Genomic DNA, 57,671 nt, shown 5'->3' with positions numbered 1-57,671 from the left:
TCTGGAATTCGGATTGCGATTCCAGCGCGGTCTCGAAATCGGCATGCAGTTCGTTCAGCCGCGCCAGCAGGTGTTGCAGCGTTTCACGCGAGATATTGCCCACCGCCTGCCCGGCCGCGACCTGGGCGGTCAGGTAGCCGAGTTCGGCATCCTGGTCGGCGAACTGGGTCAGGGTGGCGACGGCGGCCAGCGCGACGCGGCCCGGCTCGGACAGCGAGTACAGCGCGGCATCGCTGTCCCACACCAGCAGGCCGTTCTGCCGCAGGCGCAGCAGCACGGTTTCCAGCTTGACCGGGTTGAGGTAGACGAAATGCGCCTGGAGATCCTGCGGACTCCAGCGCGGCGCGTCGGCACGGGCGCCGATCTCGCGCAGCACCAGTAGCCGCATCAGCACTTCGTCCTCGCCACCGCGGAACAAGGTGATCAGCGCATCGAGGTAGGGCTTGGCACGCAGCAGCGCGTCCAGCGGACCCAGATCGCGCGCGTCGAACCCGGCCTGGAAGAAATCGGTCAGTGGGTGCTCGGTCTGCATGGGGGAGGACGATAACCCGGTGCGCTCAGGTGGCAAAGCAAAAAACCTTGGGGCTCAGTTCTCGTCGCCGTCGAACTGGTCGAGCGCGTCCGCTTCCTCCTCCTCGAGTTGCGGCGCCGGCGCTTCCTGGGCGGCCGCTTCCCGCGCTTCGGCACGCGCCGCTTCGAGGTAATCCATGATGGCGTAGGTCAGCTCGCGGCAGCCTTCACCGGTCAGGCCGGACATGGTGAACACGCGCTGGAAGGCCGAGTCGAACGGCGCCAGCGGATCGGGCTGACGCTGCGTGATGCCGAAGGCGGCGAGGAAATCGTCGATACGCTGTTCGCGCTCCTCGGCCGGGATCATGTCCAGCTTGTTGAGCACCAGCCAGCGCGGCTTGCGATGCAGCGCGTCGTCGTACTTGCGCAGTTCCTCGACGATGGCGCGGGCCTCGGCCACCGGATCGACCTCGGCATCGAACGGAGCCAGGTCGACGATATGCAGCAGCAAGCCGGTGCGTTGCAGGTGCTTGAGAAAGCGATGCCCCAGGCCAGCGCCCTCGGCGGCGCCCTCGATCAGACCGGGGATATCGGCGACCACGAAGCTGCGGTTCTCGTCGATGCGCACCACGCCCAGGTTGGGATGCAGCGTGGTGAAAGGATAATCCGCCACTTTGGGCCGCGCCGCCGACACCGCGGCGATGAAGGTGGATTTGCCGGCGTTGGGCATGCCGAGCAGGCCGACGTCGGCCAGCACCTTCAGCTCCAGGCGCAGGTCGCGGCGCTCGCCTTCCTCGCCCGGGGTGGTCTGGCGCGGCGCGCGGTTGACCGACGACTTGAAGTGGATATTGCCCCAGCCGCCCTTGCCGCCCTTGGCCAGCGTCGTGCGCTGGCCGTCCGTGGTCAGGTCGGCCACGATTTCGCCGGTTTCGGCATCGGTGATCAGGGTGCCCACCGGAAAACGCAGTTCGATGTCGTCGCCGGCGGCGCCGTAGCAATCGGCGCCGCGGCCGGATTCGCCATCGCGCGCCTTGTATTTCTTGACGAAGCGGTAATCGACCAGGGTATTGATGTTCTGATCGGCCACGGCCCAGACCGTGCCGCCCTTGCCACCGTCGCCGCCATCGGGGCCGCCGCGCGGCACGAACTTCTCGCGGCGCATGCTGGCCGAGCCTTTGCCGCCCTTGCCGGCGATCACTTCGATTCTTGCTTCGTCAATGAATTTCATCTGGCGCTCGTACTGAATGAATGCGGGAGGCAGTCGTTCGCTGCCTCTCCAAAGAAAAAAGCCCTATCGGAGGATAGGGCTTCTTTCAGATGCAGAAGAAACCGATCAGGCTTCTTCGCCGGTGTACGGCTGCACGATCACGGTGCGGCGACGCGCGGCGCCCTTGATCGCGTACTTCACATAGCCGTCGACCAGGGCGAACAGGGTGTGGTCCTTGCCCATGCCGACGTTTTCGCCCGGGTGGAATTCGGTACCGCGCTGACGCACGATGATCGAACCGGCCGGAATCAGCTCGCCGCCGTAAACCTTGATGCCAAGTCGCTTGGCCTGGGAGTCGCGGCCGTTACGGGAACTACCGCCAGCTTTTTTGTGTGCCATGGTTGTAAGCTCCTAGCTGATTACGCGTCGATCGCGTCGATGCGGATTTCGGTGTAGTTCTGACGATGGCCCTGACGCTTCTGATAGTGCTTGCGACGACGCATCTTGAAGATGCGGACCTTGTCGTGACGGCCCTGCGAAACCACCGTGGCCTTCACCGCCGCGCCAGCCACCAGCGGGCTGCCAATCGTCACTGCATCACCGTTCGCCACCATCAATACTTCATTCAGTACGATCTGGCTGTCGATGTCTGCAGCAATCTGTTCTACTTTGAGTTTTTCGCCGACGGCAACTTTGTACTGCTTGCCACCGGTTTTTACGACTGCATACATAACGAGCTCCAATAAGTCGGATGCGCGCCCCATGCGCGCGGCCCCTCGGTAAAAAGGGGAACGCGCGAATATACGCGCAACTCGCTTGTGCGTCAAACACTTAGCCGGAACTGCCGCGACCGCGCGCCCCGGCCCCCTCCCCCGGACGCCCGTCTTCCCGCAGGCGAACACCCATGCTTCTCACCTGCTCGCGGCCACGCGGGCGGGGCGCTTCTCGTGCTAACATCGCCGGCTTGATCGGAAGGCCCAACAGCAGGAGCAATGCGTGGCGACGGAATTCGTCAAGTCGGTGGTCGGCTCGGAAATGGCGGCAGTCGATGCACTGATCCGGGACCGCCTCTATTCGGACGTGATCCTGGTGCGCCAGGTGGCCGAATACATCGTCACCTCGGGCGGCAAGCGCCTGCGCCCCATGATCGTGCTGCTGGCCGCGCAGGCCCTGGGCTATCAGGGCGACCATCACCGCCGCCTGGCCGCGGTGATCGAATTCATCCATACCTCCACCCTGCTGCACGACGACGTGGTCGACGAATCCGGCCTGCGCCGTGGCCGCGCCACCGCCAACGCCCTGTTCGGCAACGCCGCCAGCGTGCTGGTCGGCGATTTCCTCTACACCCGCGCCTTCCAGCTGATGGTCAGCTGCGGATCGCTGCGGGTGATGGAAGTACTGGCCGACGCCACCAACATCATCGCCGAGGGCGAGGTGTTGCAGTTGATGAACATCGGCAACGTCGACATCGACGAGGCCGGCTACCTGCAAGTCATCCAGTACAAGACCGCCAAGCTGTTCGAAGCCGCCTCCCGCCTGGGCGCCATCCTGGTCGAGGCCGCGCCCGAGGTCGAATCGCGCATGGCGTGCTACGGCATGCACCTGGGCACCGCGTTCCAGATCGTCGACGACGTGCTGGACTACACCGGCAACCCGGACGAGATCGGCAAGAACCTGGGCGACGACCTGGCCGAAGGCAAACCGACGCTGCCGCTGATCTACACCATGCGGCATGGCAGCCCGGAACAGGCCGACGCGGTACGCAACGCACTGACCCATGCACGGCGCGAGCACTTCCCCGCCGTACTGGCCGCGGTGCGCGATTGCGGCGCGCTGAACTACGCGCTGGAGGTGGCCCGCAACGAAGCGGAGCAGGCTCGTGCCATGCTGGCCGACCTGGCCCCCAACCCGGCCGTGACCGCGTTGCTGGAACTGGCCGACCTGGCCGTCAATCGCAGTAGTTGACAGCTTCAGAGGGGCGCTGTAATAATTGCGCCTCTTCGCAGTCGGGGTGTAGCTTAGCCTGGTAGAGCGCTACGTTCGGGACGTAGAGGCCGGAGGTTCGAATCCTCTCACCCCGACCAGGAATTCAAGGCCGGATCAACCTAAATGGTGATCCGGCCTTTTCCATTTCGGTCGCCGCCCGGTACACCGATGGCCCGATCCCCCGCCAGGTTCAGCTGCATACATCCGGGTATCGCCATCCACTTTTTCCAGCCCGGCACGTCTATCCTGTAGCGGTCTTTCACACCGCTCAGGATCCCCATGACGCCCTACCCCATCCCGCCCCTTTCCGCCGAGGCCCGTGCCATCTGTACCGCGCGCATGGCCGAGATGCAGGACAAGACCGCCTTTCTGCAAGGCATCGATCCGGTGCTGCTCGATCTGTCGCTGCGCGAGCCGGCGGTGGGCATTCCGATGGGGCACACGGTGGAGAACAAGTACCAGTTGCTGCAACTGGCGCGGGAGATGGGCTTCAACGACATCCTGCTCGGCACCTTCGACGTGTCGTTGCCGGAAGTACCGCAGGTGGACGATGTGTTTGCCCAGCAGCTCAAAGCGTCGGGCGCGGATCTGACCGGCTGCTTCGCCTTTGCCACCATCGGCACCTTCAAGCCGGACGGCGAGTTCCAGCCCGATCTCAGCATGACCAAGCTGGTGGCCTACGGCATTCCGAACACCATTCTCGATGTCGATGTCTCGCGCGCCTTCGTGGCGCCCACGCCCGAGGCGCGGCAATCGTTCATCGACCGCCTGGTCGCCAGCATCCAGTGGCTGCACGCCAACCTGCGCGGCGACCGGGGCGGGCCGCCGCGTATCTATATCAACTACCAGGACATGCCCGACGCCTTCTACGAGGACTGGGAATGGGTGGCGACCATCGCCGCGGTGCTGGCGCAGCAGCCGGTGGCCGCCGCCACCTTCGAGGACGGACGCGGCACCAGTTTCCCGTTCCAGATCGGCGCGATGACGGCGGTGGTGCGCGCCCAACTGCGGCCGGACCAGCACCTGCTGGTGCACATGCACGTGGGTTGCGGCATGGAGAACGCCAACCTGATCGAAGCGCTGTTCAATGGCGCCGACGGGGTATGGGCCGGCTTCGCGCGCGAGGCCGCCACCATTGGCCACGCGCCCAGCTCAGAATTGCTGGCCAACCTGGCGCGCATCGGCAACCGGGCCGTCGAACGCTATCGGCTGGAGCGGCTGTATCCCATCGCCCAGGCCATGACCCGCATCAACACGCTGGCGGCCGAGCCGGACGACTTCCCGGTGATCGGCGCCAACGCCTATCGCACCATGCTCACCTTCTTCGAGCAGGCCGGCGCCGCCTGGATGGATCTGCCGCCGCAGCGCATCGGCGCCCCCGCCGGCTGGCGCGTGGCGCCGGTGGCCAGCGACACGCCGGTCATCGCCGGCCGGCTGGCCGAATGCGGCGTGACCGAGCCGGTCAGCCAGACCGTGCTGGACCGGATGCGCGCGCTGATGCGGCAGGACATGATCGCCGGCCAGCGCATCGCCTACGACGATCCGCCCAATCTGATCGCCCTGTATCGCCGCGCGCTCGGCGCGTAGTGACGCCATACTCCCCACTTTCACCCGGAGCCACCCCATGATCGTCCAGAGCCATCACGTCGACCTCGCCACGCCCACCGGCACCATGCGCACCTATGTGCACCGTCCGCTGGGCGACGCGCCCCGCCCCGCCGTGCTGTTCTATTCCGAGATCTTCCAGCAGACCGGCCCGATCGAACGCGCGGCCCGCCTGCTGGCCGGGCAGGGCTATGCGGTCTTGGTGCCGGAGGTGTTCCACGAGCTGAACCCGATCGGCACCGTGCTGGCCTACGACAATGCCGGGCGCGACAAGGGCAACGCCGACAAGGCCGCCAAGACGGTCGAGCACTACGACAGCGACAACCGCACCATGATCGACTGGCTGGGGCAGCAGCCGTGGTACAGCGGCGCGCTGGGCGCGATGGGCTTCTGCATTGGTGGGCACCTGGCGTTCCGCGCCGCGCTCCAGCCCGAAGTACGCGGCACCGCCTGCTTCTATGCCACCGATCTGCACAGCCAGGTGATTCCCAACGGGCCGGGCCAGCACAGCATGGAACGCCTGGCGGACATCCAGGGCGAGCTGCTGATGATCTGGGGCAAGCAGGATCCGCATATCCCGGCCGCCGGGCGCGCCAAGGTCTACCAGGCGCTGGCGGCGGCGGAACTGAACTTCACCTGGCACGAGTTCAACGGCCAGCACGCCTTCATGCGCGACGAGGGCGAACGCTACGACCCCCAACTGGCGCTGTTGGGGTATCAGCTGGCCTTCGACCTGTTCAGCCGCACCCTGCGCTGAGCGCCGCCGCCTCGTCCAGCCGACGCGCCGCGTACAGGTAGCCGGCGGTTTCCGCCCGCCGGGCGCCGTCGCGGCAGCGCTCGGCGATCTCCGGCATGGCGGCCCCCGCCAACATCAGATAAGGCTCGGCCCACGGCAGGCCCTGGGCACGCGGCACCGCCGCCAGGGCGCCGGCCCAGCGCGCGGCGCCTGCCCAGTCGCGCTCGTCCAGCGCCAGCCTCACCAGTCCGGCGTGCAGTTGCAGTGTGTTGTGATGCATCGCCTGCGGCAGGTCGGCCAAGGCCCGCGCCAGCAGGCCCTCGCGGCGATCCGGCGTGGCGCAGGCCGCCAGCGTGGTCAGCACCCACGGCCCGGCGTAGGCGTGCAACGCACATTGCTCGGTCAGCTGCCAGGCCGCTTCGGCCAGGACGAGCGCCTGGGCCGGACGCTTTGCCGCCAGCGCGGCACGGGCGAGCCCCTCGCCGCAGAGCACCTGGAAGCGCAGCAATCCGGCGGCCTCCGCCACGCGCGCACCCTGCTCCAGGTATTCGGCGGCGGAATCGGCTTCGTCCATCTCCAGCAACACCCAGCCGGCCACCAGACAGGAAAACGCCTCGGCACGCGCGTGGCCGATGCGACGGGCGATGTCGAGCGAATACAGCGTTTCCTCCAGGCTGGCGGTGACTTCGCCCAGGTAGTAAAGCACCGAACCCAGCGCGGCGCGGTTGCCGGCCTGGACCGCGAGCAGGCCGTGGTCACCGCACAAGGCGAGACAGGCGCGGAAATGATCGCGCGCTTCGGCGAAGGCGCCCAGCGCGTAGGCCGCATCGCCCAGGCCGGAATGCGCGCGGGCCTGTAATGCGGGATCGCCACAGGCCCGCGCCTGCTCCAGCGCGATATGTTGCGCGGCGGCGCCGTCCGCCACGCGGTTGAGTGGGAAGCAGGCCCGGCCACGCAGGTAGTGCAGCCGCGCGCGCAGCGCCGGCGTGCTGGCTTTGCCGTCATCCGCCAGGGTTTGCAGCGCGTCGAGCGCTTCGCCGATCCGGTCGAGTTGCAGCAGCGCCTCGATGCCCGACAGCCGCGCATCGACCGCGCCGTCGCCACCGGCCTCGATCGAACGCCGGAACTGGATCGCCGCCTGCGCGGGCTTGCCGCGCTTGAGGTGCAGCTCGCCGAGGGCCTGATGCAACTGGCTGGTGTGGTGCGCGGTCTGCGGCAGGGACTGCGCCATGTCCAGTAACGCCAGCGCGCTGGCGTCGCGGCATTGGGCGATTTCCTGGCCGGCGATGGCCAGCAATTCGTCGATGGCCTGGGGCGAACCACTCAACGCGAGGTGGCGCGCATAGGCGGCGGCGTCGCGCTCGCGATACCACTCGGCCTGACGCTGGTGCAGCGCGCGGCGGATCGACGGCTGCAACTGCTGGTAGACCACCTCGCGCACCAGCGTGCTGGTGAAGCGCCACTCCTCACCCAGCCGCACCATCAGCAACGACAGCCCGACGCGCTCGGGAAGCAGCGCGATGCCCGACACCTCTTCCAGCAAGGCCGCGCCACAACCGTCGCCCGCGACGGCGGCCACGCCCAGCGCGTAGCGTTCGGCCGGCGCCAGCCGCGCCACCTCGGCATGCACCGCGGCGCGTAGCGAATCGGGCAATGCCGCCGGGTCGTCGCTGCCCGCCAGCAAACAGGCCAGGAACATGGGATTGCCGGCGGCGCGCCGCAGGCAGGCATCCAGGTGGGCGCCATCGGCATGGCCGACCGCCAGCGCCAGTTGGCGTGCATCGGTGGCGGACAACGGCGACAGGTCGAGCGTCAGGCACGGCACGCAGGCGGCGGCGATGCGCGGCGCCAGTTCGCGCGCCAGCAGGCTGCCGGTGCGCAGCGTCGCCAGGACCAGGATGGGATAGGCCGGCAGTTGCGCCAGCGCGTCGATCAAGCCGCGCCAGAAGGTTTCGTCGGCTTCGTGGGCGTCGTCGATCACCAGCAACTGCGGCATGCGCGCCGCACGGCGACGCAGCAATTCGCGCAACAGTTCGGCCTGCAGGCGCTCGGCGCGCGCCGGATCGGTGGCGGCCAGGATGCCCTGCAACATCGGGCTCAGCGACTGGCCCAGCAAACGCCGCAGCACTGCCGAGTGCTCCAGCCCCAGGCCGGGCAGCGACGCATGCGCCGGAATCCGCCCATCCCCCGCCAGCAACGCCACCAATCGTCCCAACGACGAGGCGCCCTGCTCCGCCAGGTGCTGCCGCGCGTGCAATACGTGATGCTCGAAACCTTCGGCAGCGGCGCGCCGCACACATTCGCCGGCCAGGCGCGATTTACCGATGCCGATGCCGCCCCGCAGCAGGGCCATCGACGCCACGCCGCCGCGCCGACATTCCTCCAATCCGCCGAGCAGGCGCTGCAATTCGAGTTGCCGACCGGCCAGCGCCGGGGCGTCCGGCAACTGCGCCGGGGCGCGTGCCTTCACGCACCATACGCCGTCGTTCTCGGGCTCGACCACGAAGGCGCCGCCCAAAGCCTGCCTGACCGACGCCGACACCCGCACCCGGCCCGGCTCCGGCGGATGACGCGGCACAAGACTGCGCTCCGACGCGTCGCCATCCAGATCCAAGGTGACTTCGCCGAAGTCGATCCACGCTCCAGGCCGGCGACCCGGCCAATCGAAATCGCCGATGCGCAGCGCGGCGTGCGCGGCGTAGAACGGTGCGTCGCCGGCTTCGTCGTCCAGGCCGAAGGCATAGCACAGCAGGGTGTCGGCGTTTTCGGCGACACGCCTGCCCCGCAATCCACCGATCAGGCTCTCCAGTGTTTCGATCCATTCCTGCGCCGGCGCGGCAACCCACAGCAGCGGAACGGTGCGCGTTTCCGACCAGCCGGGCGGCGGCGAGGCGACCGGCACCGCCGGTGCCAGCAGCTCGGGCAGGCTCATCTCGAAGAAGCGCGCCAGGTCGCTGGCGGTGCGCAGGCTGACGCTGCGCCCGCCTTCGGCGCGCTTGAGCGTGGCGATCGATACGTACAGGCGCTGCTGCACGCAGGCTTCCACCAGTTGCGCCTGGGTCAGCAACCGTCCGCGCCGCAATGCGGCGATGCGGCCGCCCGGCAGCGTCACCGAGCGGTTGGAACCGGATTGGGGTTCGGTTGAATTCATGAAAGCCGATATCGTTCGCGAGGGGATCAGGGGGCCGCAGTCGGATCAACTGATCCCCAAATGATACGCAGTCTTGAAAGACTGCTTCCTTAACATGACCACATTCTGTTCAATCTCTGCGACGCCCGGAGCATGACGCCCATGGGGCTGCCCACCTTCCAGATCCTCGGCGTATCCGGCCGCAAGCTGCGCGGACTGCAACAGCGTCTGGATCAATCCGGCTTCGACGTGGCGCCGACCGCCACCGGCTTTCATATCTCCAGCAGCGAAATGTCGGCGCATCTGTTCTACAACCCGGCGACCTACACGCTATCCATCGACCTGCGCGAAGTGCCGGAATCGACCTCGCCCGGCTTCCTGGTCGGCCTGCTCTACGACGAAATCCACCGTCTGCCGGACCTGTAGGCCGTATCGGCCTCCACGCGCGGGCACGAGGCGTTCGGCCCGGCGCCGGCTTCGCACGGCACGCTGTCCGTTCCTTGACATATAATCCTGTGTTTTGCGAACGGTTTCCGGGTTCTTCCATGCACGATCAATACCAACCGCGCGACATCGAAGTCGCTGCTCAGACCAAGTGGGAACGGACCCAGGCATTCCGGGCCGTCGAGGACGCCGGCAAGCCGAAGTACTACTGCCTGTCGATGTTCCCCTACCCCAGCGGCAAGCTGCACATGGGGCATGTGCGCAACTACACCATCGGCGACGTGCTGTCGCGCTTCATGCGCATGAACGGCTACAACGTGCTGCAACCGATGGGCTGGGACGCCTTCGGCATGCCCGCCGAGAACGCCGCGCTCAAGAGCGGCCGCGCGCCCGCCGAGTGGACCTACGCCAACATCGACTACATGAAGACCCAGCTGAAGAGCCTGGGCCTGGCCATCGACTGGCAACGCGAAGTCACCACCTGCAAGCCCGACTACTACCGCTGGGAACAATGGCTGTTCACCCGGCTGTTCGAAAAGGGCGTGATCTACAAGAAATCCGGCATCGTGAACTGGGATCCGGTGGACCAGACCGTGCTGGCCAACGAACAGGTGATCGACGGGCGCGGCTGGCGCTCCGGCGCGCTGGTGGAAAAGCGCGAGATCCCGATGTACTACTTCGGCATCACCCAGTACGCCGACGAACTGCTGGCCGACCTGGACCAGCTCGACGGCTGGCCCGACCAGGTGCGCACCATGCAGCGCAACTGGATCGGCAAGAGCTTCGGTGCCGAGATCGTGTTCGACTACGACGTCGCCTCGACCGGCGAAGCTGGCCAGCTCAAGGTGTATACCACTCGCCCCGACACGCTGATGGGCGCCACCTACGTGGCCGTGGCCGCCGAGCACCCGCTGGCCACCCGCGCCGCCGCCGACAATCCGGCACTGGCCGCCTTCATCGCCGAATGCAAGGCCGGCTCGGTGGCCGAGGCCGACGTGGCCACCATGGAAAAGAAAGGCATGGCGACCGGCGAGTTCGTCATCCACCCGCTCACCGGCGACAAACTGCCGGTCTGGGTCGCCAACTACGTGTTGTGGGGCTACGGCGAAGGCGCCGTGATGGCGGTGCCGGCGCACGACGAGCGCGATTTCGAATTCGCCAACAAGTACGGCCTGCCGATCACGCAGGTCTACCGCAGCAGCGCCGACGAGTCGTTCGACGCCACCACTTGGCAGGACTGGTACGGTGCCAAGGATGGCCTGACCACCGTGAACTCCGGCAAGTACGACGGCCTGGGCTTCGAGGCCGCGTTCGATGCCATCGTCGCCGACCTCGACGCCAAGGCCCACGGCACCAAGCGCACCCAATACCGCCTGCGCGACTGGGGCATCTCGCGCCAGCGCTACTGGGGCTGCCCGGTGCCCATCGTGCATTGCGCCAGCTGTGGCGACGTGCCGGTGCCGGCCGACCAGCTGCCGGTGAAACTGCCGGAAAACGTGGTGCCCGACGGCCGCGGCAACCCGCTGGCCCGGATGCCCGAGTTCTACGAAACCAGTTGCCCCAAGTGCGGCGCGCCGGCCAAGCGCGAAACCGACACCATGGATACCTTCGTCGAATCGAGCTGGTACTACGCCCGCTACGCCTCGCCGCAGTTCGACGGTGGCATGGTGGACAAACAGGCCGCCGACTACTGGCTGGGCCACGGCGGCGTCGACCAGTACATCGGCGGCATCGAGCACGCCATCCTGCACCTGCTGTACGCCCGCTTCTTCCACAAGCTGATGCGCGACGAGGGCCTGCTGTCCGGCGACGAGCCGTTCAAGAACCTGCTGACGCAGGGCATGGTAGTGGCCGAGACCTTCTACCGCGACCTGCCCGCCGGCAAGAAGGACTGGATCAACCCGGCCGACGTCGAAGTCCAGCGCGACGACAAGGGCCGCACCGTCGGCGCCGTGCTCAAGGCCGACGGGCAGCCGGTGGTGGTCGGCGGCACCGAGAAGATGTCCAAGTCGAAGAACAACGGCGTCGATCCGCAATCGCTGATCGAACAATACGGCGCCGACACCGCGCGCCTGTTCATGATGTTCGCCGCACCGCCCGAGCAGGGGCTGGAATGGTCGGATGCCGGCGTGCAAGGCGCTTTCCGCTTCCTGAACAAGCTGTGGCGCACCGTGCACGAGCACGTGGCGGCCGGCGTGGTCGCCCCGTATGCCGGCGGCGAGCTGTCCGCCGCGCTGAAGGCGCTGCGCTTCGCGCTGCACAGCGCCATCGCCAAGATCAGCGACGACTACGGCCGCCGCAAGCAGTTCAACACCGCCATCGCCGCGGTGATGGAGCTGCTGAACACCTACGGCAAGACCGACACCGCCTCCGAGGCCGGCCGCGTCGTGGCGCAGGAAGTGCTGGAAGCCGCCGTGCTGCTGTTGTCGCCCATCGTGCCGCACGCCGCCGAGGCGCTGTGGTCCGCCCTGCGCCCGGGCACCGAATTGCTCGACCAGCCCTGGCCCAAGGCCGACGCCGCGGCGCTGGTCCAGGACGAGATCGAACTGGTGGTGCAGGTGAACGGCAAGCTGCGCGCGCAGATCAAGGTGGCCAAGGATGCCAGCCGCGAAGCCATCGAAGCCGCCGCCCTGGCCGACGAGAACGTGCGGAAGTTCGTCGAGGGCGCGCCGAAGAAGGTGATCGTGGTGCCCGGCCGGCTGGTCAACATCGTCGCTTAACGAGGCTGCCATGAGCTTGCGCTTCTTCACCACGCTGGCGTTGTGCCTGTTGCTGGCCGCCTGCGGCTTCCACCTGCGCGGCATGGGCCCCGGGGTCGGGTTGTTCCCCTACCCGTCGGTGTTCGTCGCCGGCGACGGGCCGGTCGCGGCGCAGCTGCGCAACGAGCTGCAACAGATCTCCACGGTGCATCTGCTGCCGGCCGCCAGCAGCGACGCCGCGTTGATCGCGGTCGACTCGGAAAGCAGCGAGCGCAAGATCCTCAGCCTGAACGGCAACGGCAAGGTCAGCGAATACCGCATCTACTACACCGTCAGCTACCGCGTGAACAAACCCGGCAACGCGGCACTGATCCCCAGCAGCTCGATGCGGCTGTTCCGCGACTACACCTACGACGAGAACAACGAACTGGGCAAGGAAGCGGAAGCGCAGATGCTGATCAACGACCTGCGCCAGGATGCCGCGCGGCAGATCCTGCGGCGGGTCAGCGCCCAGGCGAAGAAGAACACGGCCGTGACCGAAGACGCGCCGGCCAAGGCACCGGCATCGATGGGACCGCGCCTGGATGCGTACTGAGGATCTGCCGCGCCAGCTCGCGCGTGGCCTCGGTCCGCTGTACACCATCCATGGCGACGAGCCCTTCCTCGCCCTGGAAGCGGCGCAGGTGGTCCGCGACACCGCGCGCGCGGCCGGCTACACCGAACGCGAAGTGCTCACGGTCGAAGCCGGCTTTTCCTGGTCGCAGCTGGGCATGATCGGCAACTCGTTCTCGCTGTTCGCCAGCCAGAAGCTGGTGGAATTACGCATCCCCACCGGCAAGCCCGGCGTGGAAGGCGCCAAGGCCATCGAGGCCTACTGCACCAACCTGCCGCCGGATACGCTGACCCTGGTGCAACTGCCCAAGCTGGATCGCACCGCGCAGAACGGCAAGTGGTTCCAGGCGCTGAGCCAGGCCGGCGAAGTGATCGAAGCCCGCCCGGTGGATCGCGCCGCCTTGCCGGCCTGGATCAGCGGGCGCCTCGCCGCCCAGGGCCAGCAGATGACCGCCGACGCGCTGGCCTTCCTGGCCGACCGGGTGGAAGGCAACCTGTTCGCCGCCCACCAGGAGGTGCTGAAGCTGGGCCTGCTGCACCCGCCCGGCGAACTGGGCCTGGAGCAGGTCACCGCCGCCGTCGCCAACGTGGCGCGCTTCGATGTGTTCCAGCTCGGCGCCACACTGCTGGCCGGCGACACCACCCGCTTCGCCCGCATGCTCGAAGGGCTGCGCGCCGAAGGCGAGGCGCCGCACCTGGTGTTGTGGGCACTCGCCGAGGAAATCCGCGCGCTGCTGCGCATCGGCCAGGGCCGCGCCCGTGGTGTGCCGCTGGCGCAGCTGCTGAAGGAAAACCGGGTCTGGGGCGAAAAGCAGCGCCTCATCGAACCGGCGCTGATGCGCGTCAACGGCGCCATCCTGCGCGCCGCGCAGAAGCAGGCCGCACGCATCGACCAACTGAACAAAGGGATCGGCCAGGGCGAAGTGTGGGACGAACTGCTGCGCCTGGGCCTGTCGCTGATGGGCCGGCCACTGGCCGCCACCGCCTGACCTCCACCCGCGCTCCCGCACCCGACCACCCCACCGGCAGCACCACACGATGAAAGAACAGATCCTGGTCAACATCACCCCGCAGGAAACCCGGGTTGCCACCATCGAAGAGGGCGTCGTCCAGGACATCCATATCGAACGCGCCAGCCAGCGTGGCCTGGTCGGTAACATCTACCTCGGCGTGGTCAAGCGCGTCCTGCCCGGCATGCAGAGCGCCTTCATCGAGATCGGGCTGGAGCGCGCCGCCTTCCTGCACATCGCCGACGTGATCGAGCAGCGCCAGCATCCGAACGACCCGCAGCGTATCGAGCGCCTGGTGCACGAAGGTCAGCCGGTGGTGGTGCAGGTGATCAAGGACCCGATCGGCACCAAGGGCGCGCGGCTGTCCACCCAGATCAGCATCGCCGGTCGCTTCCTGGTGTTCCTGCCGCAGGAACACCACATCGGCATCTCCCAGCGCATCGAGAACGGCGAGGACCGCGAGCACCTGCGCAACCGCCTGGAAAAGCTGCTGCCCAGCGACCATCACGGCTACATCATCCGCACCTCCGCCGATCACGCCACCGACGACGAACTGCGGGCCGACATCGACTACCTGGACCGGATCTGGGCCGACATCCTGCAAAAGTCGCAGACGCAGCCCGCCAAATCGCTGCTGTTCCAGGATCTGTCGCTGCAACTGCGCGTGCTGCGCGACATGGTGAACGCCGATACCGACGAAGTGCTGGTCGACTCGCGCGAGAACTTCCAGAAGATGGGCGAATTCGCCGCCTCGTTCGTCTCCGACGTGCTGCCCCGCATCCAGCACTACGGCGGCGACCGGCCGCTGTTCGAACTGTACGGCGTCGAAGCCGAGATCGAACGCGCCCTGGCGCGGCGCGTGAACCTGAAGTTTGGCGGCTACCTGATCATCGACCAGACCGAGGCGATGACCACCATCGACGTCAACACTGGCGGCTTCGTCGGCACCCGCAACTTCGACGACACCATCTTCAAGACCAACCTCGAAGCCACCCAGGTGATCGCCCGCCAACTGCGCCTGCGCAACCTGGGCGGAATCATCATCGTCGACTTCATCGACATGGATAACGAGGAACACAAGACCGCGGTGCTGGACGAACTGAAGAAGGCACTGTCGCGCGACCGCACCAAAGTCACCGTCAGCCACTTCACCAGCCTGGGCCTGATCGAGATCACCCGCAAACGCACCCGCGAAAGCCTGGCCCACGTGCTATGCCAGACCTGCCCCACCTGCCAGGGGCGCGGCGAGATCAAGACCGCGGAAACGATCTGCTACGACATCCTGCGCGAGATCGTGCGCGAGGCTCGCCAGTTCAACGCCCGCGAATATCGCATCCTGGCCGCGCAAAGCGTGATCGACATGTTCCTGGACGAAGAATCCGCCAGCCTGGCGATGCTGGCGGATTTCATCGGCAAACCGATCTATTTGCAGGTGGAAACGGCGTATACGCAGGAGCAGTTTGATGTGGTGCTGGTTTAGAAAAGCACAGTCGGAAAACCCAAGCCCCCGGCAGCGGAAATTGCCCATGGTCAAGGCGGGCCAAACGCCCCTGATGCATCTTCCGCGCGCGGTCTCTTCATGATGGGAGCGCAGACATGAATCGACGCGTCACCGTCGGCGTAGTGGTTTACAAGACTCCTATCTGCGAGTTGAGTGCACTGTTCGATCAACTGCAACACACACCTGAAGTAGTGCAGGTATTGGTGTTCGACAATGGTGTCAGTGCTGCACTGCGAGCCGAAGTGGTACGCCGCGGCTGGGTATATCGCACAGAAGGGCGCAACCTTGGCTTCGGAAGCGGGCACAATCGCTTGATCGCCCTGCTGGGCGACTATCCAGAAGCAGACTTGCATTTGCTGTGCAATCCGGACATCGGCTGGGAAGAAAACCCATTGCCGAAATTGATCGACTATCTGGACACCAACGACCGGGTCTGCGCAGTGATGCCGGACGTGTTCAGCCCTGATGGCAGCAGGCAGTATCTCGCCAAGAACACGCCCACCCCATTGATCCTGTTTGGTCGCCGCTTTCTGCCTCGGCACTGGCTGGCAACGCAAATCGATCAGTATGAGCTACGCAACCTGGCATTCGATCAGCCTATGGTCGTACCGATCATCTCCGGTTGCTTCATGCTCTTGAAGACCGCTGCTTTATATGCGGTGAGCGGCTTCGATGAGCGCTATTTCCTGTACCTGGAAGACTACGACCTATGCCGGCGCCTACAAATGAAGGGCTATGAAGTGGCCATTGAACCGCGTGCAGCCATACTGCATGGACATCGCCGTTCTTCCTATTCCTGGGGCCGTCCGCTCTGGTGGCACATCAGATCGGCATTGCGCTATTTTTTATGCCAACCTCATAGAAGCTGAGCGGCATTCACTCTTACAACTCGACCTGCGAGATTGTGACAGAATGCGCAGTTAACCGTTACTTGAGCGTCGCACGTGTCATTGCTCTACCTGTTCGTCGCACTCGTAGTCAGCTTTGCCATATGCCTGTTGTTGGTGCGTTTCGCACACAAACACAGTCATTTCACTGGTGACAACAAGTTCTCCGAGACGCAGAAATTCCATGACAGCCCCGTTCCTCGTGTGGGTGGGCTGGCACTTGTCGCAGCCTTTCTCGCGGTTCAGCCATTTGTGCTGCTGCTGGAAGGTGAAGCACTGGCCAGAGTTTCGGCACTCGTTTTTTTCTCGTGTCTTCCGGTCTTCCTAGGAGGCTTGCTGGAAGACATTCTGAAAGTCGGCCTTGTCAAGACACGCTTGGCCGCCATGGCCGCCGGCGTGCTGCTGCTGATCTATCTACTGGACTGGCGCGTCGTGCGCGTGGACTTCCCTTGGGTGTCCAACTGGCTGGCACTGGAACCAATTTCGATAGCGCTGACACTGATTGCCATCGTGGGTGTGATCAATGCCATGAACCTGATTGATGGTTATAACGGGCTCGCAAGTGCGGTTGGAATGATCATCCTTGCCTCGCTTGCCTACATTGGCCTGAAGGTCGGCGATCGCCAGATCACCACTTTGGCCGTGACACTGCTGGGCGCATGCGCGGGCTTCATGTTTTGGAATTGGCCGCGCGGATTGATTTTCCTTGGAGATGGTGGTGCGTACGTCATCGGTTTCGGAATTGCCAGCCTCTCGGTAGGATTAGTCATGCGCAACCCAAATGTTTCCGCCTGGTATGCTGTTGTTCTGTTGCTCTACCCTATCGTCGAAACAATTTTTACCATCAATCGCCGCCTTCACCGACAAGCCTCTCCCGGCTTGCCTGATGCCGCTCACCTGCACCAGCTCGTATATAAGCGGATGATGCGTTGGGCAGTCGGAAGCGGTAAAAGTGTTGATCGCAAGATGCGTAACTCCATGACCTCCCCTTATCTATGGCTGATCTCCTCACTATCAGTCATTCCCGCAAGCATCTGGTGGAATAATCAGCTTGCATTGCAAACAACGGCGGTTTTGTTTGTGCTGGGTTACCTTTGGCTATATCGCAGCATTACTAAGTTCAGAACCCCGAAGTGGTTGATTTATAGAAAGCATAATATTGATGAGAAGGATGTGCACTAAATGATTCTAGTAACCGGCGGCGCCGGATTTATTGGTGGAAATTTTATCCTTGATTGGCTTAGCCATAGCAACGAATCCATCATCAATCTAGACAAACTCACGTACGCAGGAAACCTCGATACACTAAAGGCCCTCGAGGGAGATTTGCGCTACAGATTTGTGCAAGGCGATATTGGTGATCGCGCACTCTTGGGCCGCTTGCTGACCGAGTACCAACCAAGGGCGTTGATCAACTTTGCAGCCGAATCACACGTCGATCGCTCTATACAAGGCCCTGGCGAGTTCATCCAAACCAATGTAGTTGGCACATTCAATTTGCTTGAAGCCGTACGGTTTTACTGGAATGAATTACCCGCCAATGAAAAAGAGCAATTCCGCCTTCTGCATATCTCTACCGATGAGGTGTACGGTACACTCGAGGCAGCCACCCCTCCCTTCACAGAAACGAACGCCTATGAGCCAAATAGCCCATATTCCGCTTCCAAGGCTGCAAGCGATCATCTCGTTCGCGCTTGGCACCACACCTATGGCCTGCCCGTCCTAACAACCAATTGCTCCAACAATTATGGGCCTTATCAATTTCCGGAGAAGCTAATACCATTGGTCATTCTCAATGCGATCGCCGGAAAAAAACTACCTATCTATGGAGATGGTAAGCAAATCAGGGACTGGCTATTTGTAAACGACCATTGCGATGCGATACGTTGCGTACTGGAAGAGGGTGTCGTTGGTGAAACCTATAACGTAGGCGGCTGGAACGAAAAAACCAATCTTGATGTGGTGCGCTCTATTTGTGCATTGCTTGATGAAATCAAGCCTCGCGTTGATGGCAAATCATATTGCGAGCAGATAGTCTTTATTACCGATCGACCGGGCCATGATCGCCGTTATGCAATCAATGCGCACAAGCTCGAGCGCGATTTAGGATGGAGACCAAAAGAAACGTTCGAAACCGGTATTAGCAAGACAGTAAATTGGTATCTGGAAAATTCCGCCTGGATTCAGAATGTCACCTCTGGAGCCTACCGCGACTGGGTCCAACAACAATATGGGGCATAATGATGCGGCTTCCGACGATCTTGCTGACAGGCAAGCACGGCCAGGTTGGCTTTGAATTGCAACGTAGTCTGTCGGTCGTCGGACGAGTGGTGGCAGTGGACCGCGACGACTGCGACCTTACCGATCAAGCGGCGATCGCGCAACTTCTCAAGTATGTCGGGCCCGATGTCATCATCAATCCGGCAGCGCATACAGCAGTAGACAGGGCCGAAAGTGAAATTGAGCTGGCAACGCAAATCAATGTTCACGCGCCGACAACAATGGCGCATTGGGCAACAGTTAACAAAGCGCTACTTATTCACTATTCGACCGATTACGTGTTTGATGGAAAGAAGGATGGTTGGTATAGCGAAGAAAGCCCTCCCAATCCACAGTCGATATATGGCAAGACAAAATTAGCAGGGGAGAACGCTATACGTGCGAGCGGCTGCCAACACTTGATCTTACGTACAAGCTGGGTGTACGGAGCGCACGGCAGTAATTTCCTGAAGACCATGCTTCGGTTGATGAAAGAACGTGAAGTTTTATCCGTGGTCGCCGATCAAATAGGATGTCCCACGAATGCGGAGCTACTGGCTGATATAACAGCACAGTTGGTTGCTCAATATTGGCAAAGCGATGACCGTTCAGCCTTTGCCTTTGGCACATATCACGCCGTGGCCACAGGCGAAACCACCTGGTATGAATATGCGAAAACCATCAATCAGTTAGCAAGCCAGATGGGTTGGTCACTCAAAGCTACATCCGATAAAATCAGGCCCATCCCGGCCAGCGCCTTCCCAGCACAAGCCCCCCGCCCATTGAACTCACGGCTCGATACGAACAAACTACAAACTACGTTCAACATAGCGTTGCCAACATGGCAGCAAGGTGTTGCACAGGTATTGACTTTGCTGCGCGCAGGAGTGCAAGAGTGAAGAAAAGAAAAGGTATAATCCTAGCCGGGGGCTCAGGGACCAGGCTTTATCCAGCAACTATCGCGGTAAGCAAGCAGTTGCTTCCGATCTACGATAAGCCAATGATCTATTATCCACTTACCACGCTGATGCTGTCTGGCATCCGCGAGATATTGATCATCTCCACTCCTCAAGATACCCCACGCTTCGAGCAGCTGCTTGGGAACGGAAATCAATGGGGAATTGACTTAAAATACGCAGTCCAACCCAGTCCGGATGGGCTTGCGCAGGCATTCATTATTGGTGAAGATTTTATCGGCAAAGATAACGTTTCATTAATACTTGGCGACAATATTTTTTATGGAAATGATTTGGCTGAGCTACTAAAGGAAGCAGCCAGCAAGCCCAGCGGTGCCAGCGTTTTTGCATATCACGTGCATGACCCTGATCGCTATGGAGTAGTAGAATTCGACAAAAATGGCAAAGCACAATCAATTGAAGAAAAGCCCCTTCATCCCAAATCCAATTACGCAGTAACTGGGCTTTATTTCTATGACAACGACGTCGTAAAGATTGCAAAAGGCATCAGGCCGTCTCCACGCGGGGAATTGGAAATAACCGACATAAACGGCGAATATTTAAACCGTGGAACTCTTGACGTAAAAACGATGGGCCGAGGCTATGCGTGGCTGGATACAGGCACGCATGAATCCATGCTGGAAGCTAGCCTTTTCATTCAGACCATCGAGCAACGTCAGGGATTGAAGGTTGCTAGCCCCGAAGAAGTAGCTTATCGCCAAAATTGGATCGACGCCAAACAGCTAGAAGCTTTGGCCCAGCCGTTGAAAAAGACCGGGTATGGTTGTTATTTACTCGGAATTTTGAAAGAAGTGTCTCGATAGAATTAATTGGAGGGCGGTTCACACCCCGCTTTGATGTTAAATGAATGTAATTGACACAGCGATCCCCGATGTTAAGATCATCGAACCGCGCGTCTTTGGTGATGAGCGCGGTTTTTTCTTTGAGAGTTTTAATCAGGACCAATTCAACCAAGCAATTGGGCACCAAGTGACCTTCGTCCAAGACAACCACTCACGCTCCAGCAAGAGTGTGTTGCGGGGTCTGCATTACCAGATATCTCCAGCTCCACAAGGCAAACTGGTCAGATGCACATTCGGCGAGGTTTTTGACGTGGCGGTTGATATCCGAAAATCATCTCCTACATATGCCCAATACGTAGGCGTTTTACTTTCAGCTTCGAATAAAAAGCAGCTGTGGATTCCACAAGGATTTGCTCATGGCTTCGTCGTTCTTAGCGAATTTGCAGAATTTCTCTACAAAACAACTCAGTTTTATAGGCCAGAACTTGAGCGTGCCATCCGATGGGATGACCCGCATATCAATATCTCGTGGCCGATTTCTGCCCCCCCCCTGTTGTCTAAAAAAGACTCGTCGGCCAGCCTTCTGCAAGACGCGGAGGTATTCGACTAATGCAAAGCCACTCCTACCATCCCAGAGAGCTCGTCGCAAGCGCCTGGCGAAATCGGGCCCTATTGAAAGCCTCTATCCGGCGCGAAGTTTTGGGGAGATATCGCGGCTCCCTCATGGGGATATTGTGGTCTTTCTTTAACCCTCTATTCATGTTGATAGTTTATACATTTGTATTTAGCGTGATTTTTAAATCCAGATGGAATTCACAAAACGACTCAAAAACAGAATTTGCGTTAGTATTGTTTGCAGGGCAGATTATATTTAATTTTTTTTCCGAATGTATAAATCGTGCCCCCAGCTTAATCTTAAGCAATCCCAACTATGTAAAGAAAGTAGTCTATCCACTTGAAATTCTGCCCTGGATTTCCATTGGGGCAGCGTTGTTTCATACCGCTATTAGCATTTTGGTATGGTTATTTGGATACTCAATTTTCTTTGGAATTCCCCACCTGACTTCCGTATATCTTCTTTTCGTACTGGCCCCTCTCATTTTAATGGTTATTGGGCTAAGTTGGGCTTTGGCCTCTTTAGGGGTTTTCTTGCGGGATGTCGGACAATTTATCGGAGTTATCACAACTGTCGTCATGTTTCTCTCCCCAATTTTTTATCCGGTATCTGCAATCCCAGAAAAATTCCGTCACTTGATATATATAAATCCACTCACCCCAATTATTGAAATGACCAGAGATGTGCTCTATTGGGGAAAAATGCCCGATCTACAAGCATGGCTAATTTCATCGGCCATCAGCGGTGTTGTTGCTTGGATAGGCTTTATTTGGTTTCAAAAGACGCGGAAGGGGTTTGCTGATGTCATGTGACGTCGCTATTAAAGTTGAGACGTTGAGCAAATGCTACCAGATATATGCTCAACCCAGAGACAGGCTAAAGCAATTTTTACTTCCTCGGCTTCGCACCTTTTTGGGATTAGAGGCAAAGCAGTACTCAAAGGAATTCTGGGCACTTAAAAACGTTTCGTTCACCGTCCAGCACGGCGAAACCGTGGGGATCATAGGCCGAAATGGAAGTGGAAAATCAACTCTTCTACAGATGATATGCGGAACTCTAAACCCAAGCGCTGGTTCAATACAAACACAAGGTAGAATTGCAGCACTCCTCGAATTAGGCTCCGGGTTTAACCCCGAATTCACTGGTCGTGAAAACGTCTATATGAATGGGGCAGTGCTCGGACTAACCAAATATGAAGTGGATGCAAAGTTCGAGGAAATACTGGCATTTTCCGAAATTGGAGAATTTATTGATAGGCCAGTAAAGACATACTCCAGCGGCATGATGGTAAGACTGGCTTTCAGCGTTGCGATAAATGCAACACCTGAGATCCTAATTGTTGATGAAGCGCTTGCTGTTGGAGACGAACTCTTTCAAAGGAAGTGCTTTTCCAAGATAGAAGCGCTCCGGGCCGAGGGCGCAACCATCTTGTTTGTTTCCCATTCTGGGGCTCAAATAATTGAACTCTGCAACCGAGCAATATTGTTGGATGAGGGGGAACAGCTAATTACCGGGAGTCCAAAGCAGGTAGTCGGTTTATATCAAAAAATGTTATATGCCCCAAAAGTCAAAAGGGCTGAAATACGGGCGCAATTTCTGCAAGCAAGTCAGACATCTAGTGTAAGCAGTCTCCAGCAGCAAGCTTATCAGCTAGAAACTTCTTCAAGCGAAAGCGAAGTAGTAACAGAAACATTCGAGCCAGATCTAAAACCCATGAGTTCGCTGGATTTTGATTCGCATGGGCCAATCATTGGAACTCCAGAAATTCTGACGAGAGATGGTAGAAAAGTAAATGGCCTGATTCGGGGAAGACGATATCGATATCAATATGATGTCACCTTTCATAATAGCGCGGAAAATGTACGTTTTGGGATGGCGATTAAGACAACGACAGGGTTCACGCTGGCCGGTGCACTGTCAGCGCCCACTCTCTCCCACGCAATTTCATTCGTAAATGCCGGTACCGTTTTAAATGTCGAGTTCACGTTCGAAGCAAACTTCAATCCAGGTATATACTTTATGAATGCCGGTGTTTTTGGAATAAAGGATGGGGAAGAAATTGTTTTGCATCGACGCGCAGATATTGTCGCGTTCAGAATATTATCCATCCCCAACAATATCGAAACAGAAACAGTTGCTTGCGATTTCAAGTTTGCGATAAAAAACAATGACTAGCCTATTTAACAATTTGCTAATTTCTTCACCCAACGGCGGCGGCCTATATCTGGCACAGGCAGGAGAGCTAGTCCAGCTAGATGGACTAGATACAACTGGGTTTGGGATTTCTAACGGTACTTTGGTACGAGGTTATCAACCAGATTTTTTGAGTATATCCCAAAAGGACAGTGTTCAATTCTTTTCCAAATCAGAAGCGTTCGATGACATACATGACGTTTTGAACGCAAACGACAATATTTATGTTGTTTCGACTGGCGCCAACCAAATTCTCGAGCTCAACAAAAAAGGAGAGCTTCTTCGAAACTGGAAATTCCCGGGAGAACGCGATTCTTGGCATATAAACTGTCTCGGCATATGGAAAGGGAGATTAGTTTTTTCTGCGTTTGGGGAGTTCTTTACCCATCGAGAATATAAGGGAGCGACCCTAAACAGTGGCTTCGTCCAGGACCTGGAAACCGGTGAGCGGCTGGTTGAAGGATTGTCGCAACCTCACAGCTTAACCATTATTGAAAATAACCTTCTATTAGCAGACTCAGAGAAAAAACGCATAGTTGAATATAACTCGGACGGCAAGTTTCTGCGCGAGCGTACGTTTGATGGGTATCCCCGCGGAATTTGCTATTCAAATGGCGTTATTTACGTAGGATTGAGTTGCTCCCGAAATGCCCCCGATACGGAGATGGCAAACTCCATGGTCATTGCTCTCGACGAAAGCAACTTCCAGGAAATAGAGAGGCTCGAAGTACCTCGCAAGGAAATATATGAACTTGCCCATCTCGAATCGTCGGAAGAATTACTTAAAGTAGTAATTGCCAGTTCAATTGCATCGTCGCATTTTCAAAGAAATATGGTCGACAGCAATTCAGAACCAGCATTGTCATTAGAGGATTACAAAAATATGGAAGCGCGACTTTCCAACATGGAAGAAAAAGAAAATTTGCTTGGCCTAGAGCTTGATCGTGCCACGAAAGAGTTAGACACTGCCACAGCCAAGGCACACAGTCTTCAGGAAGAGCTCCGCCAAGTTTCCGAAGAAGTTAATAGAAACCAAGAGCTTTTAGCTGCAAGCCAGCAAGCGCGCGCCACACTGGAAACCACTACACATAACCTCCAAGAGGAACTCCACCGAGTTTCCGAAGAAGTAAAAAAGAGCCAAGCATTATTGACTGCAAGCAAGCAAGCCTGCGCCCTGGTGGAAGCGGCAGCCGCAGAGAAAGCTAGAGGGTATGAAGATAAGCAAGCAGAACTGGAAGAAAAAATCGCCAGCATTATTAACGACAAAGATTGGGAGCTACGACAACTACGTGCAGAGCTGGCCGCCTTATATGACTCTCGTTCATGGCGATTGATGGCGCCGGTCAGAAAAGTATCCGAGATAATCGGTCTAAACAAGTTAAGGCGCTCCAGCATCCGCCCCTTGATTTGGCGGTTTGCACGTGCTGGCTTTCATAGAATTCCCGGCGATGTTTATTTGAAATGCAAAATGAAAAATTTTGCGTTCCGCCATTTTTCGTGGTTACTCGGGCGAGAGTCGATCTATCACAATTGGGCCGGCACAAATGGGGAAAATGGTGCCAACCAATCACAATTGCTACTACTTCCTCCTCTTCTCAAAGGTGCGGGGAAGAAAGCGCCATTTGACTTCCCGCTATCCGAAAATCCAACTGTCAGCATCGTTATCCCTGTATATGGGAAATCAGATTTTACCTACAATTGCTTGCTTTCTATTTACGAAAACAGGCCCAATTTGTCCTTTGAAATAGTGGTCGTCAATGACTGCTCAAAGGATGATACCTTGGAGATGCTGAAAACTATTGGTGGCCTTACCGTGATAAGTAATGATACCAACTTGGGATTCCTGCGCACCGCGAATCGTGGGGCCAAAGCAGCCCAAGGGAAATATCTACTTTTCTTGAACAATGACACACTCGTTCATCCCGGCTGGCTGGATGAACTAGTTGCGGTTCTGGAAAGTCGCCCGGACATTGGGCTAGTCGGCTCGCAGTTGATCTATGCAAATGGTCTGCTTCAAGAAAGTGGTTGCCTCATCTGTCAGGATGGCTCATCTCTTCCTCTGGGCCGGCTACAATCTCCCCTCGCTCCAGAATTTAGCTATTTCAGGGAAGTAGATTTTTGCTCAGGCGCCAGCATATTGGTGAGAAAAGAGGAATTTGACATCGTCGGGGGCTTCGATGAGGTCTACGCCCCTGCATACTATGAAGATCCAGATCTGGCGTTCAAGCTGAGAGCCATTGAAAAGAAAACATTTGTTCAGCCTTTATCCAAGGTAACTCATTTTGAAAATGTATCCTATGGCGAGAAGGCATACGGAGATCTAACCAGCAAAAATCGAAATACCTTTTTTTCCAAGTGGCAATCTATATTTCCGAGCTTGCTTTATCCGGATGTTGCCAACTATCACGAAAACCGACGATACCCTCGCCAGAGAGTCTTATACATAGATGCGTTAGTTCCAGTTCCGGATCGTGGGGCTGGCAGTGTGGATGCATATTACTTTATGAAATTCTTGGTTGAGGCAGGCTATGATGTAGTTTTCTACGGCGAACATACTCCTGATTTTGTTGAAAAGTATACGCCTATGATTCAGCGCCTGGGAGTAGAATGCCTTTATCGCCCACACATTGGGATTGACAAATATCTCGAACAGCACGGTGCTAGCTTTTCCTTTGTATTGATGGCGCGAGTTTACCAAGCAGCAGCATTTCAAAAATTAATTGAGAAATTCTGCACAAATGCAGCGTACGTATTTAATACCGTCGATATCCACTTCTTGAGGGAAGGCCGACAAGCTGAAATTGAAGGTTCTGCAATGCTACGGAAACAGGCAGAACATACAAAAAAGGCTGAACTTGGGTTCATGGAAAAAGCCAATGCAACAATCGTCATCAGCGCCGAGGAAAAGGTATTGCTAGAAAGCGAGTACGGTCAAACCCGCATCCATCATATCCCTCTCATTCGAGAAATATATGGGAGCAAGCGGCCATATGAAGATCGCAAGGATATCGTGTTTATCGGTAGCGCCCACCTGCCCAATGTGGATGGCGTCTTATATTTTCATCAAGAAATATTTCCTCTTATCAAAGCAAAGCTTCCAGATATAAATCTCATCGTTATTGGGGAAGAGTTGCGCGGAGCATTGAAAGGAGAACCTGGGTATAGTGCACTTGCAAATGATGCTAATGTGAGGCTCGTCGGGTTTGTTGAAAACCTGGAAGATTACTTTGATCACGTCCGGGTCATGGTTGCTCCACTGCGGTACGGATCTGGGGTAAAAGGCAAAATCGCAACATCCCTCTCCTATGGTGTGCCATGCGTAGCTACGAAGATCGGCGTAGAGGGGATGGGGCTAGAGCACGAAATAAATGTCCTAGAGGCTGAGGGACCAGAGCAATTTGCCTCCGAGTTGGTTCGTGCCTATAATGATCGCCCGCTATGGGAAGCGCTTTCCAGAAATGGACTGGATTTTATGGATCGTGAATACTCTCTAGAAATGGGAAGAAGTCGCTTACTAAGCGTCATGGCCGCTGCAATGGAAAATCACCAAACTCAACTCATGAATGCTCTCGATGGGGAGAATTCACTTCATATCACAGACTGACCCAAGCAGTCAGCCAACCTACGGCTCGCTGCCTCCAAACAGCGAGCCGGACTCATGACGATCCAAGCCCTTTAGGGCAAAGAAAGCCGTGTGAGTGGAAAATGTCCAATTGTTTTAGCAGGATATTTTGATGAACATGAGGGGGCACAAGCGAGCATATATGGAGAGGTGGAAATTGGCATGCGCGTGCTTGCGTTACGCGCGTGTTAGGCGAACCGGCTTTGCTTACCTCGGATTCCAGTAAAAAGCGGAGTTCAACTGACTAAGATTCTGACCTGAGTCTGCTTATGTCTTTGTTGGAAATAGGCTGAGAATGAAATGAAGTTTTTCGTAATTGGTAGCCACGGTTACGTGGCAACACAAATGCTTTCTCGTCTTAAACAAAAAAAAATGGGGTTTGTTGCCGTATCTCGAACTCCACGAGAGGAAGAACATGCTCTCAATTTGGAGACGCCAGAGATTTTTAACTATTCGTTGATTTCCCGCGGCGACGTTATTTTGATGCTGGCAGCAAATTCCTCCCCAGACTTCTGCCGCGATCATCATGAATTAGCTTGGAAAACCAATGTTATTGGAAGCTCGGCCTTTATTTCCCGCTGCATTGAACGCGGAGGGCGCGTGATTTTCTTTTCCAGCGATACGGTGTACGGCGAGCAGAGCTCCATGTGTAACGAAAGCTCGAAATGCAATCCCGTGGGTGAGTATGCGCTCATGAAAAGAGAAGTCGAGCAGCGATTTAAAGAAGAATCTTCATTCAAGACCATCAGGCTTTCATATGTTTTTTCTCGAGATGACAAATTTACAAAATATCTCGTAACCTGTTCGGATCGTAGCGAACCAGCGGAGCTATTTCATCCTTTTATGAGGGCCGTAGTGCATCGCGATGACATTGTTGAAGGCGCAATTTCTTTAGGTGAGAACTGGGACTCTTTCCCAGAGCGCATAATTAATTTTGGTGGGCCAGAGGTCATTTCCCGTATAGAGTTTGCAGATATTCTACGTAGCACGGCACTTCCTCATCTCAAATATATAGTACAGGAGCCTTCTGCTGATTTCTTCAAGAACAGGCCGAAGTACATCTCCATGGCATCGAGCATTCTGCCAAGGCTGCTAGGACGTGCCAGTAGTACTCTTGCAAAAGCAGCAAAGCTGGAATTTTGAATCAACGTTAGGAGCAGGCGGTAGCCATGAATAAAAAGGTACTTATCACTGGGGTTACCGGACAGGTTGGTTCCCAGTTGGCTGACTACATTCTTGAAAATACGGATTTGGATGTTGTGGGTATGATGCGGTGGCAAGAGCCCATGGACAACCTTTATCATCTTTCCGACAGAATAAACCGTAAAGATCGGATTTCTATTTACTACGCGGATTTAAATGATTTCTCGGCCATGGCGAGGATGTTAACTGAAATCCGCCCTAATTTTATCTCCCATCTTGCCGCGCAATCTTACCCCAAAACATCATTCAACATTCCAATAGAAACGCTCCAAACAAACATCATTGGCACCGCGAATCTGCTTGAGGCGATCCGCCAATTGAAGGAATTGAATGACTATAATCCCGTCGTTCATATCTGCTCTTCCAGCGAAGTATATGGGCGAGCCAAGCCCGGTACACCATTGTCCGAAGAGACAGCATTTCATGGCGCAAGCCCGTACAGCATCAGCAAAATCGGGACCGATTATTTAGGACGTTTCTATGGTGAGGCTTATGGCATCCGAACTTTTGTTACGCGCATGGGGACTCATTCCGGACCACGGCGGAGTGATGTTTTTTTTGAAAGTACAGTAGCGAAACAAATAGCTTTGATTGAAGCTGGTCTCCAAGAGCCCTTCATCCGTGTGGGCAATCTTTCCAGCACTCGTACATTCCAAGATGCGCGCGATGCTGTGCGAGCTTATTTCCTGCTGCTCCTCGAAAGCGAAAAAGGGAAGATTCCTTGCGGCGAATATTTTAATATTGCTGGAGAGGAAGTATTTCAGCTACCGGATGTTATCAACATCATGTTGGAAATGAGCACTGTCAGCGGCATTCAAGTAGTTACTGATCAGGATCGGATGCGACCAATTGATGCGGACTATCAAATGTTCGACAATGCGAAAATCAAGCAAGCCATCCAATGGAAGCCGGAAATTCCCGCACGCAAGATGTTCAAAGATCTTCTAGATCATTGGCGTGACGAGATTTCCAAAGGAAAAATTCCACTGAATCGCTGAACTAGTAAAGGCCCTTTAGGGAGAATTCTTGTGCTTATCAGATCTAGAGCGCCCTTGCGGCTTGGATTGGCGGGAGGGGGAACGGACGTTTCCCCCTATTGCGATACCTACGGTGGGTATGTTTTGAACGCAGCAATTGATCGATATGCGTATGCCGTGATCAAGACACTGGACATGCCTATCTTGCGGTTTATAGCAACCGATCAAAGAGTTGAAGAAGAAATTCACGACCTAGAAGCATCCATCGAGTTGGACGGCCGGCTAAATCTGCATCGCGCCGTTTATCGATACATGATGCAAAACTATAATGGTGGACGTTCAATTCCACTCGAGCTCAGCACATTTTGCGACGCACCTGCAGGCTCTGGCTTGGGCTCATCATCGACGTTAGTCGTGGCAATCATAAAGGCTTTTGTAGAGTTGCTAAATCTGCCACTCGACGATTATGAAATTGCTCATCTCGCATTCTGGATTGAACGGGTTGATTGCAATTTGCAAGGAGGAAGGCAAGACCAGTATTCCGCGACATTTGGTGGCTTCAATTTCATGGAATTTTATGCCAACGAACGTGCTGTAATAAATCCTTTACGTATCAAGAATTGGATAATTTGCGAACTGGAAGCCTCATTGGTCTTGTATTTCACGGGAGTATCGCGCGAGTCAGCCAGGATTATCGCAGATCAGAGCAGCAATGTTACCGCGGGCGCGATTGAGGCCATGGATGCCATGCATGGTATCAAGCACGAGGCCCTCGTCATGAAAGAAGCTTTACTACGTGGTGACTTCGGAGCATTAGTTGAATCCATGAAGGCAGGTTGGGAAAATAAAAAGCGTTCAGCTAAATCGGTCTCAAATCCACAAATCGATGAGATATACGAAGCAGCCTCTAAAGCCGGTTCGTTGGCCGGTAAAGTATCAGGCGCTGGCGGTGGCGGCTTCATGTGGTTTTTCGTCCCAACGGAGAAGCGCATGAACGTCATCAGAACTTTGTCCCAGTTCGGAGGACAGGTTAGCAATTGTCATTTCACAAAAAACGGTTCACAAGCCTGGAGAGCTCAATGAAGCAAATTATTATTGAACAGATTAACGAGTCGAGTAAGGTGATGTCTGCCATGCTGGCGGACGACCAACTTCTGAATGCGGTGCAAGCGGCGGCTCAATCTTGCATCGCCGCATATAGAAGCGGGCGTCGCGTTCTTTTGGCCGGCAATGGAGGAAGTGCAGCTGATGCACAGCATATTGCAGGCGAATTTGTAAGTCGCTTTGCTTTTGATCGCCCTGGGCTACCAGCAATTGCGCTGACGACCGATACATCTATCATGACAGCAATTGGCAACGACTATGGCTATGAGAAATTATTCTCGCGACAAGTACAAGCGCATGGTGTAGCTGGGGATATTTTAATTGCTTATTCGACTTCCGGGAAATCACCCAATATCATTGCTGCACTAGAACAAGCTAAGCAGTTGGGTATTATATGTGTCGGCATGAGCGGCAATCGCGGCGGCCCAATGCAAGCACTCTGCGATCATTACTTGGCAGTTCCCAGTGCCGACACACCCAAAATCCAGGAAGGGCACGCTGTTCTAGGACATATCATCTGCGGGTTGGTAGAGCGCGCTTTGTTCAAGGCTCCTGATTAATGGAAGCGATCGTTTTGGCGGGGGGAAAAGGCACTCGGCTCCGCGAGGTTGTCAGCGATGTGCCCAAACCGATGGCGCCTATTAGCGGCCAGCCTTTCCTTGCGCTTCTGCTGAACCATTTAGCTGAGAAAGGTATCAGCCGCGTAGTTTTGTCGATTGGATATATGGCGCAGGTCATCCAGGATTACTTTGGAGAAACCTACGCGGGTCTAGAGATCGATTACGTCGTTGAGCCGCAGCCCTTAGGAACAGGGGGGGCAGTCCGTCTTGCGTTGGAAAAGATCCGATCTGATCACGTCTTTATTTTCAACGGAGATACCTTTCTGGATCTCGAAATTAGCGAGATCGAGGCACTGTGGATAAAGGAGCGTAAACCGCTGATTGTAGGTCGTGAAGTGAATGATACGAGTCGGTACGGTCGTCTGCTCACAGAAGGAAGCGTTGCGACGGGATTTACTGAAAAAGGTGTAGAAGGACCGGGATTGATCAACGGAGGGTGCTATGTGCTGCAAGCGCATCAACTGGATGAATTCCTAGTTGGTAGCAATTTCTCATTTGAATTGGATTTTTTGGCTCCAGCTGTAAAACAACGTCAGTTCGGGGTCTTTATTACCCATGGCAAGTTTATCGATATTGGAATTCCAGAAGACTTCCACCGCGCTCAGATTGAGCTAAGTGAGTTTCTTAAGTGAAAAGGCCTGCACTGTTTCTTGATCGAGATGGAGTCATTAATGTTGATCATGGCTATGTCTACCAAGCAGAGAACTTTTCTTTTTTACCCGGAATTTTTGAACTAGTTCAATTCGCAAACAAATTGAATTATTTGGTTATTGTGGTAACCAATCAATCCGGCATTGGACGTGGGTACTACACTGAAAAGGACTTTCATAAATTGATGACATGGATGAAAGCCCGATTCAAGGAGCATGAAGCCGAAATTGATGGTATCTATTTTTGCCCTTTTCATCCCGAGTATGGCGTCGGTGAGTACAGACGGACCAGCGATCTGCGCAAACCTGGGCCGGGAATGATTATGTGTGCAGCTGACGATTTCGGCATCGATCTGTCCCATTCCATCATGGTGGGAGATAACATCACCGACATGCAAGCTGGCCTAGCTGCGGGAGTTGGTACGTTGCTCTATCTCGGGCAACAACCGACGTCCGTTGGGATAAACATTCACTCGTTGACTGAAGTTCACGCGTATCTTTCAGCCAACGTTTCTAGCTAACGAATTCCAACTGCCCGCGAAGCTACTCCATCCACCATCCAAGGTCGCGTTCTGGTTGAGTAGCATATGGCAGATTTACCTATTCCAATATTTCAATGAACAACTCAGAAATTGCAGCCGTGCAGGTCGCCAGGCTTCGCCAAGCCACGTACCGCCCGGACATCGACGGCTTACGTGCATTGGCAGTAATTGCCGTTATTCTGTTTCACCTAAGCCCAACATGGCTGCCTGGGGGGTTTGTCGGGGTAGATATATTCTTCGTAATCTCCGGCTTTGTGGTAACGGCCTCATTAGCAAAAATGGGGCCGCTGCCTTTGGGGCAATTCTTCGGCGAATTCTACGCCAGACGCATGGCGCGGATTTTGCCAGCATTAACGTTAGTTTTGGTGGTTAGCGTAATCGTTGCAACATTATTTATACCATCGGCGTGGCTAAGCGAATTAAGCAACGACACAGCCAGGTATGCATTTTGGGGATTGAGCAATTGGGTAATGCAAAGCAATACAGATACTTATTTTGCGCCGAGAGCTGAGTTTAACCCCTATACGCACACATGGTCTTTGGGTATCGAAGAGCAATTTTACCTACTAGTTCCAATACTCGTTTTCTTATGGGTACGCCTTACCCACTCAGGGAGGGGATTACGTGCCTTTGCAGTAGCCACACTAATATCATTATTGGTTCTAGCATCGGCATTGGGTGCCGCCTGGGCTACCGAAAATTGGCCTACTGTTGCATTTTATTTTATCGGATTTCGCTTTTGGGAATTGGGGCTCGGCGTCATCGCCTTCATGCTAACTCAACGCTTTCATATCTCAACTTCAAGCCATAGAATTCGACATAACGCGACTGCTTGCGCTGGACTGACCCTCGTCGCGACTGGCTTGATATATGCAGACCCTCATCGCTTCCCCTTTCCTTGGGCATGGGTACCTGCACTAGGCACGCTTTTGTTGATTGGCGGTGCGCATATTCAGCCTCTCGATCCGGTGCGACGCCTATTCGCATCCCGAGCCCCCGTGTGGATTGGCAAGCGCTCATATTCGCTTTATCTATGGCACTGGCCTGTGTTTGTCTTAATGCGTTGGACAGTCGGGCTGGAAACCACGCTGCAACAGTGCATAGCAATTGGCATTACGGCGACGTTGGCCTTTTCTTCTTATCGATTGGTCGAGACACCATTACGGCACCATCGGTGGCTGGAACAACGGTCCCCAGTCGCCCGAATATTGCTTTTTTCTTTGATGCCGCTGCTTGGATTTTGGATAGCTAGCCATGTCTTTGAACATCAAGGGCGATATAGTTTTAGCCAAGTAACACGAAATTCGAGCGAGTGGTATGTTCCCAGTGGGAAATTGCCTTTTGTAAACCCTGAGACTCGTCAGTGCGAAACCGATAGTACGAGAGAGCCACTTGCAAATGGTTGGACATTGCGATTTTCAGCAAAGGGATGTGCGACAAGCAGCAGCACTCAAAAAATATATGTGCTCGGGGACTCCCACGCGACTCACCTAACAGGTTTGATTGAACTTGTTACTGCGACACTCGGCATTGACTCGGTCATTTACTTTTCGCCGCCATCTTGCCCTTTTTTGAATATGCGGAATCCCATGGCCGGGGCTAGAGCAGACTGCCTTGGATATTATAAAGCTGCAACAGAAGCTATCGTAACTTCAGCAAAGCCCGGCGATGTTGTCTTGTTGTCCAGCTTTCGCCTAGACCGATGGGCGAATCAATGGGGAGATCTCGGGATAAAGGATATGAGAGCCCATTTATTTGGCGCCTATACGGATACGCAGCGGAATTCGGTTATAGCAGACGCCAGAACCTGGATAATGCCTTTTGTTAAAAAAGATCTTAATGTTGTCTTGGTTGCGCCAACTCCGGTATTTAGGGCGCCTGCGTTTAGATGTTCCGATTGGTTCAATAAGGGTAATCCTGCATGCTCTGGGGGCTTGACACAAGAAAGAAAGGAATTGGAACTATTGCGCGCTCCAATTATTGAAACGATGCGCCGGATAAGTAATTTTGACGCACACATTTCAATCTGGGATCCTTTTCCTGTTTTATGCCCGAAGTCGACTTGCTCAGCAAAAATTAATGACAAGCCTCTTTTTTTTGATGGGGATCATTTATCGGCCTATGGGAATTATATTTTGCACCCATCATTAACGGCGTATTTAGAAAAAATCGGCTCTGGGGCAGTGGGCATCAACATTGAATCGATGTATAGCTATCCAATAAAAGTCGATTCTGACATGACCAATGCGAGCCAAATCTTAATCAAAGGCTGGTATCCCGTAGAGCCGAGCCATGCCTGGTCGACTCAGGAAGCCGCCTTACGACTACCTGTACCCGAGCAATGCCATGCAAACACCTGCTCCGCGATTTTGAGGTTTGCGGTGTTTGGTGCAAGTAGCCAGCGCAATGTTACGGTCAAGTTGAACGGAAGGACAGAAGAGAAGGCTTGGCAGAAATCGATTACGGCCACCTCCGATCAGCTCCAGGAAGTCGAGGTACCTCTGGATCCCAAAACGAGTAGCTCTGTTGTGCAACTAAGCATTCCTACGGCAGCATCACCGGAGCAACTAACTCTGTCTGGCGATACGCGAGTCCTAGGGGTCGCTTTGAAAGAGATACAGTTGCGAGAAGAGTCGACAACACCACTTCGTGTTCAATAAGTTTGCTGGATGGCCCAAGATCTCATGTTTCTTGGGCCATAGCTCCCTCGTTGCGGATAGCAACAGCAGGTAACAGACGGGGATTTACTTAGTAAGTTTCTTTGGGTGATTTCTTTTTTGCAAAAAATTGAATTGCCGAGGTACTTGACGCATTCTTCTTCTCGCTGAGGTTATTGCTGGGGAGCATACAGATAGCGATAGCCAATTGCGGAGCGGCCTCAATGACGTGGTTAAATTGTGCGTCTAGAGCTAAAAATATTTATCACGTTAGCAAATCCATCTTGAGAATTAGTGGATTACGCAAAGCTGCTGCATGGCGTGAGAAGGGAGTCTTTTGATTGGCCGAGAATAGCGTTGTTCAGAAATGGAGTTTGGGCATATTGCTCATTTTGCTCTTGCCATTTGCGTGGGCAGCACCTCTAACATGGCTCGCGCAAGCAATGGAAATGCGCTTTGCGCACTACGCATGGATATTCTGTACGGGCCTGTTTGTACTCCTTTTCCTAGTACTTTGGCTTATGGATGGAAAACTAACATTCAAAATCAGCCTACCGCCCAAAACCGTGATTTACGCCATATGTATTTCCATGATTTCCGGAGGAGGGGCGCTTCTTTTTAACAGGGTAGATGCCGATGATTTCTACTACCTCGCAAATGCAACATATTTCGTAGCACATCCTCAATCCCGCATGGGGTTGGAAATAAATTTCATTTATTCTCCCGATCTGAAGTTAACTTCTTTTACGTGGGGAACTTCAACACCTTTTGAATACGCCCAAGCAGCAATTGCCTATGTAACTGGATTTTCCATCCTTCAAATTTATTACTATTTAAACCCAATTTTAATGGGAATTGGCAGCTACTTCAGTCTCTTCCTCTGCACATCACTTTTTTTAAAAAGGACCCATGCAAACCTCCTTGGCGCACTAGGAGCAATAGTGGTTGTATCCTTCATTGATGACACTATTCGCGCAGTCGGGAATCTCTACGTTACGAGAATATTCCAAGGCAAAGTGGCCTTTCTGGCTGTTGCCTTGCCAGTGTATTTTTACGTAAGCTTTCTTTACTTTGGCGGCCTTTCAAAAAAGCTATTATGGCTTTTAGGCATCATTGCGCTTGCTTCAATTGGGATGACTGCGTCCTCACTTTTTATTCTCGTCTTCGCGTCTTTGACTGTTGCCATTGTCCTTTTGGTCGAATGCTGGATGACTGAAAATCTCCGTCTTCTACGCCCAATCTGTCTATTGCAATTACCCTTGATTCCGGTGTTTCTGTATGGGATTACATACAAGTTCTTTTTCGGAAAAGGACTGGAAGCCAATAGTTTGGCGAACGCAGACTGGCCGACAACGATGGTTGGGCATGCGCTCTTTTACTTTAACAACGGCTTTTCGTGGAGTGGGGCAATTTATTTTTCCTGCTGGCTTTTCGCTATATATGCACTTGCCGGATGGGGTAGAAGGGTAATACTACTTTGGGGGATTGTTCCATGGTTCATCTTTTTGAACCCATGGCTTGGCGACTTTTTCATCAAGAAGCTATATCTTGAGAATATTTACTGGCGACTATTCTTTATTCTGCCGTTCCCACTAGTTATCGCCATCACCGTTAGCAATTTTGTCGAAAAAATTCTTTTAACGCTGCCCACACGGTCGCGCGTGATTTCACTCGGTGCTACGAGTGCTTTCCTTGCTGGCCTTTTACTTTTTTTTGTTCCCACATGGCGTAATTTACTCAACTGGCCGATAAGGGAAAAAATTCCTCATCCACAATCAGTGGTTTTGGAGCATATATTCTCTCAAGGGCTTTCCGGCGTAGTGCTAGCACCAGATCCTGTATCCGGACTCATCGCGCTCAAAGCCCCCGAGGCCGTTAACATTGTTATACGACTCGGGGTAGAGCAGGTATTGTTCAGTAATGCAGGGGCCCCGGATGAGGCATGGAATCGATTCTGGGCTGCCCACTTTTTGTGGAGTGCAGATAAAACACACGCAGTAGATTTCAAAAAAATAGTATTGCGCTATCGACCTGATCATATCGTGGTCGCGGCAAGCGCATTTAGTACTGTATATTCTGTCCTTGCCTCTTCCAGGAATATATATTGTGTTTCTATGGAAGATGATAAGTACGTTCTATTGACCAGGGAGACTCATTGCCCCTCGCTGATGCATGACAAGCCTGCTGCTTAGCTTGTATTCAGCGTGATCGCCTAGCTCAGCTTGGCTTTGGTGCCAACCTGAGCCAAGTACTAATTGGACACGGGAGCCGGATTGCTTAAGCTGCCTACAGCTGTAGCAAAATGCGCTGTACAGCTTCGTCGATATGACACCGACTGGTGTCAATCACAAGCGAGGGGAACTCCGGCGCTTCGTATGGAGACTGGACGCCGGTGAAGTCTTTTATTTCTCCAGCCCTGGCCTTCCGATATAAGCCTTTTGGATCACGACCCTCGCAGGTTTCGATAGGCGTGTTGAGATAAATTTCCTTGAAGGTTTCCGTACCGATTGCATCTCGGGCCAATTCGCGATCCTTGGCAAATGGCGAGATAAATGCGGTAATGACAATAACGCCTGCATCATTCATCAATTTGGCAACTTCAGCCACACGGCGAATGTTCTCGGTTCGATCCTCCGCACTGAAGCCTAGGTTGCAATTCAATCCATGACGTACGTTGTCTCCATCCAGTACATAACAAAGTCGCCCTTTATCGAAAAGTGCACGTTCCAGTGCGTAAGCGATCGTGCTTTTGCCTGATGCACTCAAGCCAGTAATCCAGATCGTAGAAGCGGTTTGATTTAACAATCGTTCACGATCTTCCCGAAACACAGCGCCCTGTGTTTTTACTATATTTTGGGGAATACTATTCATTTATTTCTCATCGAAAGTGTTGCCGAACTAAAAGACGGTGTGCCTTATGGGGGCACCCCTATACTCCCAAAAAAGAGCGGTTAAGCAGAGGACGACTTCATTTTCCTTGACTTGTGCTTTCGTCCACGATGCCGCCGTATCACCAACCACCCCGGGCTCCTGAACCGCACCAACTGCCGATACAGCAGCAGATACAGCGCCATGAACCCCACGATGAAGCACTGCAACGCGACCGGATTCTTCCAGAACAGCACCGCCGGCACCACGCTGGTCGAGCACAACAGCCACAGGTACGGCGAAGTCAAAGCGTTGCGCGTGGTGCGATGGCGCACGTCGCTACTGCCTACCGCCCAGCGCACCAGGCGTTTGTAGACCAGCATGTGCAGGTGCACGCCGTCGGGCATGCCCGGCGACATGCCGCGCACGAACTTCTTTCGCCAGATCGAGAACAGCGTTTCGAACACCGGGTAGATCACCACCAGCAGCGGGAACCATGGGCTGACCTGTTCGTGGCGTGCCACCAGCAACACCGCCAGTTCGCCGACCATGAAGCCGATCAGGTACGCACCACCATCGCCGAGGAAGATATTACCCCGGGGGTAGTTCCATACAAAGAAGCCCAGGATAGCGCCGATCATGGCGAACGCCGTGCGCCAGATCAGGGGATCCTGCAGCATCCAGCCCACGTAGCCGAAGGCGGCGAAGATCATGATGGCCACCATTGCCGCCAGGCCGTTGTAGCCGTCGATGATGTTCACGGCATTGGCCACGCCGGCGACCGCCACTGCGGTAAACAGTAGCGCCACCGGCCAGAATTGCACCATTGGGTCGAGCAGCGGTACGTCCAGCCGGTTGATGCCGGCATCCAGCAGCCAGAAGCCGGCCACGGCGGCCACCATGGTCAGTACCAGCCGGGCCAGCGGCGAGACGGTCTTGGTCAGGTCTTCGACCAGACCGCCGAGGAAGGCGGGCAGGCTGACCAGGATCAGCAACCAGAAGGCGCGTTCCTCGACGATGCCTTTCAACGAATACCACGTCGCCACCGCCACCAGGCCCAGGAACACGCCGACGCCGCCGATGCGCGGCACGGCGCGGGCGTGGAATTTCTGCACCCCTCCCAGATCGTGGTCGGCAGACAGGCGGCCATGCCAGCGCCGGGTGCGGAGAATCGCCAGCGTGGCCAGCAACGAGATCAAGAAACTGATGAACAGAACCTGCATGGGGTCTACCTCGGGGCGCGCTGTCGCGCCCTCGTCACTTCAGATACTTGGCGAAGCCGCGCACGGCGTAATGGACGAAGTAATACGCCGCCGCCAACCGTCCCAGCCCCACCACTTCGCGGTAGAGCTTCCATTGCCACGCTGCGGCGTTCTTCTTGTCCGACGACACCGTGCCGCTGTGCTCGCGGTACAGCGCCAGCGGTTCGGGCAGGCCCAGCACCTTGTCGCGGCACGGGCCGAATTCGGCGGCGATGCGCTGGGTCAGCACCAGCCACAGCGCCAGATCCTGCCGCTTGCGGATATCGGGCATCGGCACCCGGCCCAGCGCCGCGGCGTCGTAGATCGCGGTCAGGCAGCCGATGAAATTGGATTTCAACAGCAGGCCGTGATCCACCCACGGCCGGGCCAGGATCGGCGTATCGCCGCGCCGGCCATCGCGATCCATCTTGTAGTAGCTGCTGTAGCACAGCAACGCGCCGTGCTGGCGCATGGCGGCGACCTGCCGTTCCAGTTTGTTGGGCAACCAGGCATCGTCACTGTCGAGAAACGCGATGTAGCGCCCACAGCTGGCGGCGATGGCCACGTTGCGCGCGCGCGCCGGGCTGCGCTGGCCGCCGCTATGCAGCAGGCGCACCCGGGCGTCGGCTGCGGCGTGGCGCTGCACCTGGGCGATGGTGTCGTCGGTGGAACCGTCGTCCACCACCAGCAGCTCCCAGTCCTGCCAGGTCTGTGCGCGCACCGATTCGATGGCCTGATCGATATACGGCCCGGCGTTGTACGCCGGCATGACGATGCTGACCAGATCGCTCATGCAATCGGCTCCTGTCGGTAACGTCGCGCGCCGCGCCATTGCGCGGCCACGAAGTCCATGAATCCCATGCGCTCGCGGTAGAGTGCGCGCTTTTTCCAGGCGAAGGCCAGCATGCTCAGGTAGCCGGCCGCGCCGAACAGTCGCAACTGCAAGGCGCCCTTGGATTCGGCCAGCTCGGGCGTGAAGCGGTAGCCAGTGCTCACCGCATCGTGGAACACCAGCGGCAGATCGAGATGCCAACCCTTGAGGCCACGCCCCAGCGCTTCGTACAGCAGGATGTTCTCCTCGCCGGAAGCGAAGGCGGCACCAAGGCCGAAGCGCTCGTCGAAACGCAGTCCGGCGCGGCGGAATGGTTCCGGGCGCAGCGAGATCAGGCACGACGACACTTGCAGCACGCTGCGCCGGGTATGCGGTTTGAGCCCGCCGCTGCCTTGCGGGCGCTGCGAACCGTTGTTGAAAGTGATGAAGTCGGCGCCGGTGCGGGCATACGCCTCGCCCAGCGCTGCGGCCAGTTGTGGGGCGTGGTGGACATCGTCGTCGGCCAGCACCGCAATGTCGCCCTGTGCCTGCGCCAGCGCCCGATTGCGGCTGCGCGACAGCCCGGTTTCCTGCACGCCCACCACCCTGGCTGCCGCCGGATAGACAGCGGCCGCCTCCGGCAACTGGTCGATCACCAGGAAATCCACGTCCGGCGTGGTGAACAGCTCGTGGTTCTGCGCCGCCTTGGAGCGCATGGTGGCGATCAGCATTTCCACCTTCATCGCTTCGCCCCCGATCGTTGTTCCAGCCATTCCGGCAGCGCCGCCAATGGGCGCGGTGGCGGCAGGAAGGCCGCCAGCAGGCTGCGCTGGCGCGGCGCCAGCCCGGACTCGACCGCAGCCAGCTCAGGGAGTTCGATGCGGAACACCGCGCGGTGGTGGATCGCCGCCAGATTGACCAACGCGGTACTGTTGAAGCCGGCCACCGCCACGGCCTCGGCCGCCATCCGGCTCAACTCGATCGGCCCCGGCGTCAGGTCCAGCGGCAGGTCGCCGTACTTGGCCCGATCCTCCGCCGGGTGCGGCCGGACCATCAACTTCAGCCCCGCCGTTTCGGCATGGGCGGCCAGTTGCGCCAGCACCACCTGGTAGCGCCCGACCTCCACCTGCCCCAGCTCCACCCAAGGCTGCGAAATGAAATAAAGCCGCGCCGCGCCGTCGGCCGTGCCGCTCAGGCGCTGGCGGAACCAGTCCGCGATCTGCGGCTCGACGATCCAGCCCGAGCCCTGCGGCCGATAAAGTGCCCAGCGTTGATCCGCCAGCAGGCGCTGCGCGGTGCTGACCACCAGCGCGCGCAACGTGGCCCGCCAGCCGTGGCCGCCTTCGCGCCGGATCGCCGCCAGCCGCGCCCGCCAGTCGCCATAACTGCCCAGCCCTTCGTCCACCACCACGCAGCGCAGGCGCCGCCATGGGTTGGCGCGCTTCAGGCGCAGCCACGGCTTGATGCCCGGCGCGCCGACCGCCAGGTAGACCAGTGCTTCGCCCGGCTGCGCAGCCCAGCCGGCCTCGGCGCCGAGCACGCGCAGCGCCGGATGCGCAGGCAGTTCGCGGCGGACCAGATCGAGATCGACGTGTTGCTGGCCGAGAAAGCGGCTGAAGCCCAGGCAGACCAGCGTCACCTGATCGCCGGCGCACAGCCGCGCGTCGAGATAGGCGCCGACGTAGATCAGGTGGGACGCGCTGGCCACGCCGGAGAGGAAGATGCGCACGGCGCTCATGCGGCTGCTCCGGTCAGCTTGCGGCTGGCGGCCCAGCGATACCACGCCTGCGCCAGCGCGGCCACGCTCAGCGCCACACCCATGCCGACGATGCCCCAGCGCGGCGTCAGCAGCAGCGCCGCGATCAGGAAGGCCGCCACGCTGAGCGCGTTGGCGGCGAAGATGGCCCGATCGCGCCCGCCGGCATACAGGTGGTAATGCCACGCCAGCGATACCACCGACAGCCCATTGGCCAGCACCAGCAGCAGCAGCACCGGCCAGTGCGCCTCGTACTCGACGCGGCCAATGTACAGCAGCAGCGGATGGATCAGCACCAGACAGGCGATCGACAGCGACAGCGTCACCAGGCCCACCTCGCGCAACATGCCGCGCCGCAGCCGCGCCAATTCGTCCAGCCGGCCGGCCTTGTGCGCCTCGACCAGCCGGGGATAGCGCTGGGCCACCACCGACGCTTCCAGCAATTGCGGGATGGCGGCGGCGATGCCGAAGAAGAAGGTGTAGACCCCGACCGTGGCGCGGTCGGCGAAGAAATCCAGCAGGTAACGGTCGGCAATCAGCGGCACCCGCATCAACAAGGTGCCGGCCAGGAACACCGCCGCGATGCGCAGGCCGCCCAGCAGCCGCGCCATGTCCACCGGCACCCCGCGCAGGCTGCGCCAAGGCAGGCGCGCCAGCGGCGCCGTGCCCAGCGCCACACCGAGCGCCGAACCGACCAGCCAGCAACCCAGCACGGTGGAAACGGAACGCGCCGGCGGATGAAGCAGCATCACCGCAATCGCCACGTAGGCGGGCAGGCCGATGCGGCAGAAGAACACCACGTTGGCACGCACGTTGCGGCGCTGGATCACCAGCAGGCGGTAGACCTCGATCGCCAGGTGCTCGCACACCAGGATGGCGCAGAACAGCAGCACCAGCGTCGCCGGGATCTCGCGCCACGCGCCCACCAGGCCGGCGCCGAGGCCCAACACCAGGTAGCCCGCGCCATGCAGCAGGCCCTGGTCGCGCAGGCGGGCGGGCCATTCGTGCTCGGGCCGGCCGATCAGGTCGCGGTTGGCGTAGGTGTAGAAGTCCAGCCCGACCGCGAACACGGCGTAGGCCACCGCCGCGGTGAACAGACCGTAGAAGCCCAGTTCCGCCGGCGGCAGTACCCGCGCCAGGTAGACCATCAGCACGAACTTGCTGACCAGCCCGGCGCCGCGCAGCACGAAGCCGCCGAGCGCGCCGCTGCGCCAGACGCGGCGGATCACGGCGCCCGCCGCGAAGCCGTCAGGGCGGGCAAGATCGAGCGACGCCACGGCGCGGTCAAACGATCAGGTCCCACGCCAGCGGCGTGCCGGGTGCCAGATCGGTGCGGGCGAGCCGGCCGAGCACTTCGCCGTAGTGGCGCGGATGCAGGCCGTCGGACGGGCGCACCGAACGCACGTTGGCCGCGGTGAACGGCTCGCCGGCGCGGATCGGCTCGGCGACGAACAGCGAGCGGGCGAACTTGCGGCTGGCGGCCACCTTGGGGGTCAGCTCGTAGCTGACCGCGCCCAGCGCCTGTTCCGCGACGCGCACGCCATCGACCATCAGTTTGAATTCGTCCGGCGTCATCGAGAACGAGGCGTCCGGGCCGCCGATGGCGCGGTCGAGGATGAAGTGTTTTTCGATGACCCGCGCGCCCAGCGCCACCGCGGCGATCGGCACCGCGTGGCCCATGGTGTGGTCGGACAGGCCGACCCGCACCTTGAAGGTGTCGCGCAAGTGCGGGATGGTCAGCAGGTTGGCCTCGCCGGGCTGGGCCGGATAGGCCGAGGTGCACTTGAGCAGGGTGATGTCGTCGTTGCCGACGCGGCGGCAGGCGGCCACCGCTTCCTCGATGTCGGCCAGCCGGGCGATGCCGGTGGAGATGATCATCGGCTTGCCCTTGGCCGCGGCGTATTCGATCAGCGGGATGTCGTTGATCTCGAACGAGGCGATCTTGTACAGCGGCACGTCGAGCGATTCGAGGAAATCCACCGCGGTGAAGTCGAACGGCGACGAGAAGAACACCAGCCCTTGGTGCGCGGCCTCGGCCTGGATGGCGGCATGCCATTCCCACGGCGTGTAGGCCTGCTGATACAGCTTGTGCAGCGTGGTGCCGTCCCAGATGGTGCCGGACTTGATCTGGAAGTACTCGTTGTCGCAATCGAGGGTGATGGTGTCGGCGGTGTAGGTCTGGATCTTGATCGCGTCGGCGCCGCACGCCTTGGCCGCGCGCACGGTGGCCAGCGCGTTTTCGATGTCGTGGCCGTGGTTGGCGGACAATTCGGCGATCACGAAGGTGTGATCGGGATAACTGAAACGGCTCATCGTTGGTTCCATTCGCGGGCCAGCAGGCCCATCAGCAACAGGTCGTGGCGGCGGTCGCCGCGCAGGATGGCTTCACGCCAGCGCCCCTCTTCGCGAAAGCCGAAGCGCCGGTAGGCGGCGATGGCCACCAGATTGTCGACCACCACTTCCAGCTTCAGCGTATGCAGCGCCAACTGGCCGAACGCCAATTGCGAGATCGCCTGCAACAGCCGGCGGCCCAGGCCGAGTTCCTCGCGGAACGGGTTGCGGTAGATGCCCAACCAGGCCACGCCGTTGCGCAGATCCAGCCGATGCAGCGACACCACGCCCAGCGTGCCGCCGGCGTCGCGGCCGACGAAATTGAAGTCGTGCGTCTGCTCGCGCTGCCGCGCCATGTATGCCAGGTGCGCGGCCCATGGGATGTCGCCGCCGCTGCCCATCCATTGCGCGATGTCGGGATGGGTACGCATGCGCCACACTTCCTGGCGCTGTTCGTCGTCCAGTCCGGAAAACGGCAGCAGTTCGGTCGTGCCGAAGGTAAACGCCTGGTGCAGATCCACGGTCATGCCATTGCTCCTTTCAGCCAATCCAGCGCGCGGACGACGCCCCGGCCGTCCACGGCCCGCTGCCCCGCGTCGCGCATCGCCTGCCGGGCCTGCGGCGCGGCCAATGCCGCCAGCGCGGCCAGGACCTGTCGGTCCAGTTGCGCATCGTGCCACCAACCGGCGGCGCTGGCTGTACCCAGCAACGGCCATTCGCGCAGTTGCTCGTCCTGATTGTCGGCCACGCCGACCAGCACGGCGGGCGTGCCGCAGCGCGCCAGTTCGCACACGGTCTGCCCGGCAGCCGAAAGAGCGAGGTCGGCGGCCAGCATCTGTTCGCGCATCGCCGCGGCGTCCAGCTGGCGGTGCACCGTGCAGCCGGCCGGCGCGGGCGCGGCGGCGCCACCGAGCACCACGTGGATAGCGGCCTGGGGATAGGCGCGTTGCGCCAGCGCGACCATGCGCGGCGTCAGCCCCCGCAGGTCGGTGCCCCCCATCAGCACCAGGATGCGCCCGACCCGCTCCGCCACCGCCGGTTGCGCCGGCACGTCAACGAAGGGGGGGCGCAACGGCTGCCACGCCGGGCCGCGCACCCAGCGCGCTTCGCCCGATTCGCGGCCGGTTCCCGGCGAGGCGTGGACCACCAGCCCCGGCGGGTAGGCCAGCCGCTCGGTGTCGTCCAGGTAGATCACGCGGCGCGCGCGCACCGCGATGGTACGCAGGGCATCGGCACTGGCGCTGTAGGAATCGACGATGGCGACATCGCTGTCAGCGGGCAGCGGCGGCGCGGCCTGCCACGCCTGCCAGGTTACGTCCTCTTCCGATAGCAGCGCGCGCGCCGCCGCGTCGCCGTCGACCACCCAGCGCACGGCGCCGCCCTGGCCGCGCCACGCCTGGGCATACGCCAGACAGCGCGCCAGATGGCCCATGCCGCGGCCGGCGTCGCCCTCGCTGTACAGCCACAGCTTCATCTCAGCCGCCGTGCCGCAGGCGATATTTGAGTTCGGCCAGCGCCCAGTCGGTTTCGGTATCGATGTCCTGGGCTTCCGTCTCCGGGATCTCGATGGCACCGCTGTTGTCGGTGAACAGCCGTCCCGCGGCGAGGCAGCGCTCGGGGCGCAGCCAGTAGAACTGGCCGGCATCGTGCGACGCGGGCGGCAGATCCTGCGAGCGGCTGGCGTAATGTTCCGGCTGGATCATGTGCACGCGGCCGTCGCCGCCGCGTTGCAGCGCACGCTGGATCGGGTAGCCGAAGCGCACCGTGGGGAACACGGTGTCGAAATCCTCGCGCTCCAGCATCTGGTGCGCTTCGCGCAGGCGCGCCGGCGTCACCAGCGGCGCGGTGGGCAGCAGCAGGCACACCTGCTGGAAGCTGCGCCCTTGTTCGGCGTAGCCGCTCAGGACTTCGCGCAGCACATCCATCAGGCCGGCGTAATCGTTGGCGTTCTCCGGGCTGCGCAGGAACGGCACCAGCGCGCCGTGCTCGCGCGCGAGCTGGGCGATGCGCTCGTCGTCGGTGGACACCATCACTTCGGTGAACAGGCCGCTTTCGAACGCCGCCGCGACGGAATACGCCAGGATCGGCTTGCCGCAGAAGTCTCGGATGTTCTTGTGCGGAATGCGCTTGCTGCCGCCGCGCGCGGGGATCAGCGCCAGCCGTTCCGGCATCGGCACCGGGGTCATGCCAGGCTCCTCACCGCCGCCGCCACGGTCGCGACCTCGTCGTCGGTCAGCGCCGGGTAGAGCGGCAGCGACAGGCACTGCTCGTAGTACGCCTCGGCCACCGGGCAATCGCCGGGGCCGTAGCCGTAGGTCTCGCGGTACCACGGCTGGGTATGCACGGGGATGTAGTGCACCTGACTGCCGACGCCCAGGTCCAGCAGCCGCTGCATCGCCTGCGCGCGGGTGAGGCCCAGCGCGGCGAAATCGATGCGCGGCACGTAGAGGTGGAAACAGGACGACACGCCGTCGGCCTCCACCGGCGTGCCCAACCACGGCAGACCGGCCAGCAGCGTGTTGTAGCGGGCAACGATCTCGCGGCGGCGCGCGGCGAAGCGGTCGAGCTTCTTCAACTGGCTCACGCCCAGCGCCGCCTGCATGTCGGTCATGCGATAGTGCCAGCCCAGCGCGTGCATTTCGTAGTACCACGGCCCCGGCTGCTGGGTAAGCAGCGCCGGCTCCTTGGTGATGCCGTGGGTGCGCAGCAGCAGCATGCGGCGGTACAGCGTCTCGTCGTTGGTCATCACCGCGCCGCCTTCGCCGGTGGTCAATGTCTTCACCGGATGGAAGGAAAAGATGGTGGCGTCCGAATGGCGGCAATTGCCCACCGGACTGCCGTCGCGATAGCGCGAGCCGATGGCGTGCGCGGCATCCTCGATCACCTTCAGGCCGTGTTCCCGCGCCAGCGCGGCGATGGCTTCCATCTCGGCCGGCTGGCCGGCAAAGTGCACGGGACTCAGCAGGCGGGTAGCCGGCGTGATGCGCGCGGCGATCGACGCCGGGTCGATGTTGTAGCTGACCGGGTCGATGTCGGCGAACACTGGCTTGACGCCGCAATAGGCCATGCTGTTGGCCGTGGCAGTGAAGGTATTGGTACTGGTGATGCCCTCGCTGCCGGCCGGCAGTTCCAGCGCGGCCACCGCCAGGTGCAGCGCGGCGGTGCCGCTGGCGACCACCACGCAATAACGCGCGCCGGTGTAATCGCACAGCGCCTGCTCGAACTCGGCGATCCTGGGGCCCTGGGTCAGGTAATCGGAACGCAGGGTGTCGAGCACCGCGCGTTCGTCGTCCTGGTCCAGCCACTGCCTGCCGTAGGGAATCGCCATCTCAGATCTTCCCCACCTTGGCGCGGTTGGCGTCGATCCAGGCCCGCAGGGTGTCGACGTCCATCCACTCGCCGTTGTTGTCGCTGGCGTAGACGAAGCCTTCGGGCACGCGCCGGCCGTCCTTGATGCGCTTGTAGTCGGTATGCCAGTTGTGGATGGCCGGCAGGATCTTGAAGTGCTCGGGGTATTCGTAGGTGTAGAACGCATCCTCGGCGCCGATCATCTGCTCGTGCAGCTTCTCGCCGGGACGGATGCCGACCACGTCCTGCCGCGCCTGCGGCGCGACGGCGGCGGCGATGTCGGTGATGTTCATCGACGGAATCTTCTTCACGTAGATCTCGCCGCCTTCCATGTCCTCGAAGGCGTGCCACACCAGCTCCACGCCCTGCTCCAGGGTGATCATGAAGCGGGTCATGCGCGGATCGGTGATCGGCAGCACGCCCTGCTCGGCGATGGAAAGGAAGAACGGGATCACCGAGCCGCGCGAGCCCATCACGTTGCCGTAGCGCACCACGGCGAAGCGACTGTCGCGCCCGCCGGCGTAGGAGTTGCCGGCGACGAACAGCTTGTCCGACGCCAGCTTGGTGGCGCCATACAGGTTGACCGGGCTGCTGGCCTTGTCGGTGGACAGCGCCACCACGCGCTTCACGCCCTTGTCGATACAGGCGTCGATCAGGTTCATCGCGCCGTCGATGTTGGTCTTGATGCACTCGAACGGGTTGTATTCCGCGGTGGGGACGATCTTGGTCGCAGCGGCGTGCACCACGTAGTCCACGCCGTCGAGCGCGCGATAGAGGCGATCCTTGTCGCGCACGTCACCGATGAAGAAGCGCACGCGCTCGTCGCCCTGGAACAGCTTGGCCATCTCCCACTGCTTCATCTCGTCGCGCGAGTAGATGATGATCTTGCGCGGGTTGTAGCGCGCCAGGGTCATCGGCACGAAGGTGTTGCCGAACGAGCCGGTGCCGCCGGTGACCAGAATGGTGCTGTTGCTGAGCATGATGGTCCTTGCTGTAAAGACGGGGCCGCCCGGACAGCGGCCAACCGCGTATTTTGCCGTGGCCGTCGCGCGCTTCGCGTAACACTCGGTGCGCGTCGGCCGGGCCGGTCAGGTTGCCGCGACGTGGGCCAGATACCACGGCATCGCCAATGCCAGCCCCTGGTGCAGGCGATGCGTGGGCGCATAGCCCAGGTCGCCGGCCGCCTTGGAGACATCCGCCAGCGAATGTCGCACGTCGCCGGCGCGGAAGTCGCGATAGCTGGGCATCGCATCGGCCAGCCAGGGCGCCTGCGGCAACAACGCCTCGCGCAGCGCCTGGAACAGCTGGTTGAGGGTGGTGCGCTCGCCCACCGCCACGTTGTAGACGCGGTGCGCCGCGGGCAGCCCTTCGGTGGTCGCGGCCAGCAGGTTGGCCTGGATCACGTTGGCGACGAAGGTGAAGTCGCGGCTGGTGTCGCCGTCGCCGTTGATGAACACCGGCTCGCGCGCCAGCATCGACGCCACCCAGCGCGGGATCACCGCCGCGTAGGCGCCGTCCGGATCCTGGCGCGGGCCGAACACGTTGAAATAGCGCAGGCCGACCGCCTGCACGCCATAGCTGCCGGCGAACACGTCGGCGTACAGCTCGTTGGCGTACTTGGTCACCGCGTACGGCGACAACGGCCGGCCGATGCGTTCCTCCACCTTGGGCAGCCCGGGGTGGTCGCCGTAGGTGGAGCTGCTGGCGGCGTAGACGAAGCGCCGCACCTGGGCATCGCGCGCGGCGATCAGCATGTTGAGGAAGCCGGTGACGTTGACCTCGTGCGAGGTCAGCGGATCGGCCAGCGAGCGCGGCACCGAGCCCAGCGCCGCCTGATGCAGCACGTAGTCGACGCCCGCCACCGCGGCACGGCACGCCGCGGCGTCGCGGATGTCGCCCTCGTCGAAGCGGAAGCGCGCCCATTGCTCGGGCGTGACGGCGGCCCGCACCTGCTCCAGGTTGCGGCGATGCCCGGTGGCGAAGTTGTCCAGCCCGACCACGCGCTGGTCCAGCCGCAGCAGCGCTTCCAGCAGATTGGAGCCGATGAAGCCGGCCACGCCGGTGATCAGCCAGGTCGCCGGCTGCTCGGGCAGGGCGCCTTGCAGTTGTTCGAATCGGGTCATGGTCACGCCTCGTTACAGCCGTAGATCGCTGTCGCCCGCGGGCAGGATGTACTTCAGGTCGTACAGCACATGCAGCGGCTTGCCGAAGGCACGGATGCCGGCGACGCCGAGCTCCCTGAACTGGCGGTGCGCCACCGCGACCACGATGGCGTCGTAGCCGTCGGCCAGCGGCGCCGCCACCGGAACGATGCCGTACTCGTGCCGCGCCTCGTCGCCATCGACCCAGGGGTCGTACACGTCGACGTCGATGTGGTAGTCGCGCAGCTCCTGCACGATGTCGACCACGCGGGTATTGCGGATGTCGGGGCAGTTTTCCTTGAAGGTCAGCCCCATCACCAGGATGCGCGCGCCGACGGCCGGGATGCCGCGCTGGACCATGCCGCGCACCAGTTGCGAGGCGACGTGCGCCCCCATGCCATCGTTGATGCGACGGCCGGCCAGGATCACCTCGGGGTGATAGCCGATCGACTGCGCCTTGTGGGTCAGGTAGTACGGATCGACGCCGATGCAGTGCCCGCCGACGAGACCGGGGCGGAACGGCAGGAAGTTCCACTTGGTGCCGGCCGCCTGCAAGACCGCCTCGGTGTCGATGCCCATGCGGTTGAAGATCAGCGCCAGTTCGTTGATCAACGCGATGTTGACGTCGCGCTGGGTGTTCTCGATCACCTTGGCCGCCTCGGCCACGCGGATGCTCGGCGCCATGTGGGTGCCGGCGGTGATGATGCGGCGATACAGCGCATCGACGAATGCCGCCACTTCCGGCGTCGAGCCGGACGTCACCTTGCGAATGGTACTGAGGCGGTGTTCCTTGTCGCCCGGGTTGATGCGCTCCGGGCTGTAGCCGGCGAAGAAATCGACGTTGAACTTCAGCCCCGACACCCGCTCCAGCACCGGCACGCAGTCCTCCTCGGTGGCGCCGGGGTAGACGGTGGATTCGTAGATCACCACGTCGCCACGCTTGAGCACCTTGCCGATGCTCTCGCTGGCGCGGATCAGCGGGGTGAGGTCGGGGCGCTTGTACTGGTCGATCGGCGTCGGCACGGTCACGATGAAGACGTTGGCGCGACGCAGTTGTTCGAGATCGTCGGTATAGGTCAGTCGGGTGGCGCTTTTCAGCTCCGCCTCGTCCACTTCGAGCGTGTGGTCCCGCCCGCTGGCCAGTTCCGCCACGCGCGCGGCGTTGATATCGAAACCGATGGTGTCGTGCTGCTTGCCGAACTCGACCGCCAGCGGCAGACCAACGTAGCCCAGCCCGATCACGCCGAGCGTGACGTCCTCGATTGCTCTCATTCCGGATTCCTTCAGATCACGTCCGCCAGTCGCGACAAACATGGGCATTGCGAATCAGCACACCATACAAAAAAACGCGCCGGCCGGCGCGTTCTTTTGCCACGCAATCCACCGCTCAGAACGAGAACGCCTCGGCAACGGGTGTGTTCTTCAGACGCGGCAGGTTGTACTCGAAGCGCTTTTCGCTGCGCCAGGCGTTCTGCTCGACGCGCTGCAACAGCGTGGCGCTCATGATCGGCAGTTCGCCGACCACCGCGATCAGCCGACCGCCCACCGCCAGCTGGTCCTTCAGCGCCTGCGGCACCTCGGCGACCGAGCCGGTGACGATGATGGCATCGAACGGCGCCTGGGCCGCCAGGCCCTGCACGCCGTCGCCCAGTTCGATCCGGGCGTTGCGGATACCGGCACGCGCCAGGTTTTCCTCGGCGGCGCGCTTCAGCTCCGGCTCGATCTCGACGCCGTACACCTGGGCGCACAGGCCGGCGGCCAGCGCCACCAGGTAGCCGGTGCCGGCACCGACCACCAGCACCTTGTCGCCCGACTTCAGCTCCACATCCTGCAACAGCCGCGCTTCCACCTTGGGCGACAGCATGCTGGCGCCGTGGCCCAGCGGCAGTTCGGTGTCGACGAAGGCCAGGTTGCGCTTGTCCTGCGGCACGAAGTCCTCGCGCTTCACCGCCAGCACGCGTTGCAGGACCTGCTGGTCCAGCACCTCCCAGGGGCGGATCTGCTGTTCAACGAGAAGATACCGGGCGTGTTCCCAATCCATGTTTGCTTCACCTCAAAACGTGCTGACTTCCGCCTGGTGCGGATCGAAATTAACTTGTGATTATCCCATATGTTCTATACCGTTGGCAGCACTGTTAGAACGGCTAACAAAACCCTTCTGTCCGCGTCGCGCTTACTTGCCGTACGCTTTGCACTGTCTGCGTTTCGCGCTTCTTGCCAGAACCGCTACGCCGGGGTTTGTTGACCGCTCCTATTTCGCTAGGGGTTCCGCGCCCCGCCTTGCGTCCAGCGACGCGGGCCAGCGTGGATGAGAGAGTCCCTCAGCACCTGATCCGGTTCACACCGGCGTAGGGAAGCGAAATCGCCCTCCTCATCTTTCGGGCGTTTCCTCGCACCCTGTGCCGCCTTTGGAGACGCCATGAACAAGCCCGCCGAATTCCGCGCCGACACCGCCCATGTGGACGAGGCCGCGATCCAGCCCCTGCCCAACTCCCGCAAGGTGTACGTCACCGGCAGCCGCCCCGACATCCGCGTGCCGATGCGCGAGATCAGCCAGACCGACACCCCCACGGCGTTTGGCGGCGAGCAGAACCCGCCGATCTACGTCTACGACTGTTCGGGGCCGTACACCGATCCGCAGGCGCGCATCGACGTGCGCAAGGGCCTGGCGCCGATCCGCGCCGCCTGGATCGAGGAACGCGGCGACACCGAACTGCTGAGCGGCCTGACCAGCGACTACGGCCGCATGCGCGAGGCCGACGCCTCGCTCGACCCGCTGCGCTTCGAACTGACCCGCAAGCCGCGCCGCGCCAAGGCCGGTGCCAACGTCAGCCAGATGCACTACGCCCGCCGCGGCATCATCACGCCCGAGATGGAATACATCGCCATCCGCGAGAACCTGCAACGCGAGCGGTACATGGAAAGCCTGAAGGCGCTGGGCGCCAAGGGCGAAAAGATGGCGGCGATGATGCTGCGCCAGCATCCGGGCCACGACTTCGGCGCCAACATCCCCAAGATCATCACGCCCGAGTTCGTGCGCGACGAAGTGGCGCGTGGCCGCGCCATCATCCCGGCCAACATCAACCACCCCGAATGCGAACCGATGATCATCGGCCGCAACTTCCTGGTGAAGATCAACGGCAACATCGGCAACAGCGCCGTCACCTCGTCGATCAACGAGGAAGTGGACAAGATGACCTGGGGCATCCGCTGGGGTGCCGACACCATCATGGATCTGTCCACCGGCAAGAACATCCACGAGACCCGCGAGTGGATCCTGCGCAACTCTCCCGTGCCGATCGGCACCGTGCCGATCTACCAGGCGCTGGAAAAGGTGGACGGCAAGGCCGAGGAACTGACCTGGGAGCTGTTCCGCGACACCCTGATCGAACAGGCCGAGCAGGGCGTGGACTACTTCACCATCCACGCCGGGGTGTTGCTGCGCTACGTGCCGCTCACCGCCAACCGCATGACCGGCATCGTGTCGCGCGGGGGCTCGATCATGGCCAAGTGGTGCCTGGCCCACCACAAGGAAAGTTTCCTCTACACGCACTTCGAGGAAATCTGCGAAATCATGAAGGCCTACGACGTCAGCTTCAGCCTCGGCGATGGCCTGCGCCCCGGCAGCATCTGGGACGCCAACGACGACGCGCAACTGGGCGAGCTGAAGACCCTGGGCGAACTCACCCAGATCGCCTGGAAGCACGACGTGCAGACCATGATCGAAGGCCCCGGCCACGTGCCGATGCAGCTGATCAAGGAGAACATGGATCTGCAGCTCGACTGGTGCGACGAGGCCCCGTTCTACACCCTGGGCCCGCTGACCACCGACATCGCCCCCGGCTACGACCACATCACCAGCGCCATCGGCGCCGCGCAGATCGGCTGGTACGGCTGCGCCATGCTCTGCTACGTCACGCCGAAGGAGCACCTGGGCCTGCCCAACAAGGACGACGTCAAGGAAGGCATCATCACCTACAAGCTGGCCGCGCATGCCGCCGACCTGGCCAAGGGCCATCCGGGCGCGCAGATCCGCGACAACGCCTTGTCCAAGGCGCGTTTCGAGTTCCGTTGGGAAGACCAGTTCAACCTCGGCCTGGACCCGGACCGCGCCCGCGAATTCCACGACGAGACGCTGCCGCAGCAAGGCGCCAAGGTGGCGCACTTCTGCTCGATGTGCGGCCCGCACTTCTGCTCGATGAAGATCACCCAGGACGTGCGCGACTACGCCGAGAAGCAGGGCATCAGCGAAACCGAGGCGCTGGAGCAGGGCATGCAGAGCAAATCCATCGAGTTCGTGCGCAAGGGCGCGCAGGTCTACCACAAGGAGTAGTCGACCGAACGCGGCGGCACCGCCGCCCCGGACGACCTGCGGCGGGCGGCGCGGCTTGAAAACGCGCCGCCCGCGTCCATCTATCCCTCAGCCGGGCCGCCCGGCCCCGCAGCGGGCCGGATCGCCAGGACTGGCGCCCACCCGGCAACTTCGGGTATGATGCGCGGTTGGCATCTGGCCGCCCAGGCGGCCAAACCAGCCTTGACCCGCATCCGCAAGCCCTTCCGCCGCACCGGCCAGCCGCCCAATCCTCCGGGCCGCTTCCCCAGTTGTCCTCGCTGCGCTTGTCGCAACCCCGCCCCCGGCAGGGTCTGCCCGCCAAGGCTACGCGCCGCGCCCATCGTGTTGGGCACGGCTTGATCCGCAATCCATTGATCGTCCCGGCGCCGCGCCGCCGGACACGGAGAAACGCATGGCAAAAGAAGGCACCATCCAGTTCGACGGCACCGTCACCGAAGTGCTGCCCGAGTCGCGCTTTCGCGTCACGCTGGAAAACGGCGTGGTCGTGCTCGCCTACGGTTCCGGCAAGATGAAGAAGAACCATATCCGCGTGCTGGAAGGCGATCGCGTCACCGTCGAGATGTCGCCCTACGATCTGACCAAGGGCCGCATCACTTTCCGTTACGCCACCGCGCCGACCGGATTTTCACCCCCGCCGATGCGCCGCCGCTGAGCGGCCCGGCATTCGATATTCAGGAAACCATTTGATCGCTGTACATCAACTCCAACCCGGCCATTACGTCACCGAACAGGTCAATGGCCAGACCCTGCGACTGGACATCGTCGCCATCGCGCCGCACGGGCGGCAAGTCGAAGTCACGTTCCGCTCCCCGCTCGGGTTGAGCCAGGCCCGTTACCTCGCCACCGCCTGCATTGCGGCTCGTCGCTGAGCGCCTGGGGGTTTTGTAGCCAAGCGCTGCACACGACACCGCACCAGGCCCCCGGCAAAGCCGGGCGCGAAGTGGTGATGGAATGCCAGTAACGGCGCTCCCTTATTCCATTCCACTCCCTCCGCCCTCGCCGCCGCGCCTTGGGGTGCGAGGACACAACCGCGAACAATCGAAGGGAGCAATGCCCCCGGCAAAGCCGGGCGCGAAGTGGTGATGGAATGCCAGTAACGGCGCTCCCTTATTCCATTCCACTCCCTCCGCCCTCGCCGCCGCGAGGGAACCTCGCTGCGCTCGGGCGGCTCCGGCAACCGAACGCTGCAACGACCCGGTACGCGGCGCAGGGCCAAGTCGGATGCAAAGGTGCGACGAAATACCCCGACGGTGTTTCCTTGCTTCAACCCATCGGGCAGAGCGTCCGCTAATCCATTGATTCCGCTATACTTCCGCGCCTTCGTTTCTATTGCCCGGAAGTCGCATGAGTCTGCCCGCCCATCACCTGGAACTGCTGTCCCCCGCCAAGACCGTCGAGATCGGCCGCGAGGCCATTCTTCACGGGGCCGACGCGGTGTATATCGGCGGGCCCAGCTTCGGCGCGCGGCACAATGCCTGTAACGAAGTGGGCGAGATCGCCGAGCTGGTGCGCTTCGCCCACCGCTATCACGCCCGCATCTTCGTCACCCTCAACACCATCCTGCACGACAGCGAGCTGGAGCCGGCGCGCCGGCTGGTGCACCAGTTGTACGACGCCGGGGTCGATGCGCTGATCGTGCAGGACATGGGCCTGCTCGAACTCGACATCCCGCCGATCCAGCTGCACGCCTCCACCCAGTGCGACATCCGCAGCGTGGACAAGGCGCGCTTCCTGGCCGAATCCGGCTTTTCGCAGGTGGTGCTGGCGCGCGAGCTGACGCTGAACCAGATCCGCGCGGTGCGCGACGCGCTGCCGGACGACACCACCATCGAGTTCTTCATCCACGGCGCGCTGTGCGTCGCGTTTTCCGGCCAGTGCAACATCAGCCACGCCGACACCGGGCGCAGCGCCAATCGCGGCGACTGCTCGCAGGCCTGTCGTCTGCCGTACACCCTCACCGACGGCCAGGGCCGGGTGGTGGCCTACGACAAGCACCTGCTGTCGATGAAGGACAACGACCAGAGCGCCAACCTCGAAGCGCTGATCGACGCCGGCGTGCGCTCGTTCAAGATCGAGGGCCGCTACAAGGACCTGGGCTACGTCAAGAACATCACCGGCCACTACCGGCTGCTGCTGGACCAGATCCTGGAACGCCGCCCCGAGCTGGCGCGCGCTTCCAGCGGCCGCACCGACATCCTGTTCACCCCCGACGTCGACAAGAACTTCCACCGCGGCCACACCGACTACTTCGTCACCGGGCGCAAGGAGGACATCGGCGCCTTCGATTCGCCCAAGTACGTCGGCGTCACCCTCGGCCACGTCACCCGGCTCGGCCCCAAGTGGTTCGAGCTGGACAGCGCCGAGCCGCTGGCCAACGGCGACGGCCTCAACTACATGAAGAAGCGCGAAGTGGTCGGGTTGCAGGCCAACGTGGTCGAGCGCGTCGGCCCCGGCGAAGCCGGCAGCGTGTGGCGGGTGTTCCCCAACGAACCGATGGCGCAGCTGGAAGGGCTCAAGGTCGGCCTCGCCATCAACCGCAACCGCGACCACGCCTGGGAAAAGGCCCTGACCCAGAAATCGTCGGAGCGCCGTATCGGCGTCTGGCTCACCCTGAGCGATCACGCCGACGGGCTGGCGCTGACCATGACCGACGAGGACGGCATCAGCGCCACCGCCCAGGCCGCGCTGACACTGGCACCGGCCAACGACCCGCAGCGTGCCGAGGCGACGCTGCGCGAACAACTGGCCAAGCTGGGCAACACCCCCTTCGTCGCCCACGAGATCCGGCTGGCGCTGGCGCAACCGTGGTTCGTGCCGGCCGGCGCGCTCAACGCACTCCGGCGCGACTGTGCCGAACGGCTGGATGCCGCCCGCGTCGCCGCCTGGGTGCGGCCGCCGCGCAAGCCCGAAGCGCAGCCGCCGGTGCCCTACCCCGAGACCTCGCTGTCGTTCCTCGCCAACGTCTACAACGACGCCGCGCGCGCCTTCTACACCCGCCACGGCGTGCAGCTGATCGCCGCCGCCTACGAAGCGCACCAGGAGCCGGGCGAGGTCAGCCTGATGATCACCAAGCACTGCCTGCGCTTCTCGTACAACCTGTGCCCCAAGCAGGCCAAGGGCGTGATCGGCGTGAAGGGCCAGGTGCGCGCCGAGCCGATGACGCTCAAGAGCGGCAACGACAGCTACACCCTCAAGTTCGACTGCAAGCCATGCGAGATGCACGTGATCGGCAAGATCAAGCCGCATATCTTCCACGCGGCGCCGCCATCGATCATCCCGGCCCAACCCATCACCTTCCACAAGACCCGCCCGGCCTGAGAGCCTGCTCGACCTCTTTTCACGACAGCGCCGGGCCGGCAAAAGGTCAGGCACTAGACGTGCGACGCAGGCAATAGCCGGTCATTCCCAAGGCGCACAACGCGGCGGATGGCCTTTTGCCGGCCTGGCGCGGCCTAGCGCGGCCCGGCCCGGCCCTTGGGGTTCGGGGCACTGCCGGCACGCGGCGATGTTGCACGCCGCTCACGGTATTCAGACCGCAGCGCGTCCTGCGTCTTGCCGCACACCGGCACTGCCCCGAACGCTGTCGCGAAAAGTGGTTGAACAGGCTCTGGGTTCGCGCTCGCCGCGTCCCGACGCGGACGCCGGGCTGGCCGCGGCGCAGCGCGCCGCCCGGCATTGCAGGCAGACCATCAGCCACGGCTCGCCCAGCTCCGGCGCATTGCCGCGCGCCAGCCGCTCCTGGCATAGCCAGTACTGACGCAGTGGCGGGCCCTGCGGACCGACGATGGTCGGCCGCGACGCGGGGCGAGGAAAGAACCAGCCGATGACGCAGGCCAGTGCCAGCCCGCCCAACTCCAGCGCCACCAACAGCGCACCCCAGCGCCAGGACAACGGCACCCCGTGCCACGCCAGCAGGCCCGCCCCCATCGCGCAGCACGCCACTTGCGACACCAGCGCCACGAACACCGCCGCGCGCAGCCACGGCGCCCCGACATGGCTCAGTGCCCGCCAGCGCACCCGACGACTCCGCCACCCTGCCTACAGGCAGTCATTGTTCCGCGCATCCGTGCCACCGATCTTTCCACCTCCAGGACAAAATTCAAACCCGATCACACTACCTCTCCCGTGCGCGAGGCACTGCCTTGGCCAAGGCGGTGCATGCGCCCATACCGTTGCTTCAACGCCTATCCACGCTGGATTCCCCGTAAATTGGCCGGCCGTAACCGGGCAGTCCGGCCTTGATAGCCAACCCCCGCAGGCATAAACATACCACGACAGCGTTGCGTAATGTT

At 59.7% G+C, this 57,671-nt stretch carries 50 protein-coding genes, 1 tRNA gene and 1 riboswitch (1 of these 52 cut by a window edge); of the genes, 30 read left to right on the top strand and 21 right to left on the bottom strand.

All coding sequences use genetic code 11. The features are described from left to right. From C556_RS0101915 to rplU, 4 genes are all read right to left on the bottom strand, one after another. Positions 1–532, bottom strand: the beginning of a protein-coding gene (locus C556_RS0101915; protein ID WP_018746535.1) for a hypothetical protein. Its footprint begins 725 nt before the window's first position; the window shows 532 of its 1,257 coding nt (coding positions 1–532); it begins with the start codon at positions 530–532; the stop codon falls past the left edge of the window. Between the two features lie 54 nt (positions 533–586). Further along, entirely contained in the window at positions 587–1,738 is a 1,152-nt protein-coding gene (gene obgE, locus C556_RS0101910) for a GTPase ObgE (protein ID WP_018746534.1), read from the bottom strand. A 105-nt stretch (positions 1,739–1,843) separates the two neighbouring features. Then, positions 1,844–2,116: a 50S ribosomal protein L27 gene (rpmA, locus tag C556_RS0101905; RefSeq protein ID WP_018746533.1), complete on the bottom strand. Its 273-nt coding sequence runs from the start codon at positions 2,114–2,116 to the stop codon at positions 1,844–1,846. Positions 2,117–2,136: 20 nt separating this feature from the next. After that, positions 2,137–2,448: a 50S ribosomal protein L21 gene (rplU, locus tag C556_RS0101900; protein WP_026262726.1), complete on the bottom strand. Its 312-nt coding sequence runs from the start codon at positions 2,446–2,448 to the stop codon at positions 2,137–2,139. 265 nt (positions 2,449–2,713) lie between these two features. On the opposite strand from rplU, the gene C556_RS0101895 reads away from it, so the two are divergent. The 4 genes from C556_RS0101895 (at position 2,714) to C556_RS0101880 (ending at position 6,065) form a co-directional block, all read left to right on the top strand. After that, positions 2,714–3,682 (top strand): polyprenyl synthetase family protein, encoded by a 969-nt coding sequence (locus C556_RS0101895; RefSeq protein WP_018746531.1) that lies wholly within the window; start codon positions 2,714–2,716, stop codon positions 3,680–3,682. A 42-nt stretch (positions 3,683–3,724) separates the two neighbouring features. After that, positions 3,725–3,801, top strand: a tRNA-Pro gene (locus C556_RS0101890). Between the two features lie 181 nt (positions 3,802–3,982). Beyond that, entirely contained in the window at positions 3,983–5,290 is a 1,308-nt protein-coding gene (locus tag C556_RS0101885) for a hypothetical protein (protein ID WP_018746530.1), read from the top strand. A 37-nt stretch (positions 5,291–5,327) separates the two neighbouring features. Beyond that, positions 5,328–6,065 carry a dienelactone hydrolase family protein gene (locus C556_RS0101880; protein ID WP_018746529.1) on the top strand — a complete coding sequence of 246 codons (738 nt, stop codon included), beginning with the start codon at positions 5,328–5,330 and terminating at the stop codon, positions 6,063–6,065. Here the strand turns inward: C556_RS0101880 and C556_RS0101875 are convergent. Further along, positions 6,046–9,195, bottom strand: a complete 3,150-nt coding sequence (locus C556_RS0101875) for an AAA family ATPase (RefSeq protein WP_018746528.1) — start codon at positions 9,193–9,195, stop codon at positions 6,046–6,048. The genes C556_RS0101880 and C556_RS0101875 overlap by 20 nt on opposite strands. A gap of 141 nt (positions 9,196–9,336) precedes the next feature. On the opposite strand from C556_RS0101875, the gene C556_RS0101870 reads away from it, so the two are divergent. From C556_RS0101870 to C556_RS22700, 22 genes are all read left to right on the top strand, one after another. After that, positions 9,337–9,600, top strand: coding sequence for a hypothetical protein (locus C556_RS0101870; RefSeq protein ID WP_018746527.1), 264 nt, complete (start codon positions 9,337–9,339; stop codon positions 9,598–9,600). A 119-nt stretch (positions 9,601–9,719) separates the two neighbouring features. Further along, the gene (leuS, locus tag C556_RS0101865) at positions 9,720–12,338 is read left to right on the top strand and encodes a leucine--tRNA ligase (protein ID WP_018746526.1); all 2,619 of its coding nucleotides are present in this window, start codon (positions 9,720–9,722) and stop codon (positions 12,336–12,338) included. Positions 12,339–12,348: 10 nt separating this feature from the next. After that, positions 12,349–12,912: an LPS-assembly lipoprotein LptE gene (locus C556_RS0101860; protein WP_018746525.1), complete on the top strand. Its 564-nt coding sequence runs from the start codon at positions 12,349–12,351 to the stop codon at positions 12,910–12,912. Then, a complete protein-coding gene (gene holA / locus C556_RS0101855) occupies positions 12,902–13,918 on the top strand; it encodes a DNA polymerase III subunit delta (protein WP_018746524.1) in 1,017 nt (338 codons plus the stop codon). Before C556_RS0101860 ends, holA begins: the two co-directional genes overlap by 11 nt. A 49-nt stretch (positions 13,919–13,967) precedes the next feature. Further along, complete coding sequence (rng, locus tag C556_RS0101850) at positions 13,968–15,419, top strand: ribonuclease G (RefSeq protein ID WP_018746523.1); 1,452 nt, start codon at positions 13,968–13,970, stop codon at positions 15,417–15,419. 116 nt (positions 15,420–15,535) lie between these two features. Next, positions 15,536–16,309, top strand: coding sequence for a glycosyltransferase (locus C556_RS18915; protein ID WP_083930249.1), 774 nt, complete (start codon positions 15,536–15,538; stop codon positions 16,307–16,309). Positions 16,310–16,384: 75 nt separating this feature from the next. Next, the gene (locus C556_RS0101840) at positions 16,385–17,509 is read left to right on the top strand and encodes a glycosyltransferase family 4 protein (protein WP_018746520.1); all 1,125 of its coding nucleotides are present in this window, start codon (positions 16,385–16,387) and stop codon (positions 17,507–17,509) included. Next, a complete protein-coding gene (rfbB, locus tag C556_RS21340; RefSeq protein ID WP_051083192.1) occupies positions 17,510–18,568 on the top strand; it encodes a dTDP-glucose 4,6-dehydratase in 1,059 nt (352 codons plus the stop codon). Then, positions 18,568–19,485 (top strand): dTDP-4-dehydrorhamnose reductase, encoded by a 918-nt coding sequence (gene rfbD, locus C556_RS21335; RefSeq protein WP_211214649.1) that lies wholly within the window; start codon positions 18,568–18,570, stop codon positions 19,483–19,485. Before rfbB ends, rfbD begins: the two co-directional genes overlap by 1 nt. After that, complete coding sequence (gene rfbA / locus C556_RS21330; protein WP_051083191.1) at positions 19,482–20,366, top strand: glucose-1-phosphate thymidylyltransferase RfbA; 885 nt, start codon at positions 19,482–19,484, stop codon at positions 20,364–20,366. Before rfbD ends, rfbA begins: the two co-directional genes overlap by 4 nt. Before the next feature lie 40 nt (positions 20,367–20,406). Then, entirely contained in the window at positions 20,407–20,955 is a 549-nt protein-coding gene (rfbC, locus tag C556_RS0101835; RefSeq protein ID WP_026262724.1) for a dTDP-4-dehydrorhamnose 3,5-epimerase, read from the top strand. Beyond that, positions 20,955–21,773, top strand: a complete 819-nt coding sequence (locus C556_RS21325; protein ID WP_051083190.1) for an ABC transporter permease — start codon at positions 20,955–20,957, stop codon at positions 21,771–21,773. The genes rfbC and C556_RS21325 overlap by 1 nt, the downstream gene beginning before the upstream one ends. Beyond that, the gene (locus tag C556_RS21320; protein WP_051083189.1) at positions 21,763–23,136 is read left to right on the top strand and encodes an ABC transporter ATP-binding protein; all 1,374 of its coding nucleotides are present in this window, start codon (positions 21,763–21,765) and stop codon (positions 23,134–23,136) included. The genes C556_RS21325 and C556_RS21320 overlap by 11 nt, the downstream gene beginning before the upstream one ends. Then, positions 23,129–26,758, top strand: coding sequence for a glycosyltransferase (locus C556_RS22020; RefSeq protein ID WP_083930246.1), 3,630 nt, complete (start codon positions 23,129–23,131; stop codon positions 26,756–26,758). The genes C556_RS21320 and C556_RS22020 overlap by 8 nt, the downstream gene beginning before the upstream one ends. Before the next feature lie 318 nt (positions 26,759–27,076). Next, on the top strand, positions 27,077–27,919 hold the full coding sequence (locus C556_RS22015; protein ID WP_083930244.1) for an NAD-dependent epimerase/dehydratase family protein: 843 nt from the start codon (positions 27,077–27,079) through the stop codon (positions 27,917–27,919). A 26-nt stretch (positions 27,920–27,945) separates the two neighbouring features. Continuing rightward, positions 27,946–28,977 carry a GDP-mannose 4,6-dehydratase gene (locus C556_RS22010; RefSeq protein WP_083930242.1) on the top strand — a complete coding sequence of 344 codons (1,032 nt, stop codon included), beginning with the start codon at positions 27,946–27,948 and terminating at the stop codon, positions 28,975–28,977. Positions 28,978–29,133: 156 nt separating this feature from the next. Continuing rightward, complete coding sequence (locus C556_RS22005) at positions 29,134–30,039, top strand: GHMP family kinase ATP-binding protein (protein WP_211214647.1); 906 nt, start codon at positions 29,134–29,136, stop codon at positions 30,037–30,039. Beyond that, positions 30,036–30,620 carry a D-sedoheptulose 7-phosphate isomerase gene (locus C556_RS22000; RefSeq protein WP_211214646.1) on the top strand — a complete coding sequence of 195 codons (585 nt, stop codon included), beginning with the start codon at positions 30,036–30,038 and terminating at the stop codon, positions 30,618–30,620. Before C556_RS22005 ends, C556_RS22000 begins: the two co-directional genes overlap by 4 nt. After that, the gene (locus tag C556_RS0101810) at positions 30,620–31,312 is read left to right on the top strand and encodes a nucleotidyltransferase family protein (RefSeq protein WP_018746515.1); all 693 of its coding nucleotides are present in this window, start codon (positions 30,620–30,622) and stop codon (positions 31,310–31,312) included. Before C556_RS22000 ends, C556_RS0101810 begins: the two co-directional genes overlap by 1 nt. Next, complete coding sequence (locus C556_RS0101805; protein ID WP_026262722.1) at positions 31,309–31,851, top strand: D-glycero-alpha-D-manno-heptose-1,7-bisphosphate 7-phosphatase; 543 nt, start codon at positions 31,309–31,311, stop codon at positions 31,849–31,851. The genes C556_RS0101810 and C556_RS0101805 overlap by 4 nt, the downstream gene beginning before the upstream one ends. Positions 31,852–31,946: 95 nt before the next feature. Further along, complete coding sequence (locus tag C556_RS21995) at positions 31,947–34,532, top strand: acyltransferase family protein (RefSeq protein WP_083930237.1); 2,586 nt, start codon at positions 31,947–31,949, stop codon at positions 34,530–34,532. A 338-nt stretch (positions 34,533–34,870) separates the two neighbouring features. Beyond that, on the top strand, positions 34,871–36,721 hold the full coding sequence (locus C556_RS22700) for a hypothetical protein (protein WP_157235703.1): 1,851 nt from the start codon (positions 34,871–34,873) through the stop codon (positions 36,719–36,721). Between the two features lie 94 nt (positions 36,722–36,815). Here C556_RS22700 and cysC read toward each other — a convergent pair whose 3' ends face one another. The 15 genes from cysC to C556_RS0101735 form a co-directional block, all read right to left on the bottom strand. Continuing rightward, positions 36,816–37,400 (bottom strand): adenylyl-sulfate kinase, encoded by a 585-nt coding sequence (cysC, locus tag C556_RS21315; RefSeq protein WP_051083188.1) that lies wholly within the window; start codon positions 37,398–37,400, stop codon positions 36,816–36,818. 80 nt (positions 37,401–37,480) lie between these two features. Continuing rightward, positions 37,481–38,620, bottom strand: coding sequence for an MraY family glycosyltransferase (locus C556_RS0101800; protein WP_018746513.1), 1,140 nt, complete (start codon positions 38,618–38,620; stop codon positions 37,481–37,483). A gap of 34 nt (positions 38,621–38,654) precedes the next feature. Further along, positions 38,655–39,431: a glycosyltransferase family 2 protein gene (locus C556_RS0101795; protein ID WP_018746512.1), complete on the bottom strand. Its 777-nt coding sequence runs from the start codon at positions 39,429–39,431 to the stop codon at positions 38,655–38,657. Further along, a complete protein-coding gene (locus C556_RS0101790) occupies positions 39,428–40,222 on the bottom strand; it encodes a glycosyltransferase (RefSeq protein ID WP_083930232.1) in 795 nt (264 codons plus the stop codon). Before C556_RS0101790 ends, C556_RS0101795 begins: the two co-directional genes overlap by 4 nt. Then, positions 40,189–41,187: a hypothetical protein gene (locus C556_RS0101785; protein ID WP_018746510.1), complete on the bottom strand. Its 999-nt coding sequence runs from the start codon at positions 41,185–41,187 to the stop codon at positions 40,189–40,191. Before C556_RS0101785 ends, C556_RS0101790 begins: the two co-directional genes overlap by 34 nt. Further along, entirely contained in the window at positions 41,184–42,482 is a 1,299-nt protein-coding gene (locus C556_RS0101780; RefSeq protein ID WP_018746509.1) for a lipopolysaccharide biosynthesis protein, read from the bottom strand. The genes C556_RS0101785 and C556_RS0101780 overlap by 4 nt, the downstream gene beginning before the upstream one ends. 7 nt (positions 42,483–42,489) lie before the next feature. Continuing rightward, complete coding sequence (gene pseI, locus C556_RS0101775; protein WP_018746508.1) at positions 42,490–43,518, bottom strand: pseudaminic acid synthase; 1,029 nt, start codon at positions 43,516–43,518, stop codon at positions 42,490–42,492. After that, entirely contained in the window at positions 43,515–44,063 is a 549-nt protein-coding gene (gene pseH / locus C556_RS0101770) for a UDP-4-amino-4,6-dideoxy-N-acetyl-beta-L-altrosamine N-acetyltransferase (protein WP_018746507.1), read from the bottom strand. The genes pseI and pseH overlap by 4 nt, the downstream gene beginning before the upstream one ends. After that, a complete protein-coding gene (locus C556_RS0101765; protein WP_018746506.1) occupies positions 44,060–45,010 on the bottom strand; it encodes a glycosyltransferase in 951 nt (316 codons plus the stop codon). The genes pseH and C556_RS0101765 overlap by 4 nt, the downstream gene beginning before the upstream one ends. A 1-nt stretch (position 45,011) precedes the next feature. Then, positions 45,012–45,722, bottom strand: coding sequence for a pseudaminic acid cytidylyltransferase (gene pseF / locus C556_RS0101760; RefSeq protein ID WP_018746505.1), 711 nt, complete (start codon positions 45,720–45,722; stop codon positions 45,012–45,014). Continuing rightward, positions 45,719–46,864: a UDP-4-amino-4,6-dideoxy-N-acetyl-beta-L-altrosamine transaminase gene (gene pseC, locus C556_RS0101755; RefSeq protein WP_018746504.1), complete on the bottom strand. Its 1,146-nt coding sequence runs from the start codon at positions 46,862–46,864 to the stop codon at positions 45,719–45,721. Before pseC ends, pseF begins: the two co-directional genes overlap by 4 nt. A 1-nt stretch (position 46,865) precedes the next feature. Continuing rightward, on the bottom strand, positions 46,866–47,864 hold the full coding sequence (gene pseB, locus C556_RS0101750; RefSeq protein WP_018746503.1) for a UDP-N-acetylglucosamine 4,6-dehydratase (inverting): 999 nt from the start codon (positions 47,862–47,864) through the stop codon (positions 46,866–46,868). Between the two features lie 108 nt (positions 47,865–47,972). Then, entirely contained in the window at positions 47,973–49,007 is a 1,035-nt protein-coding gene (locus C556_RS0101745; RefSeq protein ID WP_018746502.1) for an SDR family oxidoreductase, read from the bottom strand. Positions 49,008–49,019: 12 nt separating this feature from the next. Then, positions 49,020–50,297: a Vi polysaccharide biosynthesis UDP-N-acetylglucosamine C-6 dehydrogenase TviB gene (tviB, locus tag C556_RS0101740; protein ID WP_018746501.1), complete on the bottom strand. Its 1,278-nt coding sequence runs from the start codon at positions 50,295–50,297 to the stop codon at positions 49,020–49,022. Between the two features lie 115 nt (positions 50,298–50,412). Continuing rightward, positions 50,413–51,066 carry a protein-L-isoaspartate O-methyltransferase family protein gene (locus C556_RS0101735; RefSeq protein WP_018746500.1) on the bottom strand — a complete coding sequence of 218 codons (654 nt, stop codon included), beginning with the start codon at positions 51,064–51,066 and terminating at the stop codon, positions 50,413–50,415. 210 nt (positions 51,067–51,276) lie between these two features. After that, a riboswitch (TPP riboswitch) is annotated at positions 51,277–51,397 on the top strand. Positions 51,398–51,444: 47 nt separating this feature from the next. Between C556_RS0101735 and thiC the strand changes: the two genes are divergently transcribed. From thiC to C556_RS0101715, 4 genes are all read left to right on the top strand, one after another. Further along, positions 51,445–53,358 (top strand): phosphomethylpyrimidine synthase ThiC, encoded by a 1,914-nt coding sequence (gene thiC, locus C556_RS0101730; protein ID WP_018746499.1) that lies wholly within the window; start codon positions 51,445–51,447, stop codon positions 53,356–53,358. Positions 53,359–53,770: 412 nt separating this feature from the next. Beyond that, the gene (gene infA / locus C556_RS0101725; RefSeq protein WP_018746498.1) at positions 53,771–54,031 is read left to right on the top strand and encodes a translation initiation factor IF-1; all 261 of its coding nucleotides are present in this window, start codon (positions 53,771–53,773) and stop codon (positions 54,029–54,031) included. 31 nt (positions 54,032–54,062) lie between these two features. Further along, positions 54,063–54,248, top strand: a complete 186-nt coding sequence (locus tag C556_RS0101720) for a hypothetical protein (protein ID WP_018746497.1) — start codon at positions 54,063–54,065, stop codon at positions 54,246–54,248. 475 nt (positions 54,249–54,723) lie between these two features. Further along, complete coding sequence (locus C556_RS0101715) at positions 54,724–56,697, top strand: peptidase U32 family protein (protein WP_018746496.1); 1,974 nt, start codon at positions 54,724–54,726, stop codon at positions 56,695–56,697. Between the two features lie 210 nt (positions 56,698–56,907). On the opposite strand, the gene C556_RS0101710 is transcribed toward C556_RS0101715, so the two are convergent. Continuing rightward, positions 56,908–57,396: a hypothetical protein gene (locus tag C556_RS0101710; RefSeq protein WP_018746495.1), complete on the bottom strand. Its 489-nt coding sequence runs from the start codon at positions 57,394–57,396 to the stop codon at positions 56,908–56,910. Positions 57,397–57,671: the final 275 nt, after the last annotated feature.

It is taken from the genome of Chitiniphilus shinanonensis DSM 23277 (assembly GCF_000374805.1).
In the GTDB taxonomy this organism is placed as follows: Bacteria; Pseudomonadota; Gammaproteobacteria; order Burkholderiales; family Chitinibacteraceae; genus Chitiniphilus; species Chitiniphilus shinanonensis.
Note: the sequence above shows the minus strand (reverse complement) of the source record. Positions and strands in the feature narration are given on the sequence as shown.

What these genes read in the sequence shown, in the direction of transcription:
- obgE (WP_018746534.1), bottom strand. Translation starts at nt 1,738, where the DNA reads ATGAAATTCATTGACGAAGCAAGAATCGAAGTGATCGCCGGCAAGGGC.
- rpmA (WP_018746533.1), bottom strand. Translation starts at nt 2,116, where the DNA reads ATGGCACACAAAAAAGCTGGCGGTAGTTCCCGTAACGGCCGCGACTCC.
- rplU (WP_026262726.1), bottom strand. Translation starts at nt 2,448, where the DNA reads ATGTATGCAGTCGTAAAAACCGGTGGCAAGCAGTACAAAGTTGCCGTC.
- C556_RS0101885 (WP_018746530.1), top strand. Translation starts at nt 3,983, where the DNA reads ATGACGCCCTACCCCATCCCGCCCCTTTCCGCCGAGGCCCGTGCCATC.
- C556_RS0101880 (WP_018746529.1), top strand. Translation starts at nt 5,328, where the DNA reads ATGATCGTCCAGAGCCATCACGTCGACCTCGCCACGCCCACCGGCACC.
- C556_RS0101875 (WP_018746528.1), bottom strand. Translation starts at nt 9,195, where the DNA reads ATGAATTCAACCGAACCCCAATCCGGTTCCAACCGCTCGGTGACGCTG.
- C556_RS0101870 (WP_018746527.1), top strand. Translation starts at nt 9,337, where the DNA reads ATGGGGCTGCCCACCTTCCAGATCCTCGGCGTATCCGGCCGCAAGCTG.
- leuS (WP_018746526.1), top strand. Translation starts at nt 9,720, where the DNA reads ATGCACGATCAATACCAACCGCGCGACATCGAAGTCGCTGCTCAGACC.
- C556_RS0101860 (WP_018746525.1), top strand. Translation starts at nt 12,349, where the DNA reads ATGAGCTTGCGCTTCTTCACCACGCTGGCGTTGTGCCTGTTGCTGGCC.
- holA (WP_018746524.1), top strand. Translation starts at nt 12,902, where the DNA reads ATGCGTACTGAGGATCTGCCGCGCCAGCTCGCGCGTGGCCTCGGTCCG.
- rng (WP_018746523.1), top strand. Translation starts at nt 13,968, where the DNA reads ATGAAAGAACAGATCCTGGTCAACATCACCCCGCAGGAAACCCGGGTT.
- C556_RS18915 (WP_083930249.1), top strand. Translation starts at nt 15,536, where the DNA reads ATGAATCGACGCGTCACCGTCGGCGTAGTGGTTTACAAGACTCCTATC.
- rfbB (WP_051083192.1), top strand. Translation starts at nt 17,510, where the DNA reads ATGATTCTAGTAACCGGCGGCGCCGGATTTATTGGTGGAAATTTTATC.
- rfbD (WP_211214649.1), top strand. Translation starts at nt 18,568, where the DNA reads ATGATGCGGCTTCCGACGATCTTGCTGACAGGCAAGCACGGCCAGGTT.
- rfbC (WP_026262724.1), top strand. Translation starts at nt 20,407, where the DNA reads ATGAATGTAATTGACACAGCGATCCCCGATGTTAAGATCATCGAACCG.
- C556_RS21325 (WP_051083190.1), top strand. Translation starts at nt 20,955, where the DNA reads ATGCAAAGCCACTCCTACCATCCCAGAGAGCTCGTCGCAAGCGCCTGG.
- C556_RS21320 (WP_051083189.1), top strand. Translation starts at nt 21,763, where the DNA reads ATGTCATGTGACGTCGCTATTAAAGTTGAGACGTTGAGCAAATGCTAC.
- C556_RS22020 (WP_083930246.1), top strand. Translation starts at nt 23,129, where the DNA reads ATGACTAGCCTATTTAACAATTTGCTAATTTCTTCACCCAACGGCGGC.
- C556_RS22015 (WP_083930244.1), top strand. Translation starts at nt 27,077, where the DNA reads ATGAAGTTTTTCGTAATTGGTAGCCACGGTTACGTGGCAACACAAATG.
- C556_RS22010 (WP_083930242.1), top strand. Translation starts at nt 27,946, where the DNA reads ATGAATAAAAAGGTACTTATCACTGGGGTTACCGGACAGGTTGGTTCC.
- C556_RS22000 (WP_211214646.1), top strand. Translation starts at nt 30,036, where the DNA reads ATGAAGCAAATTATTATTGAACAGATTAACGAGTCGAGTAAGGTGATG.
- C556_RS0101810 (WP_018746515.1), top strand. Translation starts at nt 30,620, where the DNA reads ATGGAAGCGATCGTTTTGGCGGGGGGAAAAGGCACTCGGCTCCGCGAG.
- C556_RS21995 (WP_083930237.1), top strand. Translation starts at nt 31,947, where the DNA reads ATGAACAACTCAGAAATTGCAGCCGTGCAGGTCGCCAGGCTTCGCCAA.
- cysC (WP_051083188.1), bottom strand. Translation starts at nt 37,400, where the DNA reads ATGAATAGTATTCCCCAAAATATAGTAAAAACACAGGGCGCTGTGTTT.
- C556_RS0101800 (WP_018746513.1), bottom strand. Translation starts at nt 38,620, where the DNA reads ATGCAGGTTCTGTTCATCAGTTTCTTGATCTCGTTGCTGGCCACGCTG.
- C556_RS0101795 (WP_018746512.1), bottom strand. Translation starts at nt 39,431, where the DNA reads ATGAGCGATCTGGTCAGCATCGTCATGCCGGCGTACAACGCCGGGCCG.
- C556_RS0101790 (WP_083930232.1), bottom strand. Translation starts at nt 40,222, where the DNA reads ATGGCTGGAACAACGATCGGGGGCGAAGCGATGAAGGTGGAAATGCTG.
- C556_RS0101785 (WP_018746510.1), bottom strand. Translation starts at nt 41,187, where the DNA reads ATGAGCGCCGTGCGCATCTTCCTCTCCGGCGTGGCCAGCGCGTCCCAC.
- pseI (WP_018746508.1), bottom strand. Translation starts at nt 43,518, where the DNA reads ATGAGCCGTTTCAGTTATCCCGATCACACCTTCGTGATCGCCGAATTG.
- pseH (WP_018746507.1), bottom strand. Translation starts at nt 44,063, where the DNA reads ATGACCGTGGATCTGCACCAGGCGTTTACCTTCGGCACGACCGAACTG.
- C556_RS0101765 (WP_018746506.1), bottom strand. Translation starts at nt 45,010, where the DNA reads ATGAAGCTGTGGCTGTACAGCGAGGGCGACGCCGGCCGCGGCATGGGC.
- pseF (WP_018746505.1), bottom strand. Translation starts at nt 45,722, where the DNA reads ATGACCCCGGTGCCGATGCCGGAACGGCTGGCGCTGATCCCCGCGCGC.
- pseC (WP_018746504.1), bottom strand. Translation starts at nt 46,864, where the DNA reads ATGGCGATTCCCTACGGCAGGCAGTGGCTGGACCAGGACGACGAACGC.
- pseB (WP_018746503.1), bottom strand. Translation starts at nt 47,864, where the DNA reads ATGCTCAGCAACAGCACCATTCTGGTCACCGGCGGCACCGGCTCGTTC.
- C556_RS0101745 (WP_018746502.1), bottom strand. Translation starts at nt 49,007, where the DNA reads ATGACCCGATTCGAACAACTGCAAGGCGCCCTGCCCGAGCAGCCGGCG.
- tviB (WP_018746501.1), bottom strand. Translation starts at nt 50,297, where the DNA reads ATGAGAGCAATCGAGGACGTCACGCTCGGCGTGATCGGGCTGGGCTAC.
- C556_RS0101735 (WP_018746500.1), bottom strand. Translation starts at nt 51,066, where the DNA reads ATGGATTGGGAACACGCCCGGTATCTTCTCGTTGAACAGCAGATCCGC.
- thiC (WP_018746499.1), top strand. Translation starts at nt 51,445, where the DNA reads ATGAACAAGCCCGCCGAATTCCGCGCCGACACCGCCCATGTGGACGAG.
- infA (WP_018746498.1), top strand. Translation starts at nt 53,771, where the DNA reads ATGGCAAAAGAAGGCACCATCCAGTTCGACGGCACCGTCACCGAAGTG.
- C556_RS0101715 (WP_018746496.1), top strand. Translation starts at nt 54,724, where the DNA reads ATGAGTCTGCCCGCCCATCACCTGGAACTGCTGTCCCCCGCCAAGACC.